The 57,671-nt window shown below is 60.8% G+C and carries 47 protein-coding genes and 1 riboswitch (1 of these 48 running past the window's edge); of the genes, 19 read left to right on the top strand and 28 right to left on the bottom strand.

Annotation, left to right across the window (positions count from 1 at the left end; genetic code table 11):
• Positions 1-2,142, top strand: partial view of a valine--tRNA ligase gene (locus AB5Y71_RS03635; protein WP_201990636.1) — the 3' portion only. The gene continues 711 nt to the left of window position 1, outside the view; 2,142 of the gene's 2,853 nt are visible here — the last part of the coding sequence; the start codon falls outside the window, past its left edge; the stop codon is at positions 2,140-2,142.
• 67 nt (positions 2,143-2,209) lie between these two features.
• Here AB5Y71_RS03635 and AB5Y71_RS03630 read toward each other — a convergent pair whose 3' ends face one another.
• Complete coding sequence (locus AB5Y71_RS03630; RefSeq protein WP_201990638.1) at positions 2,210-3,196, bottom strand: sodium:calcium antiporter; 987 nt, start codon at positions 3,194-3,196, stop codon at positions 2,210-2,212.
• 88 nt (positions 3,197-3,284) lie between these two features.
• Positions 3,285-3,391, bottom strand: a riboswitch (yybP-ykoY riboswitch).
• A 172-nt stretch (positions 3,392-3,563) separates the two neighbouring features.
• On the opposite strand from AB5Y71_RS03630, the gene AB5Y71_RS03625 reads away from it, so the two are divergent.
• Complete coding sequence (locus AB5Y71_RS03625) at positions 3,564-4,151, top strand: superinfection exclusion B family protein (RefSeq protein ID WP_005336432.1); 588 nt, start codon at positions 3,564-3,566, stop codon at positions 4,149-4,151.
• Between the two features lie 96 nt (positions 4,152-4,247).
• On the opposite strand, the gene AB5Y71_RS03620 is transcribed toward AB5Y71_RS03625, so the two are convergent.
• Positions 4,248-5,108: a GyrI-like domain-containing protein gene (locus AB5Y71_RS03620; RefSeq protein ID WP_201990705.1), complete on the bottom strand. Its 861-nt coding sequence runs from the start codon at positions 5,106-5,108 to the stop codon at positions 4,248-4,250.
• Positions 5,109-5,112: 4 nt separating this feature from the next.
• Positions 5,113-5,610, bottom strand: coding sequence for a GNAT family N-acetyltransferase (locus AB5Y71_RS03615; protein ID WP_368171020.1), 498 nt, complete (start codon positions 5,608-5,610; stop codon positions 5,113-5,115).
• A gap of 161 nt (positions 5,611-5,771) precedes the next feature.
• Between AB5Y71_RS03615 and AB5Y71_RS03610 the strand changes: the two genes are divergently transcribed.
• Positions 5,772-7,220 (top strand): catalase, encoded by a 1,449-nt coding sequence (locus AB5Y71_RS03610; protein WP_368171019.1) that lies wholly within the window; start codon positions 5,772-5,774, stop codon positions 7,218-7,220.
• 310 nt (positions 7,221-7,530) lie between these two features.
• Here the strand turns inward: AB5Y71_RS03610 and AB5Y71_RS03605 are convergent, their stop codons facing one another.
• A complete protein-coding gene (locus tag AB5Y71_RS03605) occupies positions 7,531-7,848 on the bottom strand; it encodes a DUF1496 domain-containing protein (RefSeq protein WP_201990643.1) in 318 nt (105 codons plus the stop codon).
• 222 nt (positions 7,849-8,070) lie between these two features.
• Here AB5Y71_RS03605 and AB5Y71_RS03600 point away from each other — a divergent pair, with 222 nt between their 5' ends.
• Together AB5Y71_RS03600 and AB5Y71_RS03595 are read left to right on the top strand one after the other, a co-directional pair.
• Complete coding sequence (locus tag AB5Y71_RS03600; protein ID WP_368171018.1) at positions 8,071-9,303, top strand: hypothetical protein; 1,233 nt, start codon at positions 8,071-8,073, stop codon at positions 9,301-9,303.
• A gap of 109 nt (positions 9,304-9,412) precedes the next feature.
• Positions 9,413-10,189: an ABC transporter substrate-binding protein gene (locus AB5Y71_RS03595; protein ID WP_042053448.1), complete on the top strand. Its 777-nt coding sequence runs from the start codon at positions 9,413-9,415 to the stop codon at positions 10,187-10,189.
• Positions 10,190-10,201: 12 nt separating this feature from the next.
• Here AB5Y71_RS03595 and AB5Y71_RS03590 read toward each other — a convergent pair whose 3' ends face one another.
• Positions 10,202-11,050: a LuxR C-terminal-related transcriptional regulator gene (locus tag AB5Y71_RS03590; protein ID WP_368171017.1), complete on the bottom strand. Its 849-nt coding sequence runs from the start codon at positions 11,048-11,050 to the stop codon at positions 10,202-10,204.
• Positions 11,051-11,196: 146 nt separating this feature from the next.
• Between AB5Y71_RS03590 and tyrS the strand changes: the two genes are divergently transcribed.
• The 3 genes from tyrS (at position 11,197) to AB5Y71_RS03575 (ending at position 14,288) form a co-directional block, all read left to right on the top strand.
• Positions 11,197-12,462, top strand: a complete 1,266-nt coding sequence (gene tyrS / locus AB5Y71_RS03585) for a tyrosine--tRNA ligase (RefSeq protein WP_368171016.1) — start codon at positions 11,197-11,199, stop codon at positions 12,460-12,462.
• A gap of 168 nt (positions 12,463-12,630) precedes the next feature.
• Entirely contained in the window at positions 12,631-13,542 is a 912-nt protein-coding gene (locus tag AB5Y71_RS03580) for a triacylglycerol lipase (RefSeq protein WP_100644867.1), read from the top strand.
• Entirely contained in the window at positions 13,539-14,288 is a 750-nt protein-coding gene (locus AB5Y71_RS03575) for a lipase secretion chaperone (RefSeq protein ID WP_368171015.1), read from the top strand. Before AB5Y71_RS03580 ends, AB5Y71_RS03575 begins: the two co-directional genes overlap by 4 nt.
• Positions 14,289-14,324: 36 nt before the next feature.
• Here the strand turns inward: AB5Y71_RS03575 and AB5Y71_RS03570 are convergent, their stop codons facing one another.
• The 4 genes from AB5Y71_RS03570 to sgrR form a co-directional block, all read right to left on the bottom strand.
• Positions 14,325-15,026, bottom strand: coding sequence for a hypothetical protein (locus AB5Y71_RS03570; RefSeq protein ID WP_368171105.1), 702 nt, complete (start codon positions 15,024-15,026; stop codon positions 14,325-14,327).
• Between the two features lie 44 nt (positions 15,027-15,070).
• On the bottom strand, positions 15,071-15,466 hold the full coding sequence (locus AB5Y71_RS03565) for a thioesterase family protein (protein WP_005336457.1): 396 nt from the start codon (positions 15,464-15,466) through the stop codon (positions 15,071-15,073).
• Between the two features lie 265 nt (positions 15,467-15,731).
• Positions 15,732-17,909 (bottom strand): catalase/peroxidase HPI, encoded by a 2,178-nt coding sequence (gene katG / locus AB5Y71_RS03560; RefSeq protein ID WP_368171014.1) that lies wholly within the window; start codon positions 17,907-17,909, stop codon positions 15,732-15,734.
• Between the two features lie 145 nt (positions 17,910-18,054).
• On the bottom strand, positions 18,055-19,758 hold the full coding sequence (gene sgrR, locus AB5Y71_RS03555; RefSeq protein WP_368171013.1) for an HTH-type transcriptional regulator SgrR: 1,704 nt from the start codon (positions 19,756-19,758) through the stop codon (positions 18,055-18,057).
• 100 nt (positions 19,759-19,858) lie between these two features.
• On the opposite strand from sgrR, the gene AB5Y71_RS03550 reads away from it, so the two are divergent.
• The 3 genes from AB5Y71_RS03550 to AB5Y71_RS03540 all read left to right on the top strand — a co-directional run bounded on the left by AB5Y71_RS03550 (position 19,859) and on the right by AB5Y71_RS03540 (position 22,187).
• Positions 19,859-20,035 (top strand): hypothetical protein, encoded by a 177-nt coding sequence (locus AB5Y71_RS03550; RefSeq protein WP_005336463.1) that lies wholly within the window; start codon positions 19,859-19,861, stop codon positions 20,033-20,035.
• Positions 20,036-20,185: 150 nt separating this feature from the next.
• Positions 20,186-21,454, top strand: a complete 1,269-nt coding sequence (locus AB5Y71_RS03545) for an O-acetylhomoserine aminocarboxypropyltransferase/cysteine synthase family protein (protein ID WP_005355241.1) — start codon at positions 20,186-20,188, stop codon at positions 21,452-21,454.
• Between the two features lie 106 nt (positions 21,455-21,560).
• Entirely contained in the window at positions 21,561-22,187 is a 627-nt protein-coding gene (locus AB5Y71_RS03540) for a glutathione S-transferase family protein (protein WP_368171012.1), read from the top strand.
• Between the two features lie 66 nt (positions 22,188-22,253).
• Here AB5Y71_RS03540 and AB5Y71_RS03535 read toward each other — a convergent pair whose 3' ends face one another.
• Entirely contained in the window at positions 22,254-23,153 is a 900-nt protein-coding gene (locus AB5Y71_RS03535; RefSeq protein ID WP_005356804.1) for a DMT family transporter, read from the bottom strand.
• Between the two features lie 137 nt (positions 23,154-23,290).
• Positions 23,291-23,731 carry a DUF2214 family protein gene (locus tag AB5Y71_RS03530; RefSeq protein ID WP_042081219.1) on the bottom strand — a complete coding sequence of 147 codons (441 nt, stop codon included), beginning with the start codon at positions 23,729-23,731 and terminating at the stop codon, positions 23,291-23,293.
• A gap of 83 nt (positions 23,732-23,814) precedes the next feature.
• Between AB5Y71_RS03530 and AB5Y71_RS03525 the strand changes: the two genes are divergently transcribed.
• Entirely contained in the window at positions 23,815-25,449 is a 1,635-nt protein-coding gene (locus AB5Y71_RS03525; protein ID WP_368171011.1) for a diguanylate cyclase, read from the top strand.
• 115 nt (positions 25,450-25,564) lie between these two features.
• Here the strand turns inward: AB5Y71_RS03525 and AB5Y71_RS03520 are convergent, their stop codons facing one another.
• Genes AB5Y71_RS03520 through AB5Y71_RS03495 form a run of 6 tightly spaced genes read right to left on the bottom strand, consistent with a single transcriptional unit; the run spans position 25,565 to position 30,844 of the window.
• Positions 25,565-26,218, bottom strand: a complete 654-nt coding sequence (locus AB5Y71_RS03520; protein ID WP_019445452.1) for an HAD family phosphatase — start codon at positions 26,216-26,218, stop codon at positions 25,565-25,567.
• Between the two features lie 39 nt (positions 26,219-26,257).
• Positions 26,258-27,265, bottom strand: coding sequence for an ABC transporter ATP-binding protein (locus AB5Y71_RS03515; RefSeq protein WP_368171010.1), 1,008 nt, complete (start codon positions 27,263-27,265; stop codon positions 26,258-26,260).
• A 6-nt stretch (positions 27,266-27,271) separates the two neighbouring features.
• On the bottom strand, positions 27,272-28,048 hold the full coding sequence (locus AB5Y71_RS03510) for an ABC transporter permease (protein WP_005355251.1): 777 nt from the start codon (positions 28,046-28,048) through the stop codon (positions 27,272-27,274).
• Positions 28,041-28,940 (bottom strand): ABC transporter permease subunit, encoded by a 900-nt coding sequence (locus AB5Y71_RS03505; protein ID WP_159142691.1) that lies wholly within the window; start codon positions 28,938-28,940, stop codon positions 28,041-28,043. Before AB5Y71_RS03505 ends, AB5Y71_RS03510 begins: the two co-directional genes overlap by 8 nt.
• Positions 28,940-29,773 carry an alkaline phosphatase family protein gene (locus AB5Y71_RS03500; RefSeq protein WP_201902384.1) on the bottom strand — a complete coding sequence of 278 codons (834 nt, stop codon included), beginning with the start codon at positions 29,771-29,773 and terminating at the stop codon, positions 28,940-28,942. The genes AB5Y71_RS03505 and AB5Y71_RS03500 overlap by 1 nt, the downstream gene beginning before the upstream one ends.
• Positions 29,774-29,782: 9 nt before the next feature.
• On the bottom strand, positions 29,783-30,844 hold the full coding sequence (locus AB5Y71_RS03495) for an ABC transporter substrate-binding protein (protein ID WP_005355254.1): 1,062 nt from the start codon (positions 30,842-30,844) through the stop codon (positions 29,783-29,785).
• Between the two features lie 198 nt (positions 30,845-31,042).
• Between AB5Y71_RS03495 and AB5Y71_RS03490 the strand changes: the two genes are divergently transcribed.
• Positions 31,043-31,873, top strand: coding sequence for a UTRA domain-containing protein (locus AB5Y71_RS03490; protein WP_368171104.1), 831 nt, complete (start codon positions 31,043-31,045; stop codon positions 31,871-31,873).
• 40 nt (positions 31,874-31,913) lie between these two features.
• Here AB5Y71_RS03490 and AB5Y71_RS03485 read toward each other — a convergent pair whose 3' ends face one another.
• Positions 31,914-32,678, bottom strand: a complete 765-nt coding sequence (locus AB5Y71_RS03485; protein WP_005336490.1) for a helix-turn-helix transcriptional regulator — start codon at positions 32,676-32,678, stop codon at positions 31,914-31,916.
• 1,276 nt (positions 32,679-33,954) lie between these two features.
• Here AB5Y71_RS03485 and AB5Y71_RS03480 point away from each other — a divergent pair.
• On the top strand, positions 33,955-34,581 hold the full coding sequence (locus AB5Y71_RS03480; RefSeq protein ID WP_021231774.1) for a porin family protein: 627 nt from the start codon (positions 33,955-33,957) through the stop codon (positions 34,579-34,581).
• A gap of 86 nt (positions 34,582-34,667) precedes the next feature.
• Here the strand turns inward: AB5Y71_RS03480 and AB5Y71_RS03475 are convergent, their stop codons facing one another.
• The 8 genes from AB5Y71_RS03475 to AB5Y71_RS03440 all read right to left on the bottom strand — a co-directional run bounded on the left by AB5Y71_RS03475 (position 34,668) and on the right by AB5Y71_RS03440 (position 48,924).
• Entirely contained in the window at positions 34,668-35,666 is a 999-nt protein-coding gene (locus AB5Y71_RS03475) for a sensor domain-containing diguanylate cyclase (RefSeq protein ID WP_058057085.1), read from the bottom strand.
• A 557-nt stretch (positions 35,667-36,223) separates the two neighbouring features.
• Complete coding sequence (locus AB5Y71_RS03470) at positions 36,224-38,056, bottom strand: ATP-dependent endonuclease (protein WP_236367774.1); 1,833 nt, start codon at positions 38,054-38,056, stop codon at positions 36,224-36,226.
• 106 nt (positions 38,057-38,162) lie between these two features.
• Positions 38,163-40,226 (bottom strand): exodeoxyribonuclease V subunit alpha, encoded by a 2,064-nt coding sequence (gene recD, locus AB5Y71_RS03465; protein WP_368171009.1) that lies wholly within the window; start codon positions 40,224-40,226, stop codon positions 38,163-38,165.
• Entirely contained in the window at positions 40,223-43,831 is a 3,609-nt protein-coding gene (recB, locus tag AB5Y71_RS03460; protein WP_368171008.1) for an exodeoxyribonuclease V subunit beta, read from the bottom strand. The genes recD and recB overlap by 4 nt, the downstream gene beginning before the upstream one ends.
• Positions 43,831-47,184, bottom strand: a complete 3,354-nt coding sequence (recC, locus tag AB5Y71_RS03455) for an exodeoxyribonuclease V subunit gamma (protein ID WP_368171007.1) — start codon at positions 47,182-47,184, stop codon at positions 43,831-43,833. The genes recB and recC overlap by 1 nt, the downstream gene beginning before the upstream one ends.
• A 258-nt stretch (positions 47,185-47,442) precedes the next feature.
• Positions 47,443-47,835: a DoxX family protein gene (locus tag AB5Y71_RS03450; RefSeq protein WP_005342720.1), complete on the bottom strand. Its 393-nt coding sequence runs from the start codon at positions 47,833-47,835 to the stop codon at positions 47,443-47,445.
• A gap of 39 nt (positions 47,836-47,874) precedes the next feature.
• Positions 47,875-48,561, bottom strand: coding sequence for a pirin family protein (locus AB5Y71_RS03445; RefSeq protein WP_368171006.1), 687 nt, complete (start codon positions 48,559-48,561; stop codon positions 47,875-47,877).
• 30 nt (positions 48,562-48,591) lie between these two features.
• Positions 48,592-48,924, bottom strand: a complete 333-nt coding sequence (locus AB5Y71_RS03440) for a hypothetical protein (RefSeq protein ID WP_013723379.1) — start codon at positions 48,922-48,924, stop codon at positions 48,592-48,594.
• Between the two features lie 258 nt (positions 48,925-49,182).
• On the opposite strand from AB5Y71_RS03440, the gene AB5Y71_RS03435 reads away from it, so the two are divergent.
• Both AB5Y71_RS03435 and AB5Y71_RS03430 read left to right on the top strand, forming a co-directional pair.
• Complete coding sequence (locus AB5Y71_RS03435; protein ID WP_227272848.1) at positions 49,183-50,097, top strand: LysR family transcriptional regulator; 915 nt, start codon at positions 49,183-49,185, stop codon at positions 50,095-50,097.
• A 99-nt stretch (positions 50,098-50,196) separates the two neighbouring features.
• The gene (locus AB5Y71_RS03430; protein ID WP_368171005.1) at positions 50,197-50,616 is read left to right on the top strand and encodes a hypothetical protein; all 420 of its coding nucleotides are present in this window, start codon (positions 50,197-50,199) and stop codon (positions 50,614-50,616) included.
• 177 nt (positions 50,617-50,793) lie between these two features.
• Here AB5Y71_RS03430 and AB5Y71_RS03425 read toward each other — a convergent pair whose 3' ends face one another.
• Positions 50,794-51,144: a hypothetical protein gene (locus AB5Y71_RS03425; protein WP_201996556.1), complete on the bottom strand. Its 351-nt coding sequence runs from the start codon at positions 51,142-51,144 to the stop codon at positions 50,794-50,796.
• A gap of 199 nt (positions 51,145-51,343) precedes the next feature.
• On the opposite strand from AB5Y71_RS03425, the gene AB5Y71_RS03420 reads away from it, so the two are divergent.
• The 3 genes from AB5Y71_RS03420 (at position 51,344) to AB5Y71_RS03410 (ending at position 54,990) form a co-directional block, all read left to right on the top strand.
• On the top strand, positions 51,344-52,066 hold the full coding sequence (locus tag AB5Y71_RS03420; RefSeq protein WP_042052907.1) for a response regulator: 723 nt from the start codon (positions 51,344-51,346) through the stop codon (positions 52,064-52,066).
• A gap of 33 nt (positions 52,067-52,099) precedes the next feature.
• Positions 52,100-53,461: an ATP-binding protein gene (locus AB5Y71_RS03415; RefSeq protein WP_368171103.1), complete on the top strand. Its 1,362-nt coding sequence runs from the start codon at positions 52,100-52,102 to the stop codon at positions 53,459-53,461.
• Between the two features lie 140 nt (positions 53,462-53,601).
• Entirely contained in the window at positions 53,602-54,990 is a 1,389-nt protein-coding gene (locus tag AB5Y71_RS03410; RefSeq protein ID WP_368171004.1) for a transporter substrate-binding domain-containing protein, read from the top strand.
• A 67-nt stretch (positions 54,991-55,057) separates the two neighbouring features.
• Here the strand turns inward: AB5Y71_RS03410 and AB5Y71_RS03405 are convergent, their stop codons facing one another.
• On the bottom strand, positions 55,058-57,010 hold the full coding sequence (locus tag AB5Y71_RS03405; RefSeq protein ID WP_368171003.1) for a ligand-gated channel protein: 1,953 nt from the start codon (positions 57,008-57,010) through the stop codon (positions 55,058-55,060).
• Positions 57,011-57,671: the final 661 nt, after the last annotated feature.

The raw sequence follows: 57,671 nt of genomic DNA, 5'->3' as shown, positions 1-57,671 counted from the left end.
GAAGACCCGCGTTACAAGGCGCTGATCGGCCAGCACATCCTGCTGCCGCTGGTGAACCGTCTGATCCCCATCGTCGCCGATGAACACGCCGACATGGAGAAGGGCACCGGTTGCGTGAAGATCACCCCGGCCCACGACTTCAACGATAACGAAGTGGGCAAGCGCCACAGCCTGCCGATGATCAATATCTTCACTCTGGATGCCCACGTGCGTGCCGAGGCCGAAGTGGTCGATACCAACGGCAACCCCTGCACCGCCTACGACGCCGCCCTGCCGAGCGAATTCGCCGGGCTGGAGCGCTTCGCCGCCCGTAAAGCGATCCTGGCCAAGCTGGAAGAGCTGGGTCTGCTGGACGAGATCAAGGATCACGTGCTGCAACAGCCGTACGGCGATCGCGGTGGCGTGCCCATCGAGCCAATGCTGACCGACCAGTGGTACGTGCGCGTGGCACCGATGGCCAAGACTGCCATCGAAGCGGTGGAAGATGGCCGCATCCAGTTCGTGCCGAAACAGTACGAAAACATGTACTTCTCCTGGATGCGCGACATTCAGGACTGGTGCGTCTCCCGTCAGCTGTGGTGGGGTCACCGCATCCCGGCATGGTATGACGACGCCGGCAACGTCTACGTTGGCCGCAGCGAAGATGAAGTTCGCGCCAAGCACAGCATCCCGTCCGTGACTACCCTGCGTCAGGACGAAGACGTACTCGACACCTGGTTCAGCTCCGCCCTGTGGACCTTCTCCACTCTGGGCTGGCCGAACAACACCGAGGCACTCAAGACCTTCCACCCGACCGACGTGCTGATGAGCGGCTTCGACATCATCTTCTTCTGGATTGCCCGGATGATCATGATGACCATGCACTTCATCAAGGACGAAAACGGCCAGCCGCAAGTCCCGTTCAAGACCGTCTACATCACTGGCCTTATCCGTGACGAAGAAGGCCAGAAGATGTCCAAGTCCAAGGGCAACGTGCTGGATCCCCTCGACATGATCGACGGCATCTCGCTGGAAGATCTGCTGGAGAAGCGCACCGGCAACATGATGCAGCCGCAGATGGCCGAGAAGATTGCCAAGCGTACCGCCAAGCAGTTCCCGGAAGGGATCGATGCCCACGGTACCGACGCCCTGCGCTTCACTCTGGCAGCGCTGGCCTCTACCGGTCGTGACATCAACTGGGACATGAAGCGCCTGGACGGCTACAACAACTTCTGCAACAAGTTGTGGAACGCCTCCCGCTATGTGCTGATGAACACCGAAGATCAGGATTGCGGTTTTGCCGGTGGCGAAATGCAGTTCAGCCTGGCGGATCGCTGGATCCAGTCCCAGCTGCAAGTGGCCATCCGTGACTTCCGTACCGCCCTCGATACCTACCGCTTCGACATCGCGGCTGGCGTGCTGTATGAATTTATCTGGAACCAGTTCTGTGACTGGTATCTGGAGCTGACCAAGCCGGTACTGACCAAGGGTTCCGAGGCCGAGCAGCGCGCTGCCCGCCACACCCTGGTGACCGTGCTCGAAACCCTGCTGCGTCTGGCACACCCGATCATCCCGTTCATCACCGAGACCATCTGGAAATCGGTCGCTCCGCTAGCTGGCGTACACGCCGACACCATCATGATTCAGGCCTTCCCGGAGTTCGACGCCGCCAAGGTGGACGAAGCCGCGATGGCGGATCAGGAGTGGGTGAAGGAGTTCATCGTCAGCATCCGCAACATCCGCGCCGAGATGAACGTGGCACCGAGCGTGCCCCTCAACGTGCTGCTCCAGTGCGATGCCAAGGATGCCCAGCGCGCCGCTGACAACGAGGCCTTCCTCAAGTCGCTGGCCCGTCTGGAGTCCATCCGCGTTCTGGCGGACGGTGAAACCGCCCCGCTGTCAGTGAAGAAGCTGATCGGCGCTACCGAGCTGATGATCCCGATGGCCGGTCTCATCGACAAGGATGCCGAACTGGCCCGTCTGGCCAAAGAGGTTGCCCGTCTGGTGGGCGAGTGCGGCCGCATCGAAGGCAAACTCGGCAACGAAGCCTTCGTCGCCAAGGCACCGGAAGCGGTCATCGCCAAAGAGCGCGAGAAGCTGGAAGATTACCGTCTCCAGCTGACCAAGCTGGAAGCCCAGCAGGCCGAGATCGCCGCGCTGTAAGCACCGCCCCTACCGATACAACAAAGCCCCCTGCCAAGGGGGCTTTTTCATATCCGCGCTTCCCGCTTCAGCTCACCAGCAACCAGCTGCAAAAACCGAGATAGAGCAGACCGACCAGCGCCAACCGCCCGGCGGTCATGGTTCCCTTTCTGAACCCCCACCAGAGCAACCCCACCGCCAGCAACGTCACCAGCGAGGAGGCCATCATGGCGCCATCCAGCAGCCATGGGGTAAACAGCAGACAGAACGCCTTGGGGATAGTGCCCTGGATCATCATGGCCCCGGAGATATTGGCCAGCGCCAGCCGGTTCTTGCCCTGTCGCACCCAGATCAGCACGTTCATCAGCTCCGGCATCTCGGTCGCCACCGGGCTCAGCAGCAGGGCTGCCAGCACCGGCGAGAGACCAAACAGCTCGCCCATGCTCTCCAGCTGATGAACAAACAGCTGCGCCGCCAGCGCCACCACCACCAACGCACCCAACGTCTGCAGCAGCACCTTGCCAAGGGGCGGGATCCCCGCGCCGGGAGCCAGTTTGAGGGGCTCCGGCAGCTCGACCTCGTGGCAGTCAGTCTGTTTCAGCTCGCGCCGCACATAGACGAGATAGACCAGCACAAAGAGCGGGGCCAGCCAGCTCTTGCCGGTAAAAGCGACCAGACCCAGCGCGGTTGCCACCAGAAAAATCCCCATAAACCAGCGCTGATCCCGGCCACTCTCCCGTTGCACCTCGCCATCGATGGCCCGTTCGGTACGCCCCATGCAAAGCAGCAAGGTAAGACCGACCGCTGCATAGCCGATGGTCGCCAGCACCAGCGGCCCACCGAGGGCGGCGCCGATGCCAATCTCCTGCTGGGCAGTCGTGTTGCCCATCAGCAGGGCGGTCAGGGTCACGATGCACTCGGGCAGGGCCGTACCCAGTGCCGCCAGCAGCGAACCGGTGGCGCTTTGGGAGAGTTTGAAGTGGTGGCCGGTCCACTCGATGCCGTTGACGAAATATTCGCAGGCAAGGTAGATGGTGACCGCAGAGACGAGAAATAACAGCAGGGTAATCAACATAATAGATACCGCCAGGCGAGCAGAATAACCGATGGACCCGATATGGCTCGCCCGGCTGGCGTGCATATCGAGGCCAAAGGTCTTGCAGAGCGATAGTGCCTATCGCCGCCCATGCCATGGATGCGAGGATCCAAGAGTGTTGACATGGGCCCGGCCCGGAATCCGGGCGGGTTGCTACTCCCCAATGACTGAGGGGACGTTTTAGCAACGCGACCGCCGCCTCACAAGGCAAATTAATGACAACTCATTCAATAAGTTGTAAGGGAATGTAACCTCGCCAGCCCCTCCTCCCCACCGCTATTGCGCTGTTGGCACACCGATTGCTGTAGGTAGTTCACTATCCACAACAGTTTGGGAAGGATGAACAATGAAACGGTGGATCCAACATTTCTATCAACTGAACCGCCTCAATTGGCTGATGGTCTGGTTGTTGCTCTGCTGCAGCATCATTCTGCTGTTTCCGGCCGGGCTGATGAAAGGGGCCGTCAGCCAGTGGGCTGCGGATCACGCGGCCTGGCTGGGGGTCGGCATGCTGATCGCCATCTCCTACTTCTGCAGTCAGGGCTTCCTGATCGCCTGGGAGTGGGCCTGTGAAGAGTGGCAGGCGCGCCGTCAGCAGGACCAGCTGGCCCAGATGATCGGCTTCCTCGACTTCAACGAGAAAGCGGTGCTGCGCGAGTTCGTGCTGCAGCGTAAAAGCGTCATAAACTTGCCGATCACCGAGCCCGCCGTCAAAAACCTGATGGATGCCGGCGTCCTCACCTACGCCTACGGCAAGCCGACCCGGGAGAAGGATGACGAGAACCAGATCCGCGCCCTGATGATCGCCCTGCCCGCCCGACCACTGCTCACCTACAAGGTGCTGGGGTTGTCGCGCGGCAAGATGAGCGACGAGCAGGTGGAGCAGATCATGAACGCCCGTCCCAAGTTCGCCCAGAAGGGGTTCCAGCGCTAACCGCCGCCAAACCGCCAGATGCAAAAGAGCCGGACACTGTCCGGCTCTCTCGTTTCTGCGCAACGCTCTGTACCATCCCTTGCGTCTTGTTATGCCCTAACCCTTCAGACTGGAGCAAAAGCTGACATCGTCCCGCACCGGATCATCGCTCATGCTGTGATAGAGCTCGAAGCAGGGACCATTGCCAAACTCCAGCCCGGCAGCAACGATGTCGCCGATATGTTCCTGCCAACGCGGACCATACTGACTGCGGTCGGTAATAAGATAACGGGACTGGGCGTAACGACCGGCGGGAATAAGCTGGATCTCGACCGCTCCCATCCCCACCGTCCCAGCAGGCACCGTTACCCCGATGTCAGTGCGACACTGGGCTGGCGGGGTCACCTCGGGGTTATCGTGATAGATGAAGATCCACTCCCCACCTTCCAGACCGCGGGCGCTGGCCCACTGATGCAGCTGGCTGCAGACGGGGTCATACCCCTCGCCATAGGGGCCGGTGACACGCATATAGGCCAGAGTACGGGCGTCCATCTCGATGGTTTTCATGGTATTGCTCCTTGCTGATGAGTGACCCTCAGCATAAGGATTCGGCTGCACAAGTGCGTGTCCATCCTTGCTCATCAAGTGTCCATTCTTGCTCTTGTCGCGGCGAAACTCTCCCGGCGTGCAACCATAGTAACGGCGAAATACCTTGGCAAACGCCTGAGAGCTGGCGAGCCCCGCCCCCAACGCAATGGCCGTGACACTGGCATCGGTATAGCAGAGCTGCCAAGCAGCCCGCTGGATGCGCAGACGACGACACATCTCCCCGGGTGTCTCCCCCGCCACAGCCGTAAACACCCGGTGAAAATGGTAGAAAGACAAGCAGGCACTGCTTGCCAGCGTTTCAATGGAGAGATCGGGATTCTGCTCCAGCGCCCGGATCACCGGGCGCAATCTGGCATGATAATCGACCATACCGTTAGCGACTGGCGCCCCCTGCGACTCTGGCCATATAGAACGCATCCACATAACGCCCCTGGCGGAAGGCATAGTCGCGAGCCAGTCCCTCCTGAGTGAAGCCGAACTTGCGATAGAGCGCCTGTGCGGCCTCATTGTCGGTATAGACGGTCAGCTCAATCCGGTGCAGGTTGAGCCAGTTATCGGCCAGATCCAGCGCCGCGGCCATCAGGGCAGAGCCAACCCCCTTGCCAGACCAGTCATCCCGCACTCCCATGCCAATCCCGGCCACATGCTTGCGTCTGGGATTGGGCTCAACCAGCAGCGAGAGCTGGCCTACCAGCAGGCCGTCGACCTCGGCGACCAGTGCCACCACGCTGTCGCTCTCCAACCGCTTCTGCCACTGGCTAAGGGGTGGCATAGGCAAGTGCAAAGTGCCCGCCTGGGCATTGGGCATGGCGTAAAGATCCCACAAGGCGGGGGCATCGGCGGGTTCGGCATGACGGATAGTAATCTGCATATGAGGCTCCTTCTCGAAACCTCCATCATGCAATATCCAGCGCGGTTACACATCCCCCACCTGCACCCATTTGTCTTGCCTATCAAAGGGCGAGGAAAGGCCCATTGGCCCATCACTGCGCAGATCCGTAGGCTGGCCCCATATCAACAAGGAGAGAAGCCATGACTGACAAGACCCTGCACAGCGCCAACGGCGCCCCCGTCGTCGACAACAACAACAGCCTCACCGCCGGCCCGCGCGGCCCCATCCTGATGCAAGATATCTGGTTGATGGAGAAACTCGCCCACTTCGACCGCGAGCGCATTCCCGAGCGGGTGGTTCACGCTAAAGGCTCGGGCGCCTACGGCACCTTTACCGTGACCCACGACATCAGCCAGTTCAGCAAGGCCGATCTGTTCAGCGCCATCGGCAAGCAAACACCGGTGTTCCTGCGTTTCTCCACCGTAGCTGGTGAGAAGGGCGCCGCCGATGCCGAACGCGATGTGCGCGGCTTCGCCCTCAAGTTCTATACCGAGCAGGGCAACTGGGATCTGGTGGGCAACAACACCCCGGTCTTTTTCATCCGCGATCCGCTGAAATTCCCTGACTTCATCCACACCCAGAAGCGGGATCCGCGCACCAACCTGCGCAGCGCCACTGCCGCCTGGGACTTCTGGTCACGCCATCCGGAATCCCTGCATCAGGTCACCATACTGTTCAGCGATCGCGGCATCCCCAAGAGCCTGCGGGAGATGAACGGCTACGGCAGCCATACCTTCAGCTTTATCAACTCGGCCGATGAGCGCTTCTGGGTCAAGTTCCACTTCAAGACCGAGCAGGGCCACAGCTTCTACACCGATGAAGAGGCCGCCACCGCCGTCGGGCAGGATCGGGAGACCAGTCAGGCGGATCTGTTCAATGCCATCGAGCGGGGCGACTTCCCGCGCTGGAAGGTCTATGTGCAGGTGATGCCGGAGGCCGAAGCCCAGACCTACCAGATCCACCCGTTCGACCTCACCAAGGTGTGGCCGCACAGCGACTACCCGCTGATCCCGGTCGGCGTGCTTGAGCTCAACCAGAACCCGGACAACTACTTCGCCCATGTGGAGCAGGCCGCCTTTACCCCGGCCAACGTGGTGCCCGGTATCGGCTTCTCGCCGGATCGCATGTTGCAAGGGCGACTCTTCTCCTACGGTGACACCCAGCGCTATCGCCTTGGCGTCAACCACGGTCTGCTGCCGGTCAACGCCCCGCGCTGCCCGTTCCATCACGGTGCCCATCGTGACGGTGCCATGCGGGCGGACAGCAATGGCGGCGCCAGCCCCAACTATCAGCCGAACCGTTTCGGTACCCAGCAGCCGAGCGAACAGCACGAACCGGCGCTGAGTCTGGAAGGGGCCGCCCTGCACTACGACTTCCGTGACTACGACAGCGACTACTACAGCCAGCCGGGTAACCTGTTCCGCATCATGGACGAGGGGCAGCGTTCACGGCTCGCCGCCAACCTGGCCCGCTCCCTTATCAATGTGGAGGATGACGCCATCGTCGCGGCCCAGCTCAAACACTTCGAGCAGGCCGACCCCGAGTATGCCAAACGGGTCGAACTGGCACTGGCCGCCTTGCAGCGCTAAGCCGCAAGCAGGCAACATCTGCAAAAGCAAAACGGGGGCCTGATGGCCCCCGTTGTTATTCTGCTAAGAGTAATAAACGCAAAAACGGAGCCAGAGGCTCCGTTTTTTAATGCAGTATCAATCCCTTACGGAACGCGCTTCGCGCTCTTCGCGCTCCCTTGCCAACAAGCGTTTGTACCACCAGCTACTGCGACGACGTTGTGCATTGGAAGAGCGACGAGCCATTTCTTAGGTTCCAGCCAAGAGAAGAAAGGAGCTGCATTATGCGACAGGGATCACGTCCATGTCTTTAGCTGGATCAAGAAAAGCCTCACTGACCCACGGAAATCGTCTTCTGAGCTTTCGCACCACGGGTGGCAGGCAACACCACCGCAGGAGAGCGCCAGGCCAGCGCGCCATTGCTCTCGAGGTCGTTCAGCGGGCCGCACTCCAGCCAGATATCGCCCTGCAGAATGCGGGCCCCTTCGGAATATTTCTGATCGGCAAACCAGCAGACCCGCTCGGGCAATGAGCCCAGCGGCAACACCAGCTCGGGACTGGCAGACTCGCCCACCATAGTGGTTTTGGACGCGGCCAGAGCAGGGGCGAGCCAGAGGGAGGCCAGCAGGCAGAGCAGTACATTTTTCATGAGAGGGATCCTGTTGCGATGGGGGCACTCTCGAAGAGTCGACCAGCCCCGGGGTTTACTTGACTGACAATCATACTGCCTGCTGGCATTGTGGAACCAATATGGTAGCCTGCCAGCGCCTGCGGGCAGTCTCTCGCTGCCACGCGCAAACTTCCGGTGAATTTGTCACGTCCTGACAAAATATAACCTTATTTATCAAGTCGTTATTTGGATATTATCCCAATGCGTATCATGCCGTTGCTTCAGGCGGCCTGCCTGAGCCTGATGTTGTCCGCCTGCGTTGCCCCATTGCTGATGATGAGCCCCACCAGCCAGCTGATGTGGGCCCTGCTCAAGCCGCTGGTCGGCTTTGACCCGAACGAGGTCAATCTGTTCGAACAACCCCTGATCAAGGATCGGATGACCGCCATCCTTGGCCCCAACTACGACAGCACCATGCAGTTGCTCAAGACTGCCGACAAGTTACAGCAGGAGGGGCCGCTTTTCTATGTGGTCTCCGAGTATGCGCCCGTGCCGGATATTGCCAAGCAGGCGGGGATGGTGTGGAACTCGCAAACCAACCAGATGTCGGTATTGCTGCAAAAAGGGGATGGCACCACCCTGACCTTCGGCGAAAATCTGGCAGGCACGGCACCGACCTGGCCAACCGCCATGCAGGGCTGGCAGACCCCCACCAGCCAGCTCACCCCGGCGGCCAATGCCCTGACCGGTGCGGCAACTAGCCAGAGTGGCACCTCCCCCTTCTCCCTTGGCAGCGCGCTGGGCACAGTGACCCGCGGCGTCACCGGCTCGCTGACCAACAGCGCCAGCCAGGCTATCAGCGGCGCAGCCGCCAACGCCACAGGGCAGGCTACCCAAGCTGTGAGCCAAAGTGCGACCGATCTGACCCGTAGTGCAACCACCGCTGTCACTGCGCCAGCCAAGCAAGCGGTTAGCCGCGCCACCGCCACCGTGACGCAAGAGGCCACCAAAGCCGTTGTCACACCGGCCAAACAGGCTGTCAGCAGCGCCGCTGCGACCGTAACCCAAGAAGCCACCAAGGCCGTTGCCGCTCCTGCCAAGCAAGCCGTCAGCAGCGCTGCTGCGACCGCAACGCAAGAAGCTACCAAGGCCGTTGCCGCTCCGGCCAAACAGGCAGTCAGCAGCGCCGCTGCAACCGCAACGCAAGAAGCCACCAAGGCTGTTGCCGCGCCTGCCAAACAGGCTGTCAGCAGTGCCGCGGCGACCGTGACACAGGAAGCCACCAAGGCTGTTACAGCTCCTGCCAAACAGGCAGTCAGCAGTGCCACAGCTACCGTGACACAAGAAGCGACCAAGGCCGTTGCAGAACCAGCCCAGCAGGCCGTCAGTGCCGCATCCCATACGGCCGGAGAGAGCGTCGCCGATGCCGCCAGAGCGGCGGAGGCCAAGGCTCGCGCCAAGGCAGAGGCGGAGATGGAAGCCCTGCTGAAATAAACCGACAGGCCACCGCAAGGTGGCCTGTTTTTTATCCCGCTACCGGATCATGACGTTATGGAAAAGGCCACATAGACTGTTAGGTAACTACCCGCACAAGGAGTGCATCATGCGTCGTCTGCTCCCTGCTCTCGCTTCTCTCGCCCTGTTTATCGCGCTCCCTGCTCCGGCACTTATCTACTATTCGGAGCAGAACATGCCACTCAATGGCCAGGATAAAAATGGTCAGCCTGTGGGGTTGGCGGTCGAGTTGCTGCGCCTGATGTGGCGCGAAATGGGGGAGCCGGAGCAACCCATCCACTTTCTGCCCTGGGCCCGCGGCTGGTATCTGCTGACCCAGCAGCAAGAGGCCGTGCTCTTTACCACGGCACATACCAAGGAGCGGGATCCCCACTTCCTCTGGGTCTGCCCCATCAGCCACTCCAGGGTCGCGCTGGTCGGCCGCAAGCAGGATGCCCCCAAAGTGGCCAGCAAAGCGGATCTCGCCAAGCTGCAGATTGGTGTGATGCAGGCGGATGTCGGGGAGCAGTTGCTGCTCAACCGCGGGATCAGCCCGGGCAATATGATGTCGGTGGAGCGCATGGATCAGGTGGTGCGCCAGCTCATCATGGCACGCACCGATCTGGTGGCGGGCAACGAGGTGATGTTGCGCCATCAGGCCAAAGAGCTGGGTTTTCCCAGCGAGGATTTTGTCACCGTCGCGATTATTGAAGAGCAGGATAACTGCTTCGCCTTCAACCTGAGGGCAGACAAGCAACAGGTTGCCCGCCTGCAACAGGCGCTGGACAAGGTCAAACAGGGGGATGAATACAAGCAGCTGATGAAGCGCTACCAGTTGCTCAGTATCCTGCCCGAAACCACTCCCACCATCCCGCGCCTCGAGTAACCCCGGCCCGCCCTATGGCGGGCTCTCTCGCTCTCCCGCCGATGACGCCTGTGATGCCTCCACCGGCGCCGTAATGAGGTGGTTCAGAAAGAGATTGAACAGCTCGGCCCGCGAGCCGAGCCGCAGTTTGCCATAGAGATGCTTGCGGTGATTCTTCACCGTGCCGCTGCCAATCCCGAGCGCTGCGGCAATCGCCTCGGTATCCAATCCCTGCAGCAGCAACTCCGCCACCTGCCGCTCGCGCCGGGTAAGCCTATCGCCCCCGACACTCGCCATCGCCTGCTCCACCGCGCTCTTGAGGCTGGCGCTGTCGGGCAGCGCAGTGCTCTGGGCCAACAGCGGCTGGCTCTGCCGCCACTGCTGACGACAGAGCGAATGCACCAGCGGGAACAGCTGCTCCAGCCTCGCCAGCTCGTCACGACTGAGGGTACTGCGCTTGTCGAGCCGCCCCAGAAACAGCATCAGCGTCAACCCGTCCCGCACCGGCAGGATCAGCCCCACCTCCTCCTGCCAGCCGGTGGCCTGATAGAAGTGGTGGCGATATTCGGGATCGAGCCGCCCTTGGGAGACCTGCGCCAGCGTCCAGACGCCGGCAGGCAAGCCCTGTTCCAGCGCCTGCATAAAGGGATCCTGACTGAAGTGGCTGGTGAGGTAGCGGTCAAACAGCAGAGCCCGCTGATGATTGAGGTTGTCGTAGAGGTAGACGGGGCGCTGCCCTACCCCGAGCAGCAGGGCGCAATCAAACGCCACCTGTTGCTGGATCAGCCGCACCAGCGCCGCCGCAAAGGCGCTGCTGTGCAGGGCATCGACCACCTCGGTCATGCTGCGGGTCAAGGCATCTGTGGTGAATGGCTGGGTCATGGTGGCACGTTTCCGGTGACGGGGAGCGATTCCCCGCTATGGCTGAATGCTAGCACGAGAGTGGCAAAACTGTCCCTCAGGGGACATATCCGCCACCAGCCAGAACGGCGAGGATGACGGCTTTTCCCCCTGCTGTTGGAGAACCCATGATCAACCCCCACCTGCTCGATGAGCTGACCGAGCGCGGCCTTGTGGCCCAGAATTCCGACCCGGCGGCCCTGGCCGATCATCTTGCCACCCCGCGCACCGTCTATTGCGGGTTCGATCCCACCGCCGGCAGCCTGCATATCGGTCATCTGGTGCCGCTCTTGATGCTGCGCCGCTTCCAGCTGGCTGGGCATACCCCGGTGGCATTGGTGGGCGGGGCGACCGGTCTTATCGGCGATCCCAGCTTCAAGGCGACCGAGCGCAGCCTCAATAGTGCCGACACGGTACAGGGTTGGGTCGCCAGCCTGTCTGCCCAAATCAGGGCGCTGCTGCCCGCCGATGAGGGCCTAGCGGCCCCGCAACTGGTCAACAATGGCGACTGGATGGGTCAGATGTCCGCCCTTGATTTTCTGCGGGATATCGGCAAGCACTTCTCGGTCAACGCCATGCTGGCGCGGGAGTCGGTGCGCCAGCGACTGGCCCGCCCGGATCAGGGCATCTCGTTCACCGAGTTCTCCTACGCCCTGCTGCAATCCTACGACTTTGCGGTGCTGCACCAGCGGCTCGGTTGCACCCTGCAGATTGGCGGCAACGACCAGTGGGGCAATATCACCAGCGGCATGGATCTCACCCGTCGCCTCCATCAGGCGCAGGTGCACGGCATGACCCTGCCCCTTATCACCAAGGCGGACGGCACCAAGTTTGGCAAGACCGAAGGGGGCGCGGTCTGGCTCGATCCGGCGCTCACCTCCCCTTACGCCTTCTACCAGTTCTGGCTCGGCACCGCGGATGAGGATGTCTACCGCTTCCTGCGCTACTACAGCTTTATGTCGCTGAGCGAGATTGATGCACTGGAGGCGGAAGATGCCAAGCGGCAGGGGCGAAAGCAGGCCCAGCAGGTGCTGGCCGACGAGCTGACCGAGCTGGTACACGGCAAGGCGGCGCTGGCGGCGGTGCAGCGCATCAGCGAGTTGCTGTTTAGCGGCGACGTGGCCCGCCTCGGCGAGAGCGATCTGGCCCAGTTGGCGCAGGATGGCATGCCGAGCAGCACCGTCAGCGGCGAGACGGATCTGGTCAGCCTGCTGGTCAGCTGCGGTCTGGCTAACTCCAGGCGCATCGCCCGCGAACTGCTGGCGGCGGGCGCCATCAGCCTCAATGGTGTGCTCAAGCAGGATGATCAGCTGAGTGCCAATGATCGGCTGTTTGGCCGCTACCTGCTGCTGCGCCGGGGCAAAAAGCAGTATCACCTGGTGGAGTGGCAATAAGCCGCAGGGCGGGGAGCTCAGCTTCCCCGCCCGCACCATGAACCCCTTTTGAATCCCGAGTTGCGATCCCCCTCACAGCCTCTCCCGTCAGCAGCCACCATACTGGCACCGGCGAACATGGAGTACGCCACTCAATCTGTTCCTCACGAATCAACAAGGATGCTGATGATGAAGAGATGGCTTCTGGTGCTGCTCTGCACCCTGCCCATGCTGGCACACGCCAGCGGATACACCCAGACCCGCTACCCCATAGTGCTGGTGCACGGCCTGTTCGGCTTCGACAAGCTGCTCGGGGTCGATTACTTCTACGGCATTCCCCAGGCCCTGAGCCGGGATGGTGCCAAAGTCTACGTGGCCCAGGTGTCGGCCACCGCCAGTTCGGAGCAACGGGGGGAGCAACTGCTCGCCCAGGTTGAGCTGCTGCTGGCAGCCACCGGCGCCGAGAAGGTCAACCTGATCGGCCACTCCCACGGCGGCCCCACCATCCGCTATGTCGCCTCGGTCGCCCCCGAGCTGGTCGCCTCCGCCACCAGCGTCGGCGGGGTCAACTACGGCTCCGAGATTGCCGATCTGGTGCGGGCCAATGCCGCCCCCGGCAGCGCCGCCGAGAAGCTGGCGGCCGCCGCGGCCCACGCCCTCTCCGGCATGATTTCACTGCTCTCGGGCGGGAGCCAGCTGCCGCAAGATCCGGTCGCCGCCCTCGATGCCCTCACCAGCAAGGGAGCCAGCCAGTTCAACCAGCGCTACCCGGAGGGGCTGCCCAGCCGCTATTGCGGCGAGGGGCCGATGCAGGCGACCAACGGCGTCTACTACTTCTCCTGGAGCGGGCGCGGCAACCTGACCAATCTGCTGGATCCGGTGGATCCGGCGCTGGCGCTGACCGGCGCCTTCTTCAAGGAGCCCAATGACGGGCTGGTCGGGGTCTGCAGCAGCCACCTCGGCAAGGTGATCGGCACCGGCTACCGGATGAACCATCTGGACGAAGTGAACCAGTCCTTCGGTATCCACCATCTGTTCGAGACCGATCCGGTCACCCTCTATCGCCAGCATGCCAACCGCCTCAAGGAGCTGGGACTATGAAGATAGCTACCCTGCTCGTCGTACCCTGCGCCATCACCCTGCTGCTTGGCGGGGTGTTGCTCTGGCCCACGGCACCGACGGCAGACTCATCCCCCGCTCAAGCCAGCCAGCATGCACAGAGCCACCCGCACGATCCCGAGCAGGAGGCCGCCGATGCCCTGCAGGCGCGCTATCGCACCTTTGTCTCCGCCCAGAGCAGCCTGACGGTGCCCACCGAGATCTCCCTCACCAGCTTGCAGATCCTGTTTGACGAGCGGGAGCAGCTGCGCCAGCAGAGTTTTACCCCGGCCGAGCAGGCCCAGCTGTTTGCCGAGGATCGGCTGATGGAGCAGCTGACCCTGCGCCGCAGGGCGCTGGCGGAGGCGAGAGACAGCGACAAGTCGCAGCTGGCCAGCGAACTGGATCTCTGGCTGGCGGAGCAACCGGGCTGGTTTCGCGAGGCGGAGGCCAACAGCCGTCTGCTTGAGGAGTTGCAAGGGCTGGCGCAGATGGACCCGGCCAAACGGGAGGCTCTGCTGCTGGAGACAGGGGGGCCGGAAGCGGTGGATCGGATGCGCCAGCTGGAGCAGAACCGGCAAGGGTTCGAGGAGCAGCTCAGCGGCTTTCTGGCCGAGCTCAGACAACTGCCGAACGAGGCCCGGGCAGAACAGCAGCAGGAGCTGCTGGCCCGCTGGTTCGAGCCCGGACAGTGGCGCCGGGTCGAGGCGCTCACCCGGCTCAAGCTGGGGGAGCCACAAGCCGAATGAGAAGGGGGCCCGTGATGGGCCCCCTTGCTATTGCGCTTATTGCGGCTTGTTGGCACCCGGCAGCGGCTGCCAGGTGAGGCGGGTTACCTGAGTGCCCTGCACCTCGCACTTGAGGCTCAGCTCCTGCCACCCCTTATCCTGACGCAGGGAGACCTCCCCTTCGATCCCCTGCTCGCCAATCTTCAGCTTATCCTGCTCGAAGATCACCTTGTCGCCGTGGGCGAGATCCATCAGTTTGCCGTTGCAGAGCCAGTGAGCGAGCTCCGCCCCCTTCAGCTTGACGCCACCCTTGGCCGCCTTCTGTTCGGCCGCGCTCACCACAAACAGCTTGCTCAGCTCGGCGGCTCGCTTGGTGAGCCACTCCTGACGCTGCTGCATGCTCATCTTGCTGACGAACTCGGCAGGCTGGCCCTTCTCGTCCAGCCATTGGGTCAGCTTGCCGCTGTCATCAAAGGCAAACTGGGCGGCGGGCTCTTTGATCCCGAACAGCTTGCCGCCCTTGAAGTAGTAGCGGCTCTCCCCTTCCAGCTTGCCCAGCTCGTTCATGATGGGCACAGCGATGATGACGGGGGCGCCATCGATCCAGGCCTTGATATCGACGCCGTCATGGCTGAATTGACGGGTATCGAGGGCGCTCTCGGCCCCCTTATCCATCAGGGTAAACTGCTCGGCGAGAGAAGCGGCCAGAGAAGGGAGGGAGCAGAATCCCAGGGTCAGCGCGATCGCTGTGTTACGCATTGAGTTGTACATAGCACTCCTGTGATGGGCCATCCGGCCCGTGGTTAACTCTCTGTCAGCCAGGCCCGCAGCCCCTCCCGGTGAGCATCGCTCAGGGGCAGGGATTGGCGGGCCCGGTAGTCAAAATGGATCAGGGTCGTTTCGGCGGTGACGGCCAGTTCGCCGCCCTGCCAGGCCTCCTGCCAAACCGTAAAGGAGCTGGTGCCGATGCGGCGCACGCCGGTCTTGATGGTGACCGGCTGGCCGTAGAACAGCTCCCGTTTGAACTGCACCGTATAGCCCGCGATGATCAGGTGCCAGTTATGCACATCCAGATCGGGGGAGAAGATCCGGAACAGGGGATCCCGCGCCGATTCGAACCAGACCGCCGGCACCGTATTGTTGATATGGCCGAGGGCATCCGTCTCCTGAAAGCGGGGTTGGATCTGCATTTCCAGCATGAGTTGACTCCTTGTCTCTTTGTTTCTGTCCTTGTCCGTTCATGGGACATCAGTGGCCAATGGGGTGGCAGCCGGGCATCACCAGCGGATCAGCATGTTACATGATACTGCTGGCCCAAGCACAGGGATGCCAGCGGCCCTGCGATACCGGCCAGCGGGTGTCGCAGCGCGGCGGATTGTAGGGCTGCACAGAAAAGCGGGCAGTAAAAAGCCCCGCACATCTTGGCTGTGCGGGGCTGGTGCAGATAACCAAACGGCTTGGGGACTAGCCGAGCAGATCGAAGCGATCCGCATTCATCACCTTGTTCCAGGCGGTGATGAAGTCACAGACAAACTTCTCCTTGTTGTCATCCTGGGCATAGACCTCGGCATAGGCGCGCAGCACCGAGTTGGAGCCGAACACCAGATCCACCCGAGTGGCCGTCCACTTCAGCGCGCCGCTGCGGCGATCGCGGATCTCGTAGAGATTGCTCGCTTTCGGCAGCCACTGGTAGCCCATGTCGGTCAGGTTGACGAAGAAGTCGTTGCTGAGCACCCCGACCCGGTCGGTAAAGACCCCGTGCCCGGTACAGCCGTGGTTGGTGCCGAGCACCCGCATCCCGCCGACCAGCGCCGTCATCTCGCAGGCGGTGAGCCCCATCAGCTGGGCGCGATCCAGCAGCAGCTCCTCCGCAGTCACCACATAGTCCTGCTTGAGCCAGTTACGGAAGCCATCGGCCAACGGCTCCAGCACCTCGAACGAGGCCACATCGGTCTGGGCCTGAGTGGCGTCCCCCCGGCCCGGCGCAAACGGCACGCTCACCGTCACTCCGGCAGCCTGGGCAGCCTGCTCGATGGCTAGGTTGCCCCCCAGCACGATGAGATCCGCGACGCTGACGCCACACTCGGCCGCCAGCTTGTCATAGACCGCCAGCACCTTCGCCAGCCGCGCCGGTTCATTGCCCGGCCAATCCTTCTGCGGCGCCAGCCGGATGCGGGCGCCGTTGGCACCGCCCCGCTTGTCGGAGCCTCGGAAGGTACGGGCACTATCCCAGGCGGTACTCACCCGCTCGCTGATGGAGAGGCCGCTGGCGGCAATCCTGGCCTTCACCGCTGCCACGTCATAATCGGCACGTCCGGCTGGCACCGGATCCTGCCAGATCAGATCTTCTGTCGGCACATAGGGGCCGACATAGCGGCTCTTCGGCCCCATATCCCTGTGGGTCAGCTTGAACCAGGCGCGGGCAAAGGCGTCGGAGAAGGCCGCCGGGTCATCGCGGAAGCGCTCGGCAATCTTGCGATACTCGGGGTCGAATTTGAGCGCCATGTCGGCATCCGTCATCATGGGTTTGCAGCGGATCGACGGATCCTCCACATCCACCGGCATATCCTCTTCGGCGATATTGATCGGTTCCCACTGATGGGCCCCCGCCGGAGATTTTTGCAACCACCAGTCGTACTTGAACAGCAGCTCGAAGTAGCCGTTGTCCCATTGGGTCGGGTGGGTGGTCCAGGCCCCTTCGATGCCACTGGTCACAGTGTTGCGGCCGATGCCGCGGCTGTGGTGATTGATCCAGCCCAGCCCCTGCTCCTCGAGGCTGGCCCCTTCCGGCTCGGGCCCAAGCTGTTTGGCATCGCCGTTGCCGTGGGCCTTGCCGACTGTGTGACCACCGGCGGTCAGCGCCACCGTCTCTTCATCATCCATCGCCATGCGGGCGAAGGTGACTCGCATATCTTGCGCGGTTTTCAGGGGATCGGGCTGGCCATCCACCCCTTCCGGGTTGACGTAGATAAGCCCCATCATCACCGCCGCCAGCGGGTTTTCCAGATCCCGCTCACCGGAGTAACGACCACCCGGCTTGCCGCTGGGCGCTAGCCACTCTTTCTCCGACCCCCAGTAGATATCCTTCTCCGGGTGCCAGATATCCTCGCGGCCAAAGGCGAAACCGAAGGTCTTGAGCCCCATGGACTCATAAGCCACAGTGCCCGCCAGAATGATCAGGTCGGCCCAGCTGATCTTGTTGCCGTACTTCTTCTTGATGGGCCACAGCAGGCGGCGGGCCTTGTCGAGGTTGGCGTTATCCGGCCAGGAGTTGAGGGGGGCAAAACGCTGGTTGCCGCTGCCGCCACCGCCGCGGCCATCGGCGATGCGGTAAGTCCCGGCCGAGTGCCAGGCCATGCGGATCATCAGGCCGCCGTAGTGGCCCCAGTCGGCGGGCCACCACTCCTGACTGTCGGTCATCAGGGCGGTCACATCCTGCTTGAGGGCCGCCATATCGAGCCCCTTCAAGGCTTGCCGATAGTTGAAACCGGCCCCCAGCGGATTGGTCTTGGTATCGTGTTGGTGAAGAATGTCGAGGTTGAGGCTCTTCGGCCACCACTCCATTCTGGACGTCTCGACGGAGGTGGTTCCCCCGTGCATGACCGGGCATTTTCCTGCGGAACTGTCTGAATTGTTGCTCATCGTTTTCCTCATTTGCTCTGCTGTCCATAACCTGAAACAGCATGGCACAGAGGCGTGACACAAACTGTGCAGCAGCGGCCGATTTACGGATCTTTCACGCAAGCGGCCACGGAGCACTCGTCAGCCGCGACAGAAATTGGACGAACTATGGCGCCTCTGCGGGTTGATGGGTCGGCTCGGGCCGCAGCCAGGCGCTGCGAAAATCGAACCAGCCGAGCGCCGTCATCCGCACCCCGTGCACGCCGACCCGGCTCTCCAGCTCCAGCCAGTGGTGAAACAGCGGCACAAACCAGCTCTGCTGCTGCACAGTTGCCAGCAGGGCGCGGGGGCCGGGCTCCTCACCGCTGGCGCGCCACTGCATCAACCCTTGCCACAACTCATGCTGACTGCTCCACACCTTGCGCAGCAACGGGGTGCCCTGCAACCAGGCGTAGGGGGCAAAGGGGCCAGCATGTTCGAGGTTGAGGGTGCCGAGCCAGAGATCCACGTCTTCATCCTCGCCACTCACCCAGCGGCCATAATCGAGGGTGCGCACCTCGAGCCGGATCCCCTGCTCTGCCAGCAGGCTGCTCATGGCGTTGGCGCACTCGTTGAACTCCAGATGCTGGTTGAAACAGGCCAGCACCAAGGTCGTCGGCAACTGCGCCGGTGTGGGCAAGGGGGCGGGCAGTGCTTCGCGCCAGTGGGGCAGCAGGCCGAGGGCGCTGGTCCAGCCCCGTTGCAACTCGGGGGCGACCCGCCCCATCAGAGCCACCGGATTGAGCAGCTGGCCCAGCCACTGGCGCAGGGCGGGATCCTGCAAGGATCCGGAACGATCGTCCTGCAGCAGGAAGTAGCAGCCCGACTCCAGCTCCGATTCGCCGCGCATGGTACCGAGCTCAGGGCTGTCGCGCCCCAGCTGCAGGTGGGTCTCCAGCCGCTCCGCCAATTCCGGTAGCATCCAGATGTCGATCTCGTCGAGCAGGGCGCGCAGGCCGAAGTAGTCGTCAAACGCCGCAAGGCAAAGATGCAGGGGATCGTTCACAGCCACCCGGTAAGGGCCGGTGCCCACAGGTCGCAGGGCAAAGCCCGCCTCCCCCTTGAGCTCTCGCGGCAAAATGGTCGCCACCGGCTCCGCCAGCAGGTGGGGCAGCCAGGGATCCGGGCTGTCGAGATAGAGATCCAGGGTGCGCGGCCAGGGGCTCTCCAGCCGATCCAGATGGGCGAACAGCGGGCGATCCCGCAGGGCCAGCAGACTCTCCATCACATCTTCCACCACCAGCTCGCGACCGTGGTGAAAACGCACCGCCGGGCGCAGATAGAAGCGCCAGTGACAGGGGCCTAGACACTCCCAGTGGTGGGCCAGATCCCCTTCGATTTCCCCATTTTCCTCATTTCGCCGGGTGAGGCCGTTGAAGATCTGGCGGCTCAGGTGAATTTCGGAGCGGCGCATCGGGCCGGTGGGCAGCAACTGCGGCAGCGGCCGGTAGTAGGGCACCCGCAGGATCTGGCGCCCCTCGCGGGTGGCCTGACCGAGCTGCTCTATCAGCAACGGAGTGAGCAGATCGAGGCGATCTTCGGCCAGCCGCACCGCCTGTGCCAGCTGGCCCTGACTGAGCAGATCCCGCAAGCGGCGCCGGGTCAGGCTCTCCTGACTGTCGAGCAAGGTGAGCCGGGAGCGCCGCCCCCGCCCTGCTTCCGCCGACCAGCTGAGCCAGCCCTGATCCTGCATCCGCCGCAGCAGCAGACGGGCGTTGCGTGGGGTGCAGCAGAGCAGATCCGCCACCTCGGCGAGGCTGATCTCCCGCTCGTCGCTGCCAAGCAGCTGGGCGAGTCGTTGAAATTGCTGGTAGAGGCGACCGGTCGGCATAAAAGAGGAAATCCTGTTGCTATAAGTCATCAGTTTTTACTTCCGTATTTTAGCTCAATACTGCTGGCGAACGTGAGAACCACAGCAGAGGAACACCATCATGAGCCACGCCAACCCCCTCAAACCGAACCGGATCCAGCAGACCTTGCGCCGTTACTTCAAGCGGATCCTGCCGCGCCCGCTGCCACTTATCGAAGATCCCATGCAGCAGCTCAACCGCCTGATGCAGTGGGATATGAACCAGATCGATGACAAGGAGTATCGCCGTCGTCTCTGAGTGCGGGCCATACCAACCACTCGGGACACGCGTCCCCTGCGGGCGACATTGCTTTGCCGGAACTTGCTGTTTACATCGGCCACGGGCCTGATAGATTGGACGTCTATCCATCTATAACTGCCATAAGCAACATCCAACAAGGAGTGTGTGATGAAAGATGCGACCCTGGCCCTGCACCACGGCTTTTCCAACGACCCCACCACCAAGGCGGTCGCCGTGCCCATCTACCAGACGGTGGCCTACGAGTTCGAGAGCGCCCAGCACGGGGCGGATCTGTTCAATCTGGCGGTGCCGGGCAATATCTACACCCGCATCATGAACCCCACCAACGATGTGCTGGAGCAGCGGATGGCCGCACTGGAAGGGGGGATCGCCGCGCTGGTGGTCTCGGCAGGTTCCGCCGCCATCACCTACGCCATTCAGGCGCTGACCGCCGCCGGTGACAACATTGTCTCCACGCCCCAGCTCTATGGCGGCACCTACACCTTGTTCGCCCACATGCTGCCGAGTTTCGGGGTCGAGGTGCGCTTCGCCAAGGATGACAGCGCCGAAGCCATCGCCGCCCTCATCGACGACAAGACCAAGGCAGTCTACTGCGAGAGCATCGGCAACCCGGCGGGCAACATCGTCGATCTGGCCGCGCTGGCCAAGGCCGCCCACGCCCGTGGCGTGCCGCTCATCGTCGACAACACAGTCGCCACCCCGGTGCTCTGCAAGCCCATCGAACATGGCGCCGATATCGTGGTGCACAGCCTGACCAAATATGTCGGCGGCCACGGCAACTCGCTGGGCGGCGTGGTGGTCGACTCGGGCAAGTTCCCCTGGGCGGATCACGCCGAGCGCTTCCCCCAGCTGACCAAACCCGAGCCCTCCTACCACGGGGTGGTCTACACCGAGGCCTTTGGCCCGGCCGCCTTTATCGGGCGGGTGCGTACCGTGCCGCTGCGCAATACCGGCGCGGCGCTGGCGCCGATGAACGCCTTCCTGCTGCTGCAAGGGCTGGAGACCCTGAGCCTGCGCATGGAGCGCCACGTGGATAACGCTCTGCGGGTCGCCCACCACCTCAAGCATCACCCCAAGGTGGCCTGGGTCAGCTACGCCGGTCTGCCGGGTCATCCCCACTATCTGCTGGCAGAGAAGTACATGGCCGGTCGCCCCTCGGCCATCCTCTCGTTCGGTCTGAAGGATGGTTACGAGGCGGGCGTGCGCTTCTACGATGCGCTCAAGATCTTCAAGCGGCTGGTCAACATCGGCGATGCCAAGTCGCTGGCCTGCCACCCCGCCTCCACCACCCATCGCCAGTTGAGCGAGGAGGAGCAGGCCAAGGCTGGGGTGAAACCGGAGATGATCCGGCTGTCGGTGGGGATCGAGGCGATCGAGGACATTCTGGCGGATCTGGATCAGGCGCTGGAGGCCTGAGTCAGTCAACGAGGGAGCGGGCATCAGCCCGCTCTTTTTTAGCCATCGGTGAACCGCCCCCCTCGCCCGTTCGTACACACTTTCCTGCCACCGAATCGAGGTCGTTATGATAGTCCTGCACCACCTGAACAAATCCCGCTCCCAGCGCATCATCTGGCTGCTCGAAGAGCTGGGCCTGCCCTATGAGATCAAGGCTTACCAGCGCGATGCCGCCACCTTTCTGGCGCCGCCCGAGCTCAAGGCCATCCACCCCCTCGGCAAGTCGCCGGTCATCGAGTTCGACGGCCGGGTGCTGGCGGAATCGGGGGCCATCACCGAGTACCTGATCGCCCGCTATGCTGCCGATCGGCTGGCACCGGCACCAGATAGCCCGGAGTATCCCGAATATCTGCAGTGGCTCCACTTTGCCGAGAGCTCGGGCATTCTGCCGCTGCTGCTCGACATGTTCGTGCGCAAGGATGGCAGCCCGATGCGCTTCCTGCCGGACTACGCCAAGGCGGAGTGTGCCAAGGTGCTGGGCTACCTCAATGAGGTACTGGCGAGTCGCCACTATCTGGTGGGGGATCGCCTCTCCGGCGCCGACATCATGAACTCCTTCCTGGTGGATCTGCTGGCGCAAAGCGGCCAGCTGGCACACTTCCCGCATCTGCAAGCCTATTGGGAACTCCTCAATACCCATCCGGCCCGTCAGAAGGCGGTAGAGCTGGAGCGCGAGCTGGATCAGCGCCCCTGATCCGAATCGCCATCATGCAAAACGCCCCGACTGTCGGGGCGTTTTTGTTATGCAGCGGGCTGCGGTTTACTTGGTCGCGGGCACCTTGTCCCGGCGCGACTTCCACCACCATCTCAAGCGGATCTGGGAGATCAGCATCCCCGCCAGCATCAGGGCGCAACCGGCAATGGCCCGCTCATCCAACGTCTCACCCAACAGCAACACGCCCCCCACGGCGGCAAAGACGGTCTCCAGACTGAGGATGATGGCGGCATGGGCAGGATGGGCGCCCCGCTGCCCCACCACCTGCAGGGTATAACCCACCCCGACCGATACCAATCCGGCATAGAGCAGCGCCTGCCAACCGGCCACAGCGCCGCTAACAGTCGGAGTTTCAATAACAAAAGCAGTGGCAAGGCTAAGCAGGCCGCAGACTACGAACTGCACTCCGGCCAGCTTGATGGGAGCAACACGGTTGGAGTAGTGATCCACCAGCAGCAGGTGAACGGCCCAGAAGAGAGCACCGACTACCTGCAACAGATCGCCAAAGCCGATAGTGAACTCGTCGGTGACGCTCAGTACATAGAGACCGGCCAGCGCAATGACGGCGCCGATCCAGGTATTGAGACCACTCTTGTGGCGCAGCAGTAGCCCCAGTACCGGCACCAGAATGATGTAGAGCCCGGTGATAAAACCGGCCTTGGCGGCAGTGGTATAGAGCAGCCCCACCTGCTGCAGGGAGGCGGCACAGAACAGCACCAGCCCGGCCAGCACACCACCGATCAGCAGCTGGCGATGGTCGCCCGCGACGGCAACAGGTTGTCGGGATTTGAGCCACCAGAGCAGCGGCAGCAGGGAGAGGGCGCCGAGCAGAAAGCGCAGGCCATTGAAGGTATAGGGCCCCATGTGATCCATCCCGAGGCGCTGGGCGACAAAGCCCATACCCCAGATGGTGGCAGCCATCAGCAACATCAGATTGGAGCGCATGGCGATTCTTCCTTAAATCGGCGCGTGACGGGTTATCCGATCCAAGATACCCGCCTCCCTATCCTCTTGTCTCCACTCTTTGTCTGCGCTCTCGCTCTCCACGCTCTGCATCGCACTGCTTTTGAGCACCGCGAGTGTTACAGCAGCGAGGGCTTGGTGAACACGGCCAACAGGGCAATCAGTAGCAGATTGCCCCGCAGGATCCACACCACCCGGAAGTGCTGCTGGATGGAGATCATCGGCGCCTTGCCCAGACGCAGGGCACGACGCCAGCGATAGAAGAGGCGGCTGGGATAAACGAGGGAGCCGACAATTAGCAGAAACAGCCCCATCTTGAGGCCGTGGGCAGGATAGGCAAAGATCTCTGCCACCGAGCTGGCATGCTCGAGGGCCAGCAGACACCCGGTGGCAAAGATGGAGAAGAGCGCCAGCGCAGCCACCCCATCTGCCAGCAGCAGGCGGCGCACTCGCAGCATGTTCAGGCCGCGCCGGAAGATCAGATACTCGACACAGAGGGCAAGGATTAGCACCGCTATGCTGCCATAATGAATCATTGAGAGCAGAGTGTGGTTCAGCATCGGAAACATCTCATTTTCTGCCTTTAGACGAGCCGCACCGCATCATATATGCTGGTGTCACCCGAGACGAAAAGGATCCGTTCATGTCCCCCACCAAACCCAAGAACACTTGGTCTTTGATCACCCGCATGCGGCTGGGCCTCCTCTTGCTCTTTATCCCTGTGTTGCTGCTCGGCAGCATCTACTACCTGCATATGGAGCGCACCCTGCGCCACGAGCAGCAACAATATCTGATTGCTCGCAACACCCAGTATTTCCATACCCTGATCGAACCCTATCTGGCGACCCTCAAACGCCAGTTTACGCTCATTTATCAGCAGGTAAATTATCAGGATTTCAGCGGCCCGGAGATCCGCAACGGCGAGCGCTACCTGCAACAGTGGCAGGCCTATCACAAGGTGATGGAGCTCGATTACGTCTACGTGGGTACCGAGCATCGCAAGATGCTGATCCACCCCTCCTGGCAGGCCGACGAGAAGTTCGATCCCAGAACCCGCCCCTGGTATCTGCTGGCATCCAGCCATCCCGGACAGATTGTCTGGACCGATCCTTATTACGACTACACCTTGGGCACTCTCACCATGGCGCTGGCCAGGGTGATTGAAGATCCTGACGGCAAGCGGGTTGGCGTGCTCTCGCTGGATACCCAACTCACCCCCCTCGCCAACTGGCTAAACAGTCGGCATGATCAGAGTCACCATCTGGGCAATGGCTATCAGATCCTGCTCAACCATGACGGGCTGGTGCTGGCCCATCCGGATCGTGAACGGGTATTCAAACCCCTCACCCACCCCGACTGGCTGGCCCGGATGCAACAGCCGCAGGGCTTTTTCCTCGATGATGCCAGCGGCACGATGGTCTCCTACTACCGCATCCCCGAGCAGCGCTGGATCCTGCTCAGCGTCGAGCCGACTGCCAGCATGCAGCAGGTGATCGACAGCGTCTCCATCAACGTGCAGCTGATGATTGCCGTCGCCTGCATCCTCTATCTGCTGCTGGCCCTGCTCTGGTCCCGTTACTTCCGCCGGATGCTGGGGGAGATCACTCTGCTGATCCGCGCCAGCCGCTCCGGCGGTATCGCCTACAACGGCCGCCGTATGCTGGAGCTGGCCAAGGTCTATGAAGAGATGGATGCCGCCAGCCAGGACTTTGCCCAGATCCGCCTGCAAGCCCATCAGGACAAACTCACCGGGCTCTACAATCGTCGCTTCTTCGACGAGTGCCTGCAGAAGCAGCTCAACAGTGGCGCTCCCTTCGGGGTGGTGATGTTCGATCTGGATGATTTCAAGCGGGTCAACGATACCCATGGCCATCAGGCAGGGGATGTGGTGCTCAAGCGGGTGAGCAAGCTGGGCATGAATCTGTTCCACGAGTGGGGCTGGTTCTGCCGCTATGGCGGCGAGGAGCTGGTGCTGATCTTCCGTTACGGCGAAGAGCAGCCGATGCTTCCCTCACTGCTGGAAGCGTTCCGGCTCGGGGTGGAGCAGCTGGAGTGGCGCGAACCCGATCTCACCATCACCATCAGCGGCGGGGTGGCTTTCAGCCGCTCCGGGCTCTCGGCCAAAGAGCTGGTGGAACTGGCCGACAAGGGGGTCTATCAAGCCAAGCGGGAGGGGAAAAACCGTATCTGTTTCCCGCTGCGCCACACCCCTCACCAGAGTGCCGAGGAGGAAGTGCCCGCCTTTGGCGAGCCTCAGCAACAAACCAACGAGGGGTAGCCACAGCGGCCAGCATCAACCACAACGTCGTCAGTAAAAACAAAGAGAGAGGCTCCTGCCTCTCTCTTTGTTTTTCGTGCTTCTTGCCGCACGTTAAGCCTGTGTGACGCACGACTCAGCGCTGCCACTCCCACACCGGCCAACCCAGCTCCTCGGCTTGCTGGCGCAGCGCGGGGGCAGGATTGACCGCATGGGGATGGCTCACCGCCCGCAGCATGGGCAGATCGTTATGGGAGTCGCTGTAGCCAAAGCTCCCCTGCCAGAGGTGGTCCCTGCCGGCAAACAGCTGGTTGATGCGGGCCACCTTGCCCTCGCGAAAGCTGAGGGTGCCACGGGTCTGGCCGGTCAGCATCCCCTCCTCCTCATCGAGCAAAATGGCGACGCAGTGATCCATCCCCAGCATCTTCGCCATGGGCGCCACCAGATGCTCGCCGGAGGCGGAGATGAGCACCAGGTCGTCTCCCCGCTCCCGATGCCATTCGATGCGCGCCAACCCCTCGGGGTAGAGGCGCTCGCGCAGCACCTGCTCGGCAAAGCGGGTAGAGAGCGAGTCGAGCCATTGGCGCGTCTTGCCCGCCAGCGGTTGCAGGGTGAAGGCCATGTACTGGTGCATATCCATCTTGCCCTGATGGTAGAGGGACATCATGGCCTGCTCCTCCGCGATCATGCTGGCGGGCGCCAGCTCCTCGGCCACCATGTACTCCAGCCAGAGGCTGGCGGAATCCCCCGCAATCAGGGTCTCGTCCAGATCAAACAGTGCCAGTGCCATGGGCGCTCCTCGCAGTGAAAATGGAAATGAAATGCGGCCTCATGCTACCTCACAGAGTTGATCCCGGGCCACCGCCAGGGTCACGGCACTGCCGGTGGCCAGCAGATCGCCAGCCGAACGGTTGAGGCAATCCACCGTCAACAGCCCCGCCTCGCACTCCACCTGATAGCGGATGACGTTGCCGAGCAGCTGCTGCTGGCGAACGATGCCGGGCAGGCTGGGCTCGCTGCTGGCCGCCCCGGCGGGCAGCAGGGTGATGGACTCCGGCCGCAGCGCCAGCTTGCCCTGAAAACGGGGGCCGAACAGCGACTTGCCCTGCTCTGCGCCGAGCAGGTTGTAGTTGCCGATAAAGCTCGCCACAAACTCGCTGGCGGGACGGGTGTAGATCTCCTCCGGCGTGCCGCTCTGGACGATGGATCCCTTGTTCATCAGGAAGATCCGATCCGACATGGTGAGCGCCTCCTCCTGATCGTGGGTCACGAAGATGGTGGTGAGTTCGAGCCGCTGCTGGATCTCGCGGATCTGCTGGCGCAGGCTGCGGCGGATGCGGGCATCAAGCGCCGAGAGCGGCTCGTCCAGCAGCAGGATCCGCGGCTGCACCACCAAAGCCCGGGCCAATGCCACCCGCTGGCGCTGGCCGCCGGAGAGTTCGCTCGGATAGCGGCGCTCGAAGCCGGTCAGCTCCACCAGCTCCAGCGCCTCCTGCACGCTGGCCGCCAGCTCCCGCCCCGGCTGGGGTTTCATCTTGAGGCCGAAGGCGACGTTGTCCCACACCGTCATGTTGGGGAACAGCGCATAGCTCTGGAACACCATGCCGATGCCCCGCTTCTGGGGCGCCTGCCAGGTGATCTCCTCACCGGCCACCCGCACCTGACCGCCATCCACCGGGGTGAGCCCGGCCAGCGCCCGCAGCAAGGTGGACTTGCCGCAGCCGGAGGGGCCGAGCAGGGTCACCAGCTCCCCCTTGCGAATGCCGAATTCGATCCCCTCGAACACCGGCGTATCGCCGTAGGATTTGTGCAACTGATTGACTTCTAAATGAAACATCTTGGATCACCGATGAAATCTGTTGGCTGCCCAGGTGAGCAGCAGGGTCAGCAGGAAGTAGCTCATCACCAGCGCACTGGTGAAGTGGCCCGAAGTGGCGCGCATGTTGTAGAGGTAAACCTGCAGGGTCTCGTAGCGGGTGCCCACCAGCATGTTGGCAAACACGAACTCGCCGAGCAGGAAGGAGAGCGAGAGAAACAGCGCCGCCAGCAGCCCCTTGCGCAGGCAGGGGATCACCACCAGCAGGAAGGCGCGCCGACTACTGGCCCCCAGCAGATGGGCAGCATCCATCAAATCCCTGAGCGGTACCCCTTGCAGGCTGTTGGCCAGCGCCCGATACATAAAGGGGAGCACCACGGTGAACCAGGTGCCGATCAGGATCCACGGCGTGCCGATGATGGGCAGAACGCCATCGGCGTAGATCTGCAGCAGCCCCACTGACGAGACCACAGGTGGCACCGCGAAGGGGAGCAGGATCAGCAGGTTCATCCAGGGATCCAGCTTTGGGAAGTAGTAGGCCACCACCAGCACTGTCGGTACCAGCACCAGGGTGCCCAGCAGCAGAGTGGCGAAGCAGACCAGGAGGCTGCGACCAAACGCCGCCAGAAAGCGCGGATCGCCCCACAGCTTGAGATACCAGTCGAGGGTGAAGCCGTCCGGCAGCAGGGTCGCCCCCCAGCGAGTGGAGATTGAGTAGAGAAACGTGGCCAGCAGCGGCAGCAGCAGGGTGGCGACCAGCCCACCCAGCACCCACTTGGGCCAGCGCGGCGTCAAATCATGCATGGGATTGCCCCTTGTTCACATAGCTCTTTTTCAGCAACCACTGGTTGGCGGCCGTCACCACTCCCAGCAGCACCATCAGGATCACCGCCAGCGCCGCCGCCATATTGGGTTCGAGGAAGATGTCGCCGGAGACCAGACTGGCCACCCGGATGGTCACCAGATTGAAGTTGCCGGTGGTGAGGGCATAGGCGGAGGCATAGGCCCCCACCGCGTTGGCAAACAGGATGATCAGGGTGCCGAGCAGCGCAGGCGTTAGCACCGGCAGCGCCACGTGCCACACATACTGCCCCTTGCTTGCGCCGAGCAGCGCGGCCGCTTGCGGCCACTCATCCTGCAGCGCATCGAAGGCCGGATAGAGCAGCAGCAAGGCGAGCGGGATCTGGAAGTAGGTGTAGATGAGGATAAGGCCACTGCCCGAGTAGAGGTTGAAGCCGTCGATCAGCCCCCAGGATTTCAGCAGCAGAGTCACCGCACCGTTGATGCCGAGAATGATGATAAAGGCGAATGCCAACGGCACACCGCTGAAGTTGCCGGTCATGGTGACGAAGGCCAGCAGCACCCGCTTGACCCGCTCACCGCTGTGACGTAGCGCTGCCGCCCCGAGGGTGCCGATGGCAAGCCCCGCCAGACTGGCGATACCGGCGATGCGTAACGAGTTGCCGAACGATTGCAGGTAGAAGGGGGAGCTCAAAATCTCCCGGTAGTAGTCGATGCCCCAGCCATCCGGGGTCTGGAAACTGCCCACCAGCACCCACACCATGGGAGCGAGCTGGAACAGGATCATCAAGAGGATAAACGGCAGCAGCACCAGCGCGGGCAGCCAGTGGCGGCGCACCCTGTGCTTGGTGGCCACGGGTTGATCCACGAGGATCTCGGTGGTTGCAGGCATCATCAGTGTACCTCGCGCATAAAGGCCGCCTTGAGCAATGGTGGCGCTGCCGGCTTGTCGTGGGGGATGCCCAGCAGATCCGCCATCAGGGCGCAGAGCTGGGTCTGGGCGATCACCACCCCATCCGGCCAGCGCTCGATAAAGGCATCGCCAAACAGCCAGAGTGGCACGGTGCGCTCTTCGGGCAGGGTGCCGCCGTGGCTCTGGTCGTTGTTCATGCCGTGATCCGAGGTGATCACCACCTGATACCCCTCCGCCAGCCACTGGGGCAGCAGATCGGCCAGCAAGCTGTCCATGCGGCGCGCCTGATTGCGGTACTGGCGGGAATCGAGGCCAAACTTGTGGCCCGCATCGTCCACCCCCATCGGGTGGAGCAGCAGAAAATCGGGGTCGTACTGGCTGCGCAGCCATTCCCCATCCATCAGCAGATGGCTGTCGGGGTAGTGGTCATCCCAGTAGAAGCAGCCGTGCTGAATAGGCAACTGCTCGTCGTGAGTAAAGCGATCACGGGCAGCCAGCCAAGGGCTGCGGTTGTAGAGTTCGCTCACCCAATGGTAGGCCGCCGCTGCGGTGCGTTTGCCCGCGGCGCGGGCCAGATGGAAGATGGAGTCATGCAGACTGAGGCGACTCACCCCGTTGTGGGTGATGCCGCTCACCACCGGCGGCACGCCGGTCAGGATGCACTCGTAGAGGGGTCGGGAGAGAGACGGCAGGGCAGCATTCAGGGTCGTATGCAGGCCCCGCCCCGCCTCCACCATGCCACCGAGGTAGCCCATGGTGTGGGCTACCTCGGCTGCCAGACCATCCACAAGTACCACTATCACCTTGTGTTGCACTGGATTCCCTTACTGCATGTTGATCATGACGGTTTCTTGCCATTGGCGCGGCAGGGCTTTGGAGCTCTGCTCCCAGGCGGCGTGATCCTGCACCGGCTTGGCATTGGCGTACTGCTCGGCTGGCAGCAGCTTGGCCTTCACGTCATCCGGCAGAGTCACGTTGCTGCGGATCGGACGGGCGTAGCCGCGGGCCAGGTTGATTTGACCGGCATCGGAGAGGATGTATTCCCGCGCCAGTTTGGCGGCGTTGGGGTTCTTGGCCCACTTGTTGATGATGGTGGTGTAACCGGCAATGACGGAGCCGTCACTCGGGATCACCACATCAAACTTCTTGGGGTCGATCTGGTCGCGGTAGTTGAGGGCGTTGAAGTCCCACAGCACCCCTACTTCCACCTCGCCCTTCTCGATATTGGCGATGGTGGGATCGTTCAGGGAGAGGCGGCCCTGCTTGGCCAGCTGACCGAACAGCTCCAGAGCAGGTTTCAGATTCTTCTCGCTACCGCCGGTGGCATAGGCCGCCGCCAGCACGCCGTTGTTGGCCTGGGAGGCTACGCCCACATCACCCAGGGTCACCTTGTAGTCGCCACCCAGCAGGGATTGCCAGCTGGTGGGGGCGGCCTTGACCAGATCCTTGTTGATCAGGAAGGCGATGGTGCCGGTATAGGCCAGCATCCAGTGACCGTCGGCGTCCTTGGCCCAGTTGGGAATATCGGCCCAGGTGGAGGGTTTGTAGGGCTGGGTAACACCCTGCTTGACCGCAACCGGACCGAAGGCGCCGCCCACGTCGCCGATATCGGCGGTGGCATTGGCCTTCTCGGCGGCGAACTTGGCGATCTCCTGCGCCGAGCTCATGTCGGTATCCTGATGCTTGATGCCGTAGATGCTGCCCAGCTGCTGCCAGGTATCCTTCCAGTTGGCCCAGCTGTCGGGCATGCCGATGCTGTGGAGCTGGCCTTCGCCACGGGCGGCCTTTTCGAGATCCGCGATATTTTCGGCTGCATAGCTATTTGTGGCAAACAACGGTTGGCTGATGGCCACCATGGCCAGTGCACTTGCGATCACGCTTTTCATCATCCCATCCCTCTGGACTAGGTCAGTTAAGGTTCGAGAGGGATGCTAGAGGGGAATTGTGACGGTGGCGGGGCGCTTTAATGGCAGTTTGATGACAATCACCCTGTCATGGCGCTGTCATCCACAACAGTTACAACTCTGAACCCGAGTGAGACTGGACTATTCCAGTAAGGGATTGGCCAGCCACCCGCCTTCTGAATAAGCAACAGGGACAAGAGTGTGACCGAGCCGAGATTGAGTGAGCAGAGAGTGAACGAACAGAGCATGGCCGATGGCCGCTCCTCCTCCAAGTGTGAACAGATTTGCCAGACCCTGCGCCGCTATATCGGCAGCGGCCAATTGGGGGCCGGGCAGCAGTTGCCCGCCGAACGGGCCCTGAGCGAGCGTTTCTCTACCACCCGCATCACTATCAAGGAGGCGCTCTCCAGCCTCGAAGCGGATGGCCTTATCTACCGGGCCGAGCGGCGTGGCTGGTTCGTTGCGCCGCCCCGCCTCACCTACGATCCCGCCATCCACACCCACTTTCACCAGTGGATCGGCGAGCAGCAGCGCACCGCCGAAACCCGGGTGCTGGCCCACGGCAGCGAGCTCGCCAGCAGCGAGCTCTGCCGCTGGATGGGGCTGGATCCTTTTACGCCGCTGTATGAAATTCGCCGCCTGCGCCTGATCGACGGCCGCCCTGTGCTCCACGTCAGCCACCATCTGCTGGCGAGTCGCTTTCCCGATATCGCCAGCGCGCCGCTGGCCAACTCCCTCACCGAGCTCTATCAGCAGCGCTATGGCATAGGCCAGGGCGGGGCGAGTCTCGAGATCACCCCCTCGGCGGCGCGCGGCGCCATCGCCCGCGCCCTCAATCTGGCGGAGGGGAGCGCGGTACTGCGGCTGGTGCGGGTCAATTACGACGAGCGGGGTGGTCTGGTGGATTGCGATATCGAGCACTGGCGGCCGGATGCCATCCGCATTTGTCTGGATACGCGAGCATTGCAGCCGCCCGCAGGCAAGCTGCAACAAACCTGGGTCGCCGATTAGACTCCAGCCAACAGAGCGGATCCCGCAGGATCCGCCGGGATCAGTTGTCGATATTGGGGATCATGTCGTCGAAGCTCTGGTAGCCGCAGTCGGCCAGTTGCAGCGACATGGTGTAGGTCTTGGCGTGCTCCTGCTGGCCGATGGCGGGGCGGTTGAGCTTGATCTCCTGATGCCAGTACTCCTTCATCCGGTCGATCAGCGCCATCGCCTCCCCCTCGTTGAGGTGCAGCTGACAGAGCGCCATATAGTTGTTCGACTTGTGCATGTTCTCCACCAGATACTCCCCCAGCACCGACATTGCCTGCCGTGCCTGCTGACGGGCGAAACGGCTGTGCTGCTCGAAGCTGATCCGCTCGCTGATGAGGAAGTGGTAACTGTTGTCGATACCGAGCTGCAAAATGCCGAGCTTCTCCAGCTTGCGCAGATAGAGGTAGCAGGAGGCATCGGTCAGGCCGTACTCCCGCTTGAGATCGATCAGCGTCTTGTCGCGCCAGAAGATATTGGCGAGAAAGGCGTAGAGCCCCGGCTCGTTGTGAAACGCCTCGTCCTGCTCCTGAGTGAAGACGGCGCGGCGGCTCTGGGCGTCCTGAGTGCGATCCAGCAACTCCTCGAACGAGAGCCCCACCAGATGGCAGATCTCCAGCAGAGTATCGAACGGCAGCGAGGGCTTGTTCATCATCCGTTTCACGGTCGCGATGGAGACACCCATGGCTTCTGCCAGGGTCTGATAGCGGATCCCCTTGTCGGTCAGGGTCTTCTTCAGGGTGTCGAGAATATTGTTGGCCAGGGTCTGGCTGTAGGTCATGCCACTCTTCCTTGTTATCGCACTTTCATTGCATGGTTATGCCGAGTCAGCTTCTGACCTGTTTTTACCTTCAAGGCTCAGATATTGACACCGAAAAAACAGCCTAGAGAAAAAATCGCCTACAACATCAATCAGGACAGACCAGTTGAACGATGAGGGCGCAAAATCTGACACCAGACAGTGCATATCTTTCAACCCGCAAACATTTTGCTAGTGCTGCATAGAACATCGCGCATAATCGAAACGTATCGAATTCAAGACCCTTCCTGGTTGAGAAATCGATTGTTTGCTTCCAAATTTTTATCTTTTAAACCGTAAGGTTTTTTCTCTTTCCTGGCATTGGGCGGCGCCGATAGCACCGCCCTTTTCTTTTCCCTGAATTCGCAGGTCAGGTCAAGGGCCCCGGCAAGGGGAAGTGTCACCGGCCACCCGCCGCCTACTGATGCGCCAACCACCACGACCGCTCTGGCAAGGTATCCTAAACGATCATCAATAGCGTTTCATTGCCATTCAATATATTTAAATGGCTTGCTTGGAAAGCTTAAGCCAATATAAAAACGAATATAATAAAGTTATTTAAAAATCCAAAAACCTATCTTTTAAATAGCTTGTATATATAAGCAAACAAAATTAATCGGACCGCACGACCCATATCTGCTTATCACGCCTCATGCCCACCCCAACAACTGCGGCCGGGTGAAGAGAAAAGCCACCCACAAGCGCCCATTCGCGTATCTGATGGGCAACATGGCCCACGTAAAAACAGCCTCAAAAGACCACCAAAACCCTCAATGGGAACAATCCCAAACCTCAAAAAGAGCAAAAAACAGGCAAAAAGATAGATTTTTTTCTCACGGTTTCACCTTGAGAGGCGTTCAAAAAATCATCGAAAAGAGCCTGACGCCTGTGAGTGACATCTGAGATGCCAATTTTTAGACAACTCATCACGGCTATACTCGAATGAAAACTTAATGCCGTTACAAATCAATCACATAGAATCAAAACCAAACTCTCAGTCTGTCATTTGCCTCACCAGTTAATTATTTAAACCTCAATAAAGCTAAAACTCTAATAACACCATTTATTAAACAAAATGCCCCTGCTTGCAGCCAGTCATATTTAGAAGAATGGGGAAATCACTCTCTTGTTATTCAGAAATGTGCTGACTATACTGCGGCCCCTCTGTGAAAGCAGAGCAATGACGGAAATATAAAAAACTTCATGGATTGAGCAATATAAATCACACGCAGTTCACGCAACACAAGGTTATTTATCCATGAACAAGTTTAATAAAATTGCCGCTTTCTCCCTGCTTGCTCTGGCCATGAATGGCGGCGCCCATGCCGAAGGCTGGTATGCAGGTCTGGATCTGACTACCTCCAAGATGGATCTCGATGGTGCTGCCAAAGACGCCTATGACGCCAAAGTGATCGACGACCAGCTCGACGGCGGCAGCCTGATCGTGGGTTACAGCTTCAAACCCTGGCTGGCGGTTGAAGGTGGCTTGCACGCCCAACAGATGGATCAGCTGACCTGGGTAACCTCCCCGATTGCAAGCGGCTTTGCCGACACCACCATCGAAACCCGCAGCATCAGCCTGGCCGCCAAGCTGAGCCAGCCGCTGGCCTGGGGCTTCAGCGCTTATGCCAAACCGGGTATCGCCTACACCCGCACCGAATTGGAAGTTGTCGGCAACGCCACCTTCCTCGGTTTCAGCGATCAGGTAAGCAAGAGCGCAACCAAGAGCAAGGTACACCCCAATCTGGAAGTAGGTCTGGACTACGCCTTCAACGACCACTTCTCTGCCGGTATCGGTTACGAGCGCCAGTTCGACGCCCTGAGCCTGGGTGACGAGCACTACTCTCTGGATACCTTCAAGCTGGGTCTGCGTTACCACTTCTAAGTCGCGCCGCGTCAGTAACAATGCAAAAGGGCCGCAGGTTTCAAACCTGCGGCCCTTTTTACTGCTCTTTTTCCGTACCCTGCGCGTTAGCAGATCTGGTCTTTACCCAGTTGCTTGGCCTGATAGAGCGCCCGATCGGCGCGCACCATCAGGCTCTCCTTCTGCTCATCCTGCTGATACTCCGCCAACCCGAAGCTCATGGTAGCGGGAGCGTGTGGGCAGATGGGCTCGCTCGCCATCAATGCCTGAAACTTGCTCGCCACCACCAGCGCATCCTCGCGGCCGGTGTTGGGCAGCAGCACCATAAACTCGTCACCGCCCCAGCGGGCCAGCAGATCGATCTCGCGGATATGGCGGCGCACCAGCGCCACTATGTTGATCAGGGTCTGATCCCCAGCATTGTGGCCATAGCTGTCGTTGATCTGCTTGAAGTTGTCCACATCCATGGCGATCACCGTAAACGGCTGATGGAAGCGTCGCGCCCGCTCGCACTCCAGCTGCAATGCCCGCTCCAGCCGATAGCGGCTGGCGGCGCCGGTCAGGGCATCGGTCTCTGCCAGCAGACGGTTCTCCTCGGCTTTCTGTTGCAGCGCCTCGTTGAGTCGCACCAGCTCGGCGGTGCGCTCGGCAACCTGCTGCTCCAGCGACTGATTGCGCCGCTCCAGCTGCTCCAGCAACAACTTGCTGGCGTGGATATCGCGATGAGCGCCGATCATCCGCGCCACAGAGCCATCGGGATTGCGCTCAATGATGCGGCCGCAATCCTCAATCCAGAGGTAACTGCCATCCCGACAGCGGCAACGGTACTCGGCACGATACTCATGGGCGCTGCCGCTCAGGCAGAGATCGAACTTCGCCATCACCGCCGCCAGATCGTCGGGGTGGATCACGTTCTCCCAGGTGAAGACGGTATTGCCGAGGGAGTGAGGCTCGTAACCCAGCATCCGGTACCAGCCGGGGTTACGATAGACAAAACCGGTATTGGCATGCCAATCCCAGATGCCATCGCTGGTCACCTCCAGAATGCCATGCACCACGGCCTCGCTGACATCCGAGATCCTGATCGTGTCACTGTCCTGCACCATAGCAGTTATCCTTGTTCTTCCGCCCCGCGCCACCACGGGGAATCGCGCTGTTGTCTTGAGGCGCTACCTTGGCATATTGCAACAGAACTGTCAGCCAGAACCCCACCGCACCACCGTTTCCCCGGTTATCGGCCACTCACGGCGCAGGCTGAGTCAGGGTGGCCATAAGTGTGGCTCAAGCGCGCCCCATTTACCGGATTTAACTCACGATTCAGTCATTTGGGGGATGGAATAATCGGGCGGCGCAAGAGGGGTGACCAAGTGCAGCATATTGTGCCAACCCGCTCCCCTCACCCTGACCCTCTCCCTGAGGGAGAGGGGATAAAGCGGTACCGGAAATATGCTCGCCAGCCGTGTAGGTTCGATTAGCGAAGCGTAATCGGACAGCGGTAACGGCATTGCTCCCTTCTCCCATTGATTAAAAAAGGAGGAGAAGGGGTCGGGGATAAGGGGAAAGAAAAAGAGATTTCAGGATAAACGTTGGGCTTCGCTACGCTCAGCACCAACCTACACAATCGGTAGGTTGGTGCTGAATTTGGGAAGCCCAACATACAAGTTCATATGCAATCTGATGTCAAAAGCTCCTCACTGTTTTCAGTAGCCAACAAGGATATTTGTTGATATAGGGCGTCTAAAACAATATATAAATTCTTTAAAATGTTTGGTTCTAAATCAGCCTGCTGCGCCACCCAATTTGCAAAAGGTATCTTTTTATCCTTATTTGCAGAACTTAAGTATGGCAAGTATTTGTGCTCACTGGTTTTCGCCAAAATATATTTATCTATTAGCTTATTTTGCGGATCATATATTTCTGTGCATGGTTCATTATCTATTCCATATACACCAGCAGCGATTGCATTCTGAATAGTTTCAATACTATATGAATTTTCTAGAGTTAAAGGCCAAGCTTTTTCTGGAATATCAAAGTGACTCATAGCAGCTTTAAATTCGTCATGCACCGCGAGTCTACACCAGTAGACTCCATTGCGACTGTCTTTTAACCAATTACCGCCCTCGGGCTTTAACCGTTTGTTCTTATATATATCTCTACCTGCCGCATCATTATCAACCAAAGCAAAAACATAGTCTGATTTTGAAATTGATGTCAATACTTGCCCTGGCTTAGACAAAGCCATCATATTATCAGTACCACCACATGAGATGATATTAAGCTCAATGTGCCCATACTTCATCTCCCAAGCCTTCTTAAATACAGTTGCATCACTTGTACCCTCCACAAATAATGTGGGCACTTTAGATGCTTCTATCTCCTTCCTAAGAAAAGTGATACTCCTTTGATATTCCTGTACTGTTTTCTCTGCTTGGGCCAAATAAGAGCTGAACACTGACAAATGAGGTAACTCTCCCATTAACTCATGTGGAGAATAATCTGAGGTAATTTTAACAATCCTTGTCACCTCTCTTTTAGTTTCTTCATAATGCTCTCTTTTTGTAAAAAAGCGAGACACAGTAGCATGTTCAAGATTAAAAAATGCCGGGCTGTGACTTGTAAGAAACACTTGAATGTTTGGCTCTGAAGAGTAACGAAGAAAAGCCTTTGACTCTTGAATGACATTAATAAGTTCTAAAGAGTTCTCGGGCTCCTCAAAACCCCAAACATGATAATCCTCACTTAAGTTTTTAGACAAAAAAGATAGTATCTCAGGTATATGCCGAACCTGTATTCCATCACCTCTTTGCAGAGTAAGAGAGTACTTATCTCCTGTTTCATCTGCTATTTCAAAGTCTAGCGACTTGAATAAGTCCGTTAGATCGGTTGGCGGAGAGATTATACTTGATATATTTAATGCCGTTCTCACGCTTGAGCTCAATGAGCCAGTCGCTGTTTTCACAGCATTAGAGAATGGTAAAAGTGAATTTGTCAACTCACCATTGTCGGCAACAACACGATACACATTTCTAAGTAATTCTTCAAATATACGCCTGTCTTTAATTGCAGGAACATAATGAAATTTTATTTTATTAAGAAACCTTGTCAGGTATTGCTTTTTACCTTGTTCTTTTATTGATGTTTCAATTCCCGGCTCAACTTGCTTTTGTAATGACCATATCTTTTTGACATAAAATGTGCTGCCGAGAGACTTCGTCCATCCTGAGGGAGAGTTAAATGTCAGTTTAATATAAACAAACTTTCTTGCATCTTTTTTACTGCCTGCCTCAACTCGTCTTGCCTGACATAAGTCCATAGCAAAATCAAAAACTTTCCCTGGATTTGTCTGAGCATTAAAGAATAAATTTAGTGCGCGTAGGACATTGCTTTTGCCTGAGTCATTTCGGCCAAAAACTATATTTAAATCAGAATCGCAATCTATCGACTCCTTATAAATTGACCTAAAGTATCCTATTTCGACATTCTTTATAAGTCTCATGCCACATCCCTCGAAATATATTCGTTACTCATTTCTTATATACGTGAGAATTCGATTAACAAATTCCCTGTTAAAAATCGGTAAATCCCTTTACCGCCGCCATCAATCACTCCCCCAACCTCTCCGCCAACCCAGAATAACGCTCAGTCTTTTTTCGCACCGCTTGGGCCAGCAGAGCACGATCGCCATAGAGATCGAGCCGCGCCTTGGCGCGGGTGATGCCGGTATAGACCAGCTCGCGAGTCAGCAAGGGGCTGGAGCTGTCGGGCAGCACCAGCACGGTATGGGCGAACTCCGAGCCCTGGGATTTGTGGATGGTCATGGCGTAAACCGTCTCATGGGGCGGCAGCCGACTGGGCAAAAGCGCCCGCAGAGTGCCGTCCGGCTGCTCAAACCATACCTTGAGCCGCCCGCTTTCATCGGGCAGGCAGAGCCCCATATCGCCGTTGTAGAGGCCGACCCCGTGGTCGTTGCGCACCACCATCACCGGGCGACCGGCATACCAGTCGCCATCGCGGGCAATCAGCCCAGCCCGTGACAGGGCCAGTTCGAGCCGCTCGTTAAGTCCCAGCACCCCGAACGGGCCATCGCGCAGGGCGCAGAGGATCTGGAAGCTATTGAATGCCTTGAATACGGCGGCGGGCGCTTCCCCCGCGCGGGCAGCCTTCAGATAGCTGCCGTAACCGGCCACCCCCTGGGCAATCAGGGCGTCGTAGGCCTCCCCCGCCCAGGGGTGCAGGCTGATATCGGCAAAGCCCATGCCCCAGACTGATTCCACCGCCGCGGCATCGCCGCTGTTGCAGGCGCGCGCCAGCTGGCCGATGCCAGAGTGCTGATCAAAGCGCCAGCTCTTGGCCAGCAAGCAGAGGCTGTCGCGCACCGGCGCACCGGCGGGCGTGCCCTGCAAGCGGTAGCCGGTCTGGCGGGAGAGCCAGTCCGCCTGCGCCGGGCTGATGCCCTGCTCGATAAAGCTGCAGATATCGCCGAGCACGGCCCCCGCCTCCACCGAGGCGAGCTGATCCTTGTCGCCGAGCAGGATCAGGCGGGCGTGGCTCGGCAGCGCATCGAGCAGGCGCGCCATCATCGGCAGATCGACCATGGAGGCCTCATCCACCACCAGCAAGTCGAGGTGCAGCGGGTTGCCCGCGTGGTGGCGGAACTGGCTGCGCCCCGGAATGACCCCGAGCAGCCGGTGCAGGGTGCCCGCTTCGGTGGGGATCGCTTCCACCCACTCGGGGGGCAGATCGAGGGCCTGCAGGGCAGAGCCGATACTCTCGGTGAGGCGCGCCGCCGCCTTGCCAGTGGGGGCCACCAGCCGCATCGCCGGGGCCTTGCCCGCTTGCAGGCCGGTCTCCACCAGAATGGCGAGCAGCTTGGCCACCGTGGTGGTCTTGCCGGTACCGGGGCCGCCGGAGATCACCGCAAAGGGGCGCGCAGCCGCGGTGGCCGCCGCCAGCTTCTGGCCGTTGCAGCAGAGCGCCTCGGGCACCAGCGCATCCAGCTTGCCAAGCTCGCTCGCCGCCTGGGCACTGGCCAGCAGCCCTTCAATGGCGAGCCAATCCACCTCGCTCGGGAACACCAGATCGAGATACTTTTCGATAAAGTGGCGGGCCGAGAAGTCGGGGGCGAGGCGGGCTTTGAGCAGCGCCGCGAACACCAGCCCGTAGTCGCGAGCAAACAGCCGCGACAGGGCCGGGGCTATCTCCGGCCATTCGGCTCGCTCGCTCAGGGCGCGCAGATGGCGGGCCACCCCCAGTTCAAAATCGTGGTAGCGAGTGAGGTAGAGCCGCCCGTGCCACAACCGCAGCGGCCAGCGCGGGGCAAGCCCCTCATCCTGTTCGGTACCAACCAGGGGGCTGGCCGCAAACAGGGCGGGCCAGCGGGCAGGATCCGCCAGATCCAGCAGCAGATCCCGGCTCTGCTGGGGATCCAGCCCGAACGGGCGCAGTGATCCGGCAGTCAACATTTCAAGCGGCAAACAGACATGGCCGCGCCCCAGCTCGAAGCAGGCGAGCGCCGCCCCCAGCGCCAGCTCGGGGCTGCCACCAAGGTCGGCCACCAGCCTGGCAAATTGCAGATCCAGCTGGCGGATACGGCCAGCCAGCGCCAGTGTTTTCAACCGTTCAACCATCATTGCGCTGGTTGCGGTGCGGATCATGGTGCCGCTCATGCTTCTACCTCGTTCAATACTTGGGATCCCGCAGCTGGCAGCTCACTGCCTTCGCGAAACAACTTATCCAGCCCCAGCACCAGTTCACGGCTCGGGCGAGTATGGAAAATGCCCCCCTGCGGCATGCCGCGCAGGAACAGATAGAAGACCCCGCCAAAGTGCTGCTCGAAGTCGTAGCCCGGCAGGCGCAAGGTGAGCAGCCGGTGCAGCGCCAGCGAGTAGAGCTGGTATTGCAGGTCGTAGCGGTGCTCGGCCATCGCCCGCTCCAGCGCCGGACGGCTGTAATCGGCGGGGCTCATGCCGAGGTGGTTTGATTTGTAGTCGAGCAGATACCAGCGCCCCTGCCACTCGAACACCAGATCGATAAAGCCCTTGAGCATCCCCTGCACGGTGGCAAAGCTGAGCGGCTTGTTGCCCCGCGACAGCGGGTCGTGCTGCTGGCAGAGCGCGGTCAGCGCCGGTGCCGTCACCCGCCCCATGGGCAGGAAGAACTCCAGCTCCACCTGTTTACGCTCGGGGGCCAGATCCCGCAGCCGCACCGGATCACCAAAGCCGGTATCGAGCGGGGTATCCAGCACCGCCTCCACCTGCTGTTGCAGCACCGGCGCCCAGCTCTCGTCGAAGCCGTCTTGCGCCAGCAGGATGGCGATATGCTCCGCCAGCGGCTCGCCCGCGGCGCTTTGAAAGTCGATGGTCTCGAACAGGCTGTGCAGCAAGGTGCCGGGGCGCGCCCCTTTCGGGAAGGTGAAGATGGAGGGCTGGGGCGCCTCGTCCGGTTGCTCGGCAGCCAATGCAGCCGCCTCGGTCACCACCTCATCATCGAAACCGGGGTTGGCCAAGACCCCCTTGCTGTGACCGTGGCCCTGCGCCGCCAGCCCGGAGTAGGAGCTGATCCACCAGTCCCGCTCAAGGGAGCCGCTAAAGTGGCGCACCTGCGGCTCGCCCAACTGCTCCTCCTCTGGCGGCAGCGGGGCGGGACGGGTGAGCGAGGGCTCACCGACGGCCACCCCGGGCAGCGCCTGTGACAGCTCGGTCAGGGCGGTCGCCAGCGTCTGCGCATCCCCCTCTTCGCCCTTTTGCAGCAGGTAGCCGATGGCGGTGTGGTGCAGGTCGGTCTTCTCCGACTTGCCCGCCCCCGCCCGCACCGGCGCCAGCCCCAGCCAGGTGGCGTAGACACCCCGGGTCAGCGCCACATAGAGCAGCCGCAGATCTTCGGCAAGGCGCTCCCTGTCGGCTTCCGCCAGAGAACCCTCGGCGCCGGTCAGATCGAGAATGGTGCGATTGCCCGCCTCATCCGCCTCGTGATAGAGCGGGGTCTCGGCGGTTCTGTGGCTGCAGATAAAGGGCAGGAACACCAACGGGTACTCCAGCCCCTTGGATTTGTGGATGGTGACGATCTGCACCAGTTTGCGCTCGGATTCGAGCCGCAGTACCTGCTCCACATCCTGCCCGTTGGGGCGGCTCACCGCCTCCCCCAACCAGCGCAGCAGGGCATACTCCCCATCCAGCTCGCTGCTCACCTGTTGCAGCAGCTCGCCGAGATGGAGGAAGTTGGTCAGCCGCCGCTCGCCATAGGGGCTCGCCAGCAGGGAGGAGGCGAGATTGCGCCGGTGCAGCAGGGCCCGCAGCATCGCCAGCACGCCGCGGCGATGCCAGATCTTGCGGTACTCCATAAACTCCTGCACTGCGCTCTCCCACGCCCGCTCGTCGCTGGCCAGCCCATCGAGCGCCTTGGCGTCGAGATCAAACAGGCCGGTGGCGAGCGCCGCCCGCAGGCTGCGCTCTTCGCTCGGGTTCTGGCAGGCGTGCAAAATCAGCAGGATCTCCCGCGCCTCCACCTGCTCCAGCACGCTCTCGCGATTCGACAGATAGACGGAGGCGATGGCGAGGCGCGCCAATTCCTGCTGCACCAGCTTGCCCTCGGCGCCAGTGCGCACCAGCACGGCGATATCCCCGGCCTTCACCGCCTGATCGCCTATCTTCGCCTTGCCCTCGCGGGCCAGGGTCAGCAGGCGGTGGATCTCGGCGGCGGTGGCGCGCGCCATCTTGCTCTGGTAATCCCCCCGATTGAAGGTGGGTTGGCCGCTCAGCTGCCAGCAGTGGAGCACGGGTGCAGTGGCGCCATCGAGCAGCAGCGCCTTGCTCTTGCCCTGCGCCTCCACCGGCAGAAAGGGGATATCCGCCTCGTAGATAAAGGGATCCTTGGCTCGCTCAAACAGGCCGTTGACCGCCCCCACCAGCGCACTACTGGAGCGCCAGTTGCGCCCGAGGGTGTAGTGGGCGCTCACATTTCGCCGCGCCTGAATGTAGGTAAAGATGTCGGCGCCGCGAAAGCCGTAGATGGCCTGCTTGGGGTCACCGATCATCAAGAGCGCCGTGTCTGTGTGGCCGCCGTAAAGGCGATGGAAGATGCGGTACTGCTGGGGATCGGTATCCTGAAATTCGTCGATCATCGCCACCCGATAGGTGGCGCGAATGCGCTCGCAGAGCCGCTCACCAAGGCTGGAGCCAAGCGCCCCGTCGAGGTCTTTGAGCAGGTCATCGAACGAGAGCTGATGGGCCTGCCGCTTGCTGGCCTGCATCCGGCTGCGCACTACTTTGGCGGCCCGCTGCAGGATGAGATCCCGAATCCCGGGGCGGCTGGCCAGCAGCTCGTCTATGTGACTGAACAGCGGCAGGGTCGGCACTGCGCCCCCCTTCTTGAGGTTCTCCTCCAGCACCGTCTGGCCGAAGCGATCCAGCTCCTTGGGGATGGCGTAGCCACTGCTCTCGTCCTGTGCCCAGTCGCTTATCTTGGCAAGCCACCCTTCGTAGTTCTTGCCGGTGTAGCGGCTTACTTGCCCGTCGGTCTGGCGGCGGATCTCGTCCGTCTGCGCCAGCCACTCGCGCTTCACCGCCTCAATGCGGGTCATAGCCGCCTGATGGCGGGCGGCGAGGGTCTCGTCACCCAGCGCAGGGTGGATCTCCAGCTCGCTGTTGTCGAGCCAGCTGCCCATCTCCCGCAGCAGGGCGGCGGGGCTCGGCCAGAGCGCGCGCACGGCGCTGGCGAGGGTTTTATCCACCGAATAGAACTCGGCGCGCCAGTAGTCGCTCACCGCCTGCAGCCTGAGCTGGCTGTCGTCGGTAAGAAATTCGGTTTCAAAGAGGGCGCCCGATTCGAAGGCGTTCTGTTTCAGCATCCGTTGGCAGAAACCGTGGATGGTAAAGACCGCCGCCTCGTCCATCTGCCGCTCGGCGGCCAGCAGGCGACGGGCCGCCAGCTCGTGATCTTCCACCTCTTCCAGCAGTTGGGTCAGCAGGGTGTCACTGCTATGGCCGCGCATAAAGGCGAGCCGCGCCTCGTGAATGCGGCCGCGGATCCGCCCGCGCAGCTCGGCGGTGGCCGCTTCGGTAAAGGTCACCACCAGGATTTCAGTCACCGAGAGCGGCCGCTCGTGGGCGCTCGGCTGACCGGCATCAGCCCCCTCTTCAATGAGCGGGCCGTGGCCCAGCAGCAGGCGCAGGTAGAGACCGGCGATGGTGTAGGTCTTGCCGGTACCGGCGGAGGCTTCGATCAGTCGTTCACCATGGAGGGGAAAACGCAATGTATTGAGCGGGTTAGCCATTATTTCAGCTCCTCCAGGGTCTTGAGCAGCGGGGTCAGGTGTTCGCGGGCCAGCGCCTGCAACTGGCCCAGCACCTCGTCATCGAGTTCGGGGAAGCAGCGGGCAACATAAGGGTCTTCCCCTTCCCCCTTGATCATCCAGCCGCCGTTGAAACGGGTGAGGGCCGCCTTGTCGGCTGCCTCCGGCTTGTCGGGATCCTTCTCGATCGCCTTGAGCCATTCCCATGCAGTCTTGGGGAAGAAGGGCAGCGGCCGCTTCATCCCTTGTGCCCAGCACACCACCAGCGCCGCCAGCTTGGGCCGTGCCTCGTCGGCCGAGAGCTTGGGCAGCCGCAGACTCTGTTTGGCGTCGAATAGCAGGGTGTCGCCGGGGGCGCCGCTCAACGAGAGGCAGAGGTGCTGGATCCAGCCCAGCAGCAGATCCTTGCCGTTGAAGCTGCCGGGTTTGACCACCAGCAAACGCCCCTTCTGGGTGTCGATCCACCCTTGCAGCTGACCCTGAGTGAGGGAGATATCGATCTCCACCGCCTGCTTTTCTGACTCATTGGCAGCAACCCATGGCCGCAGCCGATCCGCCAGCTTGCCCATCTCGGCATCCAGATCGTCCAGCAGCAGGCTGCCGAACCACCCTTGCGGCAGCAGGCCGGTGAGCTGCAACCGCTCGCGCCGCTCGGTACTTTCACCTTCCGCCAGATGGGCATCGAGCAGCAGATCTTTCAGCTGATAATGTTGCAGGCCATCCAGCTCGAACGGCTCGCTGTCCTCGATGTTGGCCTCGTTCAGTTCAAACCACACCTTGAGGCGACGGTTGAGGAAATATTTGGTGGGCTGGCGATAGAAGCGCAGCAGCTCCGCCAGCTCCAGCCCCTGCTCCTTGCCCCATTCGGGAGGTAAAGGCAGCTCGCCGCTCTGGAAGTTGGCCGCGCCGCGCACCGGATTGAGAGCGGGCAGCCAGTCGGCGGCATAGGTAAAGAGGCGCGAACCCGGCTCCGGGTAAAAGTAGTTGCGGCTGTAGGGGGTGAGCGGATGCGCCACCATCAGGTGGTTGAGCAACCGCTTGCCGGAAGTTTCGTCGTCCAGATCCTCATCCCCCGCCAGCACAAAGCCCTGCCGCACATAGTCGATCAGCTCCGCCAGCAGGACCGACGGCACCTTGTCGCTGTTGTCCTGCGCGCTGAAGCCCTGATAGCTGATGTAGAGCCCCTGCTGGGCGCTGAGCAGCGCCTCGAGGAAGAGGTAGCGGTCATCATCGCGACGAGAGCGATCCCCGCGCCGCGACGCCACCGCCATCAGATCGAACCCCATGGGAGCCAGGGTGCGCGGGTAGACGCCGTCGTTCATGCCGAGCAGGCAGACCTGCTTGAAGGGGATGGAGCGCATCGGCATCAGGGTGCAGAAGTTGACCTGACCGGCGAGGAAGCGCTGGCTGGAGCGGGACTCCCCCAGCACGCTGCCGAGGTAATCCTGCAGCAGGTCGGCGGTAATGGGCTGCTCGAAGCGAGCCTCGCCAAGCCGGGTCTGCCACTCGGCCAGCTGGCTGCGAATAAGCTGAAGCTGACGCTCTTCATCCTCGTCAGCCAGATAGAAGCGCTCCAGCAGCGCCAGCAGGCAGGCGTTCCACTCGGCCAGCGGCTGCGCCTGTTGCAGGCGGGGCAAAAACTCGGCCAGCGAGTCGACGAACCAAGCGAGCTTGCCGAGTGCCAGCCCCTGCTGCCCCTCGATATCGGCGTAGGGCAAGATGCCCGCCACCGGCTTGCCATCGCCCATGGCAAAGCCAAGCAGCATGCGACGCAGGCCGAACAGCCAGCTGTTTCCGGACATGGGCGGCAGATCGAAACGGACTGGGTAGCCGTCATCCAGCCCCCAGCGGATGCCGGTCTCCTGCACCCAGACCCGCAGCTGGTTGAACTCGTCGTCATCCAGCTCGAAACGGCGCAGCACGGCGGGCACCTCGAGAATGGCGAGCAGCTCCCCCGCCCCGAAACGGGCGTTGGGCAGCCTGAGCAGGGCGAGGAAACTTTGCAGCAGCGGACTCTCCTGACTCGCCGCCCGATCCGAGACCGCAAACGGGATCTGGCCGCGCGCGCCAAACACCGCCTGAATGTAGGGGCCGTAGCTGTTCACATCCGGCATCATCACCACCACATCTTTCGGGGTGAGGGTGGGATCCTGTTCGAACAGCGCCAGCAGCCGGTCGTGCAGCACTTCAAGTTCCCGCATCGGGCCGTGGCAGGCGTGGATCTGCAAGGATCCATCCGCCGGATCTATGGGGCTCTTGTGGTGGCTGCTGTCGAGATCGAACTGACCGGCGCCTCGCTCGGCCAGCTCCAGCACATCCTTCTGAATGGCGCGCAGCAGGCTGACATTGCCCTGGCCATCCACTTCGTCGATATCGACGAAAGCCTCGATTTGCGGCACCTCCAGCTCCATCAGCTGATGCAGGTAGTCGCGCCCCAGCTTGCCCATGGAGGCGAGCAGCGGGTTGGCGGGGCCCTGCAACGTCTCGATATCGGTGCCGGGTTTGAGCTTGTTCTCCAGCCGTGCCAACGTCTTGCGATCCAGCAGATCCCCCCAGTAGTAGCGACAGGGGTTGGTGACAAACAGGTGCACCTCCACCTCAGGCCGGCTGCCGAGGGCCAGCAGCGCCTCCACATAGCGCGGCGGCAGCGCCGAGATGCCGAACACAAAGACCCGTTGCGGCAGCTTGCCCGGCAGATCGGCGGTACGCGCCAGCTCGTGGATAAACTCCTCGTAGAGGTTGGCGCGGTGGTAACCGCTCGGAGAGAGCGCCAAGGTGCGGGCCACCAGCTCGCGCCACAGCTCCGGCTGCCAATCCTGACCGCTCACCCCGGCCAGCTCCTGACTCAATCCTTCCCCCTCTTCCCAACGGGCGATCCAGTCCGGCCGGTAGACCAGATACTGGTCAAACAGATCCGCTACCTTCTGGCAGAGCTGCCACAACCGCACCTGCTCGGGATCCTTGGCAGGATCCTCCTCATCTCCCCCGCCCAGATAGGCGGCGAGCGGGGCAAAGGCGGGGCGCTCCAGCAAGGCAGGCAGAATGGTCATCAGCTGCCAGCTCATGGAGCCCTTGTTGTAGGGACTCTGGCGCGGTACATCTGCCAGCACCCGGGTGAACATCTCCCAGATAAAGCTGGCGGGCAGCGGAAAGTCGATATTGGCGGCAATGCCGAAGGCTTTGGCCAGCTCCAGCTTAAGCCACTGGGCCATGCCCGGACTCTGCACCAGGATCTGCTCCCGATCGAAGGGGTGAGAGAGAGGGGCCTGCCGGATGCGGCTCACCAGCAGCTCTTTGAGCAGATCCAGCTGATTGGAGTGGTAGAGGGTAAACATGAGCAATTCCCGCCTGTGGATGAGAGGGGGCGAGGGAAAAGGCGAGCCATTTCCGTCACTTCACAAGAGAGGGAATTGTCGGGGATCGGGGGATAAGATGCAAAAGGCACTTGTGGCCAGCAGGCGGGCAAACCGCTGAACCATGAGGGACGCCGCAGATTTGTGCCGCTGCCTCACCTACCCGGAAAACGCAGACAGAAAAAAGCCGGTGCTGTTGCACCGGCCAAAAGGCATTGGAAAACTTGACTCTTCAGGGCATTACCAGTTTTTGCCGAGACGGGCATCCAGACTGAAAGCCCCTGCTCCGGCCGCCGCCAGCGCCAGGAAACCACCGGCAACGGAGACGTTCTTCATAAACATCAGCATCTGCATCTGTTCGGCAGGCTGATAGTGGAAAATAAAGGCAGCCATCAGGGTGAAACCGGCCAGCAGCACGGATAGGCTGCGGGTAAAGAGACCCAGCACGACGGCAAGGCCACCACCCAGCTCAAGCAGGATCACCAACGGCAACATAAAGCCGGGTACACCCATCGCTTCCATATAGCCCTGAGTACCGGCATAGCCGCCGATCTTGCTCCAGCCCGCCATTACGAACATCAGCGCCAGCAGTACACGACCCGCCAGCAGCGCTACATCTTTCATCTTGTCCATTTCATATTCCTCGTTTGTGTCACATCACCGCTGACTGCTTCAGGGTAGGTCAAATAACAGAGCTTGGCTGGCACTGGTCGCAACCAGCTCCCACCGGCATTCATCACGACTGAGTACCCCGTCGCCGGGTCGGGCAGCCAGACCGTTGGCGGCAAGCTCCCCTGAAATCATCTGCAGGTAACCGTGTCGGCCAGCCAGTGCCCATTCGAGCGTCTCGCCCGGGGCCAGTTCCAGCCGCCATACGCGGGCCTGTTGGCGGATCCGCAGCGATCCCGCCTCGCCATCCGGTGACGCCACCAGCGTCATGCCCGGTCTGGACTCTATCTTCTTCTGCTGATAGCCGGGTGGCGTGCCGAACTCGTTCGGCTCGATCCAGATCTGCAACAGGGAGAGAGGATCCGTCTGCGAGGGGTTGTACTCGCTGTGGCGGATCCCGCTGCCTGCGCTCATCAGCTGGAAATCCCCTGCCGGGATCTGCTCGGCATGGCCGAGGCTGTCCTTGTGCTCTATGGTGCCTTGCAGCACGCAAGTGAGGATCTCCATATTGGCGTGAGGGTGGGTGGCGAATCCGCCACCCGGCGCAACCAGATCTTGATTGATCACCCGCAGCACCGAGTGTCCCATCCACTCCGGGTCATAGTAGTGACCGAAGGAGAAACTGTGTCGCGCGTCCAGCCAGCCAAAGTTGGCCTTGCCCCGCGCTTCTGCGGCTCTCAATTGCATCATGGTCTGCTCCTCACCTACCGGGACGGTTGATTAACGCTGTTTGCCGCTACCGATACCGAACGGAATACGGTATTCGCTGCTCTGGTCAGCCAGGCTGACGGTCAGGTTGCCCTGGGTACGGCTCGGGATCCGCACCTGCTGGGTGCCTGTCAGATTGGCGTGGACTGATGCCAGCAGATCGCCAGACTCGTCACGCACTTCCAGCATCGGATTGGCTTTGCCATCCATTGCGGCAGTGGCGTTCCAGTTCACAAACAGCACACCGGGCATGGCGTTGAAGTCAGCCGGTACGGAAGCCTGGGCGAAACCTGTGGTCATCAGGCCTGCAACGGCCAGCATCTTGATTACGTTTTTCATGTTCATTCACTCTCTTGTTTTATATGTCATTGCCAAGGCCTTTTCGGCCAGAATCAATGCATCCATGCAAGAGGTTATTCAAATAGTGTGTTGTTCTTTCACCGACATCAGACAGACCGATTTGGTGTGTCACAGTGCGGAACTACCCGCATATTTGGCCGCTCGACGTTCCTGCCTAAGCGTTGATTGAATATTAAAGTGACATGACCTAACTTGTTAGCGAGATAAACTGGCAAACATATTCAAAAAAATTGAAGGTGAGGAATGGCCAAGGAATCGAACAAGGAACGGGCGCTGACCCTGGAGGCAATCCGGGTGCTGGACGCCATCGACCGCCGCGGCAGCTTTGCGGCGGCGGCCGACGAGCTGGGCAAGGTGCCCTCGGCATTGAGCTATACGGTGCAGAAGCTGGAAGACGAACTGGATGCCATGCTGTTTGACCGCAGTGGCCACCGCACCAAGTTCACCCCGGCGGGACGCATGCTGCTGGAGCGCGGCCGGGTGCTGCTGGAGGCAGCCGAGCATCTGGTGGGAGAGACCCGGGCGCTGGCCCGTGGCTGGGAGACCGACATCACAATCGCCGTCGATGCGCTGGTCCCGGTGCAAGCCCTCTACCCCTTGGTGGAGAAGCTGGCCGAGCAGACCGATACCCGACTGCGGTTGCGGGCAGAGGTGCTGGCGGGTAGCTGGGAGTGTCTCGAAGATGGTCGCGCCGACCTGCTTATCTCCTCCATCAACCCGGACATCATGATGACCGGCATCAAGCATCAGGTGATCAAGGACGAGGTGATGCTCTACGTCGCCCATCCCGATCATCCGCTACATCAGGAGCCGGAGCCTCTGGCTGACGAAACCCTGCGCCGCTACCGCGCCATCGCCGTCGCCGATACAGCCCTGCGCAAACCGGTTCTCACCTACCGCCTGCTGGACAAGCAGCCGCGCCTCACTGTCAGCACCATGACGGAGAAACGGGATGCCCTGCTGGCAGGGATCGGCGTCGGCACCATGCCACAGAGCTGGATTGAGGAGGACATCCGAGCCGGACGGCTCAAGGTGATCAGCCCCGAATATCGCCATCAGTTGCAAGTAGTGCTGGCCTGGCGGCGAGACACCATGGGCAAGGCCAAAAGCTGGCTGGTGCGGGAGATCCCCAAACTGTTTGCAGCTGGTGAGAAATGAGATCCAGTTAACAGAAATGTTAATTGCATGCCTCACTTGACGCCCAATATCTTTGCTGATTTCATAGCCGCCTCATTGAACCCATGGAAGCTGTAGAAAATGAAAAAGAGTTTGCTGGTTGCCCTCACCACCCTGCCCCTGTTTGCCAATGCCGGCCTGATGGATTCGCTGACCGACAGCGTCACCAGCAGCGTCAAGGATGCGGCCAGCACTGCCGTATCCGGTGCCATGGACAGTGCATCCAACGAAGCCATCAAAAAGGCGCTGGATATCAAGGAAGGCGGCTCCAACAAGCAGGCAGTCAAAGAGAAGCTGGGCGCTCCTGCCTCTACCAAGACTGAGGCCGGTCTGGAAGTGTGGACCTATGATCTGGATGCCCTGAACAAGGCCTCTCCGCTGCTGGCAGAAACCACCAAAACCCTGCTGAAAGATACCGACGCCGCCAAGAAAAACGTGATCATCAAGTTCGAAGGCGAAACCGTCAAGAAAGTAAACCTGACCGACAAGGCTCAGGGCTAAGTTCGCTCGTCCGGTGGAGTGGGCTGCACGCCAGCATCGGCACAGATAGCAAGAGGGGGAGCATCAGGCTCCCCTCTTTTATTGGCAATCACCAGCGTTCAACCAATCTGCTGCTCAACGCAGTAAACGCAAAAAGGGTGGCCTCGGCCACCCTTGGGTTGATAACAGCTGGCGTTGTTACTGGTTCGCTTCGGCGAACTGCTTCATCGCTTCGGCGTGCTTGGTCATGCCGGTGGCACGCTCGTTGAGGTTCTTGATGAACTCCGCCTTCTTGGCCGGATCTTCAATGCGGTCATAACGTTTTTGCAGGTTGGCCTGGATCTGCTCCGGGGTCATGTTCTGCAGACGGGCCATCTTGTCGTGGCGACCACCGTGGTGTTTGCCACCCATCATGCCACCACCGTCCATCGGGCAATCCACCATGGCACCGGGCTGGCCAGTGGGGGCTGCTTCACTGGCTGCATAGGCGCCCAGCGGCAGGCCAAGGATCAGGGTAGCGGTCAGCAGGGTTTTGGTCAGCTTTTTCATGGTCTATCTCCTGTAGGGATGATTCTGGTTCGGCGCTCTTGCCTTGCCCTCAAGTAAACACCCTATCGGTGTCTGAACTTTGCCAGCATCGCCCTTTTTTGTAGCAGAGTGTGGCATCGTGCGGATCTGGCACACTTTGACACAAACCGCCGGGCGGATTTTCGTATACTCGTGCCAACGCCAAGCAGGGGAGGTATTCATGAACCAAGGCAACACCCACATTCTGGTGGTCGACGACCACAGCGAGATCCGCGATCTCTTGAAGCGCTTTCTGGAACAGCACGGCCTGCGGGTCAGCTGCGCCCGGGATGGCAAGGAGATGAAGCGACTGCTGGAGGAGCGGGAGTTCGATCTGCTGGTGCTGGATCTGATGATGCCGGGTGAAGATGGTCTGACCCTCTGCCGCGAGCTGCGGGTTAAATCGAACCTGCCCATCATCATGCTGACTGCCATGGGGGAAGAGACCGACCGCATCATCGGATTGGAGATGGGGGCCGACGACTATCTGGCAAAGCCTTTCAATCCGCGCGAGCTGCTGGCGCGCATCAAGGCGGTGATGCGCCGCACCCAGGCGGATAACCAACCCGCCGCCGAAACCCTGACCCGGGATCTGCGCTTCGATCGCTGGCTGCTCGACGTCAATCGCCGGGAGCTGGTCGATGAGGATGGGGTGGGCCTGAGCCTCTCCACCGCCGAATTCGATCTGCTCAAGGTGTTTCTCGAACGCCCGCAACGGGTGCTGAGCCGGGATCAACTGCTGGATCTGGCCCGCGGCCGCGAGGCGGTAGCCTTCGATCGCGCCATCGATACTCTGGTAAGCCGCCTGCGCCGCAAGCTGGAGCGGGATCCCAAGAATCCGGAGCTGATCAAAACCATCTGGGGTGGCGGCTATATGTTCTCCGCCGACGTGACGCAGGTTTAAGCAGTGGGCACCTTGCGACGACTGTGGGCACGGATGTGGCCCAAGGGGCTGACCGGCCAAATCATTCTGGTGGCGCTGGCAGGGTTGATCCTGATCCAGCTGCTCAGTATCCAGATCTACCGCACGGATCGGGAGGAGGCGCTCGGCTTCGTCAACAGCCGCAACGCCATGCAGCGGATCATCTCTGTGGTCAGGCTGCTCTCCCTCTCCCCCCCGTCCCTCTATGACGAGATCCTCAAGGCGAGCCGCAGCGAGACCCTGCTGCTGCGCCTCTCCGACGAGCCGCTGCAACCGGATAACCGCAGCCCCCGCTTCGAGCAGCTGGTGCGCTCGCGCCTCAACTATCCCCCCGGCCTCACGGTAGAGATCAGCGCCGAGCTGAAAGAGGATACTCAGCGCAGCAAGGCGTGGGAACATCATGCCCGCATGATGCGGGATCGCAAGGGGCCGCCCCCGCCGCGGGATATGCGGCTCTATGGCTCCATCGAACTGCCGCAGGGGGGCTGGCTGCAGTTCAGCTCGCTGGTCGACAAGGAGGCGGGCAGCTGGTCGTGGCAGACCACCCTCAACCTGATGCTGGTCGCCAGTCTGGTGATCGGGCTGATGGTGCTGCTGTTTCGCCGTGCCACCCGCCCGCTCAAGCAGCTGGCAGGCAATGCGGAGCGGCTCGGACGGGGCGAGGATATCGAGCCCTTGAAAGAGGAGGGGCCGACCGAGATCCGCGAATCGATTCAGGCATTCAACCGGATGCACACCCGGCTAGACCGCTTCGTGCAGGACAGAACCCGGATGCTGGCGGCCATCTCCCACGATCTGCGCACCCCCATCACCAGCCTGCGACTGCGCACCGAGTTTCTGGCCGATGGCGAGGACAAGGAGCGCATCCAGCAGACCCTGCAACAGATGGAGCAGATGCTGGCCGCGACCCTCAGCTTTGCTCGCGAGGAGGGGCAGCAGGAGGCCACCCGCGAGCTGGATCTGGTCAGCCTGCTGGTCAGCCTGTGCGATGACTATGCCGATACCGGCCAGCCGGTCACCTGTCTGGCGGAGGGCAAAGAGGTCTACGCCTGCCGGGCCAACACCCTGCGCCGGGTGCTGCAGAACCTGATCGGCAACGCCATCAAATATGCCGGCAGCGCCGAAGTGTCGCTGGAGCGGCGCAAGGAGGAGCTGTTGATCCGGATCTGCGATAATGGGCCGGGGATCGATCCGGCGCGGCTCGAGGATGTGTTCAAGCCGTTCGTGCGACTCGATGAAGCGCGCAACACCGAGTCCGGCAGCGTGGGGTTGGGGCTCTCCATTGCCCGTACCCTGGTGCATCAGCATGGTGGCGAACTGACCCTGCTCAATCGGCCACAAGGGGGGCTGGAGGCGCGGATCAGCCTGCCGCTGTAAGTAGTCACTCTATCCGCCAGCCTTGTCATGGCGCCGTTTGCATCATGCAAACTTCATCATTTGAGCGCTTGTTCTTCGATGAGAAAGGTGGTGATAATCGGTGACCACGGGACGGTATACGGCAACGGATTGGAGCGAGGATGGCCTCTTCCAGGACAGGAGTCATAGTCAGTATCGGATGGGGGCTCCTGCTACTCGCCCTTGCCCTGCCTGCCTGGGCCAAAGCCCCGGAAGAGCCGATCATCATTACCAACTCCAAAGCCTGGCAGCCCTTCTCCTATATCAATGAGTCGGGCCAGCCGGATGGCCTGCTGATCGATTTGTGGCGTGAATATGCCCGGGTGACCGGCCAGAAGATCGAGTTCAGGCTGGTCGACTGGCAAGGCTCCCTCGACCTGCTCCATGAGGGGAAAGCGGACGTTCACGCCGGACTGCTCTGGTCACCGGAGCGGGACAAACTGTTCGACTATGGCGGGCCTCTCGCCCAGCTCGACTCCCAACTCTTCTTCTCGAGCGAACTGCGCGGCACCGATGTACATTACTACCTGCTCCATGAAACGGTCGGTGTGGTAGCCGGTGGCTACGAGGAGTATTACGCCAGACGCTACTTCCCCGGCACCCAACTGCAGACCTTCGATGACAATGACACCCTGCTGGCGGCGGCCTTTCGGGGTGACATAAAAGCCTTTATCGCCGATCTGCAGGTCGCCAACTTCTACATCTATACCTCCGACGATCCCACCCGCTTTATTCCGGTTCGCCACCTCTATACCGACCAGATCCGCTTTGCAGTGAGAAAGGGCGACCTTGCCCTGTTAAACCGGCTGGAAGAGGGATTCGCCAAGATCAAAGAGAGCGATCGGGAGCGGATCATCCGCAAATGGATGCATGTCGAAACCGTCTACCCCATCCATCTCGGTCCCTGGCTACTGTTTGCCGGAGTGTTAATCATGGTGGCTTACATAGTGCAACTGCGCCGCGCCGTTGCCAGCCGCACCACCGAGTTGAGCCGCGCCAACGCCAGACTGGAGAAACAAGCCACTACCGACCCCCTTACCGGCCTGCTCAACCGACGGGCATTCATGCCCGCCATGGAGCAGCGGCTGGCAAGCGGGGAGCCCTGTGCTCTGCTGCTGTTCGATGTGGATCACTTCAAGGAGACCAATGACCGCTTTGGTCATGGCATCGGGGATCTCTTGCTGGAAAAGCTGGCCACGACTGTGACGAACCTGTTGCCCGAAGAGGCTCTGCTGGCCCGCATCGGCGGCGAAGAGTTTTGCCTGCTGCTGCCGCTGGCCACATTGGCAGAGACAGAGCAATGGGCCGAGCGTATTTGCCTGGAGAGCAACCGGCAAACCCTGCACACCAGCAGCGGCGAAGTGACCCTCTCCATCAGCACCGGGGCAGTCTGGGTCGCCGCAGAGAGAGAGGCTGATGCCGACCAGCTACTGCGGCAGGCTGACGCCCTCATGTATCAGGCCAAGGGACTGGGGCGCAATACCTGGCAAGCCGGCCCCTATCAGGCATAGCCCCCTGACGGACGTGCAATAAAAACGGCCGCCATCGGAAGATGGCGGCCGCATGACAGGTTCCCTATCAGAAGTTGTAGGTCACGCCCAGGTTGTAGCGGCGACCATCCAGCACAGTGCCATAGCTGCTGTAATCCACCGTCTTGTCGAACAGGTTGTAGACCCCGGCGGTCAGATCCAGATGCTTGTTGGCCTTGTAGACCAAGCCCATGTCAAAGAAGGTGTAGGAAGGAGTCCCCTCCGCCATCTTGACCCGGCTCAGGTACTCGGAGGTCTCGCCACGGAAGTTGACCCGTGACCAGAGGCTGAGATCCTCGGTGGTTTGCCAGTCAACACTGCCGTTGAACATGTGACGGGGCATCTGGTTGAGGGCATGGCCCGCCAGTGGACCACTCTTCTGCTCGGACTGGGTAAAGGTGTAGCTAGAGCTTACCGACCAATCCTCGTTGATGGCCCAATCCATCATCCCCTCGACACCGCGCATGTTCGCCTTGTCGACGTTGACCCGATCACTGATGAAGTCATAACTGTGACCATTGAGGGTACAAGCGGGATCACTCTTGCTGGTGCAGCGACGCACTTCGGAGATCTTGTTCTTGAAGTCGGTGTTGAACAGGGTAACCCCGGCGTTGAAGCCCTGATGACCGTTCCACAGCAGGCCGATCTCTTCACTCACGCTGGTCTCGGGTTTGAGATCAGGATTACCGACCAGCATGCCATCCAGGCTACCACCACCGGTGACCTGACCCCAGTTGGCCGCTGACATCCGCAAGTCAGGAGAGCGGTAACCGGTCGAGACGCCTCCTTTCAAGGTCCAACTGTCATCCAGATGCCAAACTCCGTAGAGGCGAGGGCTCCAGTGAGAACCGTAGTTCTGGTCCCGATCCATGCGTGCGCCACCGGTCAGGGCAAAGCTGTCAGTGAGTGACCACTCATCCTCGACAAACATCGCCCAACTCCAGCGGGTCAGCTGCTCGGCAGGGTTGGCCACTTTCAGGGTATTGCCCTGATCGTGCAGATCCTCATAGCGATACTGACCACCGACGCTCAGGTAGTGATCACCCAGAATAAACTGGGTATGGGTATCGGCGATGGTGTTGGTGAGCTCCATCTGGCGGCCGGGATTGGTGTTGGTCTCCTGCTGCAGATAGCTGCTGGAAGAGCCGAAATCATACTGGCCATCATGGGTCAGCGCATAGTTGGTGCGCTCGTATCGGTTAAGGCTATCTTTCGCCTTCGCAGCCAGTGAATTGCCGGCCGTGCGATCCCGATCCTGCAGACTACGACTGGCTTCCAGATCGAAGCGGTTATGGTCATCAGGCTTGAAGCTGAGCACCGCCGTGCCACTGCGAGTCTCTTGCTCGGCAAAACCCTGGGTAAATTTGTCTTCACCACGATGGGCAAGCTGACCGTTGAAACGCAGCCCCAACACGCCATCGATCAGTGAACCTGCGGTATAGGCATCGGTCTGGAAGCTATTGCCGGCATCCTTGTTCTCCTGGAAGGTAGAATCAGCATGAACCGATCCCTGCCAAGCCAGGCCGGTGGTCTTGCGGGTAATCACGTTAATCACGCCCCCCATGGCATCGGAACCATAACGGGATGACATAGGGCCACGGACGACCTCAATGCGCTCAATCGCCTGCAGTGGCGGCAGCCAGCCCTGCTCGATACCCGGACCATCGCTGTTCGGGCGAGTGCCACGGCTATCCACCTTCTTGCCATCAACCAGCATCAGGGTGTATTTCGACCCCATACCGCGAATGCTGATATCGCTGCTGCTGCCACCGCCAGTCACCACAACACCGGGCACATCCTTCAGGGCATCGGTCACATCGCGATAGGCACGCTTCTCCAGCTGTTCACGGGTAATCACGGAGATGGAGGCGGCAGAATCTTCAATCTTCTGCTGGAAGCCGGAAGCGGTGACGACCATCACCTCTTGTTTGGCAGCATAGGCCTGGGTCGCAAGAAGGGAGCAGATCAGCAAGGCAAGCTTGTTCGGTTTCACGGTTGTCATGTTTTAGCCTGAACATTTTTAGTAGGAAGGTGACGTATTCCCTTACTTCACTTATTACAACGCCCTGGCATCCGGCCAGGCGCAGCATTAGAAAAGGCTCATTTGAAAAGCACTTTATTAATCAGCCCGCATTGTAACGACCCCGACGGGATCATTCAAACAATAATCATTATCATTTGATTCGTGTGGTATTCCTGCCACAGAATCGCGAATTCTTGATAAGAGACTGTTTTAATGGAATAAATCCATAAGCAAAAAAGGGGATTACACAAACAAGTGGAAGCGATGATGTACCGTTGCAATATGGCCTGATTTAATCCTCAAGCTCTATCAGCTCGCAGCGGAACAATATGGCCAAGATGGGATGTCCTGCGATACAGAGGTGGAAATAGTAGTAAGAACGCCAATAGGGGAAGGTATTGCCATCGTGGCGGGATATCGGCAGCTCACCAGCAGGCTAAAACATCAAAACCCGGTCGTGAGACTGGGCTTTGTGTTGGTTCTGGTGTGCAAACCTGTGGGACTTATGGGCAAAAACCGCCCATAGAAAAAAGGCCTTCCCATCTGGGAAGGCCTTCAAATTAGTGGCGGAGCGGACGGGACTCGAACCCGCGACCCCCGGCGTGACAGGCCGGTATTCTAACCGACTGAACTACCGCTC

This window comes from Aeromonas sp. R9-2 (assembly GCF_040908025.1).
Classification (GTDB): domain Bacteria; phylum Pseudomonadota; class Gammaproteobacteria; order Enterobacterales; family Aeromonadaceae; genus Aeromonas; species Aeromonas veronii.
This window is presented reverse-complemented; position numbering and strand designations above follow the sequence as displayed.

Excerpts from the sequence above, each read along its gene's own strand:
- AB5Y71_RS03605 (WP_201990643.1), bottom strand. The coding sequence starts at position 7,848 with ATGAAAAATGTACTGCTCTGCCTGCTGGCCTCCCTCTGGCTCGCCCCT.
- AB5Y71_RS03435 (WP_227272848.1), top strand. The coding sequence starts at position 49,183 with ATGGCCAAGGAATCGAACAAGGAACGGGCGCTGACCCTGGAGGCAATC.
- recB (WP_368171008.1), bottom strand. The coding sequence starts at position 43,831 with ATGGCTAACCCGCTCAATACATTGCGTTTTCCCCTCCATGGTGAACGA.
- tyrS (WP_368171016.1), top strand. The coding sequence starts at position 11,197 with ATGATCAACCCCCACCTGCTCGATGAGCTGACCGAGCGCGGCCTTGTG.
- AB5Y71_RS03575 (WP_368171015.1), top strand. The coding sequence starts at position 13,539 with ATGAAGATAGCTACCCTGCTCGTCGTACCCTGCGCCATCACCCTGCTG.
- AB5Y71_RS03410 (WP_368171004.1), top strand. The coding sequence starts at position 53,602 with ATGGCCTCTTCCAGGACAGGAGTCATAGTCAGTATCGGATGGGGGCTC.
- AB5Y71_RS03440 (WP_013723379.1), bottom strand. The coding sequence starts at position 48,924 with ATGAACATGAAAAACGTAATCAAGATGCTGGCCGTTGCAGGCCTGATG.
- AB5Y71_RS03495 (WP_005355254.1), bottom strand. The coding sequence starts at position 30,844 with ATGAAAAGCGTGATCGCAAGTGCACTGGCCATGGTGGCCATCAGCCAA.
- AB5Y71_RS03420 (WP_042052907.1), top strand. The coding sequence starts at position 51,344 with ATGAACCAAGGCAACACCCACATTCTGGTGGTCGACGACCACAGCGAG.
- AB5Y71_RS03485 (WP_005336490.1), bottom strand. The coding sequence starts at position 32,678 with ATGACCTACAGCCAGACCCTGGCCAACAATATTCTCGACACCCTGAAG.
- AB5Y71_RS03445 (WP_368171006.1), bottom strand. The coding sequence starts at position 48,561 with ATGATGCAATTGAGAGCCGCAGAAGCGCGGGGCAAGGCCAACTTTGGC.
- AB5Y71_RS03405 (WP_368171003.1), bottom strand. The coding sequence starts at position 57,010 with ATGACAACCGTGAAACCGAACAAGCTTGCCTTGCTGATCTGCTCCCTT.
- AB5Y71_RS03620 (WP_201990705.1), bottom strand. The coding sequence starts at position 5,108 with ATGGTCGATTATCATGCCAGATTGCGCCCGGTGATCCGGGCGCTGGAG.
- AB5Y71_RS03565 (WP_005336457.1), bottom strand. The coding sequence starts at position 15,466 with ATGCTGGAAATGCAGATCCAACCCCGCTTTCAGGAGACGGATGCCCTC.
- AB5Y71_RS03525 (WP_368171011.1), top strand. The coding sequence starts at position 23,815 with ATGTCCCCCACCAAACCCAAGAACACTTGGTCTTTGATCACCCGCATG.
- AB5Y71_RS03535 (WP_005356804.1), bottom strand. The coding sequence starts at position 23,153 with ATGCGCTCCAATCTGATGTTGCTGATGGCTGCCACCATCTGGGGTATG.
- AB5Y71_RS03600 (WP_368171018.1), top strand. The coding sequence starts at position 8,071 with ATGCGTATCATGCCGTTGCTTCAGGCGGCCTGCCTGAGCCTGATGTTG.
- AB5Y71_RS03480 (WP_021231774.1), top strand. The coding sequence starts at position 33,955 with ATGAACAAGTTTAATAAAATTGCCGCTTTCTCCCTGCTTGCTCTGGCC.
- AB5Y71_RS03590 (WP_368171017.1), bottom strand. The coding sequence starts at position 11,050 with ATGACCCAGCCATTCACCACAGATGCCTTGACCCGCAGCATGACCGAG.
- AB5Y71_RS03505 (WP_159142691.1), bottom strand. The coding sequence starts at position 28,940 with ATGATGCCTGCAACCACCGAGATCCTCGTGGATCAACCCGTGGCCACC.
- sgrR (WP_368171013.1), bottom strand. The coding sequence starts at position 19,758 with ATGCCGACCGGTCGCCTCTACCAGCAATTTCAACGACTCGCCCAGCTG.
- AB5Y71_RS03545 (WP_005355241.1), top strand. The coding sequence starts at position 20,186 with ATGAAAGATGCGACCCTGGCCCTGCACCACGGCTTTTCCAACGACCCC.
- recC (WP_368171007.1), bottom strand. The coding sequence starts at position 47,184 with ATGTTTACCCTCTACCACTCCAATCAGCTGGATCTGCTCAAAGAGCTG.
- AB5Y71_RS03550 (WP_005336463.1), top strand. The coding sequence starts at position 19,859 with ATGAGCCACGCCAACCCCCTCAAACCGAACCGGATCCAGCAGACCTTG.
- AB5Y71_RS03610 (WP_368171019.1), top strand. The coding sequence starts at position 5,772 with ATGACTGACAAGACCCTGCACAGCGCCAACGGCGCCCCCGTCGTCGAC.
- recD (WP_368171009.1), bottom strand. The coding sequence starts at position 40,226 with ATGAGCGGCACCATGATCCGCACCGCAACCAGCGCAATGATGGTTGAA.
- AB5Y71_RS03520 (WP_019445452.1), bottom strand. The coding sequence starts at position 26,218 with ATGGCACTGGCACTGTTTGATCTGGACGAGACCCTGATTGCGGGGGAT.
- AB5Y71_RS03515 (WP_368171010.1), bottom strand. The coding sequence starts at position 27,265 with ATGTTTCATTTAGAAGTCAATCAGTTGCACAAATCCTACGGCGATACG.
- AB5Y71_RS03625 (WP_005336432.1), top strand. The coding sequence starts at position 3,564 with ATGAAACGGTGGATCCAACATTTCTATCAACTGAACCGCCTCAATTGG.
- AB5Y71_RS03615 (WP_368171020.1), bottom strand. The coding sequence starts at position 5,610 with ATGCAGATTACTATCCGTCATGCCGAACCCGCCGATGCCCCCGCCTTG.
- AB5Y71_RS03475 (WP_058057085.1), bottom strand. The coding sequence starts at position 35,666 with ATGGTGCAGGACAGTGACACGATCAGGATCTCGGATGTCAGCGAGGCC.
- AB5Y71_RS03425 (WP_201996556.1), bottom strand. The coding sequence starts at position 51,144 with ATGAAAAAGCTGACCAAAACCCTGCTGACCGCTACCCTGATCCTTGGC.
- AB5Y71_RS03540 (WP_368171012.1), top strand. The coding sequence starts at position 21,561 with ATGATAGTCCTGCACCACCTGAACAAATCCCGCTCCCAGCGCATCATC.
- AB5Y71_RS03450 (WP_005342720.1), bottom strand. The coding sequence starts at position 47,835 with ATGGACAAGATGAAAGATGTAGCGCTGCTGGCGGGTCGTGTACTGCTG.
- AB5Y71_RS03530 (WP_042081219.1), bottom strand. The coding sequence starts at position 23,731 with ATGCTGAACCACACTCTGCTCTCAATGATTCATTATGGCAGCATAGCG.
- AB5Y71_RS03430 (WP_368171005.1), top strand. The coding sequence starts at position 50,197 with ATGAAAAAGAGTTTGCTGGTTGCCCTCACCACCCTGCCCCTGTTTGCC.
- AB5Y71_RS03570 (WP_368171105.1), bottom strand. The coding sequence starts at position 15,026 with ATGCGTAACACAGCGATCGCGCTGACCCTGGGATTCTGCTCCCTCCCT.
- AB5Y71_RS03595 (WP_042053448.1), top strand. The coding sequence starts at position 9,413 with ATGCGTCGTCTGCTCCCTGCTCTCGCTTCTCTCGCCCTGTTTATCGCG.
- katG (WP_368171014.1), bottom strand. The coding sequence starts at position 17,909 with ATGAGCAACAATTCAGACAGTTCCGCAGGAAAATGCCCGGTCATGCAC.
- AB5Y71_RS03630 (WP_201990638.1), bottom strand. The coding sequence starts at position 3,196 with ATGTTGATTACCCTGCTGTTATTTCTCGTCTCTGCGGTCACCATCTAC.
- AB5Y71_RS03470 (WP_236367774.1), bottom strand. The coding sequence starts at position 38,056 with ATGAGACTTATAAAGAATGTCGAAATAGGATACTTTAGGTCAATTTAT.
- AB5Y71_RS03415 (WP_368171103.1), top strand. The coding sequence starts at position 52,100 with ATGTGGCCCAAGGGGCTGACCGGCCAAATCATTCTGGTGGCGCTGGCA.
- AB5Y71_RS03580 (WP_100644867.1), top strand. The coding sequence starts at position 12,631 with ATGAAGAGATGGCTTCTGGTGCTGCTCTGCACCCTGCCCATGCTGGCA.
- AB5Y71_RS03510 (WP_005355251.1), bottom strand. The coding sequence starts at position 28,048 with ATGCATGATTTGACGCCGCGCTGGCCCAAGTGGGTGCTGGGTGGGCTG.